At 51.8% G+C, this 56,761-nt stretch carries 51 protein-coding genes and 6 tRNA genes (2 of these 57 only partly in view); 33 read left to right on the plus strand and 24 right to left on the minus strand.

Going from position 1 to position 56,761, the window contains the following annotated elements:
- The 7 genes from rho to argE form a co-directional block, all read left to right on the plus strand.
- On the plus strand, window positions 1–680 hold the 3' portion of the coding sequence (gene rho / locus BFW38_RS00255) for a transcription termination factor Rho (protein ID WP_068996594.1). 580 nt of this gene lie to the left of the window's left edge; 680 of the gene's 1,260 nt are visible here — the last part of the coding sequence; its start codon lies off the left edge, out of view; its stop codon occupies window positions 678–680.
- Between the two features lie 135 nt (window positions 681–815).
- Window positions 816–2,297 (plus strand): 4-hydroxy-3-polyprenylbenzoate decarboxylase, encoded by a 1,482-nt coding sequence (ubiD, locus tag BFW38_RS00260; RefSeq protein ID WP_068996595.1) that lies wholly within the window; start codon window positions 816–818, stop codon window positions 2,295–2,297.
- 30 nt (window positions 2,298–2,327) lie between these two features.
- Window positions 2,328–3,074: a ferredoxin reductase domain-containing protein gene (locus BFW38_RS00265; RefSeq protein WP_068996596.1), complete on the plus strand. Its 747-nt coding sequence runs from the start codon at window positions 2,328–2,330 to the stop codon at window positions 3,072–3,074.
- A 92-nt stretch (window positions 3,075–3,166) separates the two neighbouring features.
- Window positions 3,167–3,895 carry a dihydromonapterin reductase gene (folM, locus tag BFW38_RS00270; RefSeq protein WP_068996597.1) on the plus strand — a complete coding sequence of 243 codons (729 nt, stop codon included), beginning with the start codon at window positions 3,167–3,169 and terminating at the stop codon, window positions 3,893–3,895.
- 185 nt (window positions 3,896–4,080) lie between these two features.
- Window positions 4,081–4,224 (plus strand): hypothetical protein, encoded by a 144-nt coding sequence (locus tag BFW38_RS17890; RefSeq protein WP_175400906.1) that lies wholly within the window; start codon window positions 4,081–4,083, stop codon window positions 4,222–4,224.
- Window positions 4,225–4,623: 399 nt separating this feature from the next.
- The gene (locus BFW38_RS00275) at window positions 4,624–5,583 is read left to right on the plus strand and encodes a Bug family tripartite tricarboxylate transporter substrate binding protein (RefSeq protein WP_069000096.1); all 960 of its coding nucleotides are present in this window, start codon (window positions 4,624–4,626) and stop codon (window positions 5,581–5,583) included.
- A gap of 266 nt (window positions 5,584–5,849) precedes the next feature.
- The gene (gene argE / locus BFW38_RS00280) at window positions 5,850–7,094 is read left to right on the plus strand and encodes an acetylornithine deacetylase (RefSeq protein ID WP_069000097.1); all 1,245 of its coding nucleotides are present in this window, start codon (window positions 5,850–5,852) and stop codon (window positions 7,092–7,094) included.
- On the opposite strand, the gene nhaB is transcribed toward argE, so the two are convergent.
- Window positions 7,060–8,625: a sodium/proton antiporter NhaB gene (gene nhaB, locus BFW38_RS00285; RefSeq protein ID WP_068996598.1), complete on the minus strand. Its 1,566-nt coding sequence runs from the start codon at window positions 8,623–8,625 to the stop codon at window positions 7,060–7,062. The two genes, argE and nhaB, sit on opposite strands and share 35 nt — an antisense overlap.
- 263 nt (window positions 8,626–8,888) lie before the next feature.
- Between nhaB and BFW38_RS00290 the strand changes: the two genes are divergently transcribed.
- From BFW38_RS00290 to waaF, 3 genes are all read left to right on the plus strand, one after another.
- A complete protein-coding gene (locus BFW38_RS00290) occupies window positions 8,889–9,266 on the plus strand; it encodes a diacylglycerol kinase (RefSeq protein WP_068996599.1) in 378 nt (125 codons plus the stop codon).
- 182 nt (window positions 9,267–9,448) lie between these two features.
- Complete coding sequence (gene glnE / locus BFW38_RS00295; protein ID WP_068996600.1) at window positions 9,449–12,397, plus strand: bifunctional [glutamate--ammonia ligase]-adenylyl-L-tyrosine phosphorylase/[glutamate--ammonia-ligase] adenylyltransferase; 2,949 nt, start codon at window positions 9,449–9,451, stop codon at window positions 12,395–12,397.
- Between the two features lie 74 nt (window positions 12,398–12,471).
- Window positions 12,472–13,569 (plus strand): lipopolysaccharide heptosyltransferase II, encoded by a 1,098-nt coding sequence (waaF, locus tag BFW38_RS00300; RefSeq protein ID WP_068996601.1) that lies wholly within the window; start codon window positions 12,472–12,474, stop codon window positions 13,567–13,569.
- A 42-nt stretch (window positions 13,570–13,611) separates the two neighbouring features.
- Here waaF and BFW38_RS00305 read toward each other — a convergent pair whose 3' ends face one another.
- Window positions 13,612–14,799, minus strand: a complete 1,188-nt coding sequence (locus BFW38_RS00305; protein WP_068996602.1) for a MalY/PatB family protein — start codon at window positions 14,797–14,799, stop codon at window positions 13,612–13,614.
- Between the two features lie 111 nt (window positions 14,800–14,910).
- Between BFW38_RS00305 and BFW38_RS00310 the strand changes: the two genes are divergently transcribed.
- On the plus strand, window positions 14,911–15,342 hold the full coding sequence (locus BFW38_RS00310) for a hypothetical protein (protein WP_068996603.1): 432 nt from the start codon (window positions 14,911–14,913) through the stop codon (window positions 15,340–15,342).
- A gap of 97 nt (window positions 15,343–15,439) precedes the next feature.
- Here the strand turns inward: BFW38_RS00310 and luxS are convergent, their stop codons facing one another.
- From luxS to BFW38_RS00325, 3 genes are all read right to left on the minus strand, one after another.
- On the minus strand, window positions 15,440–15,967 hold the full coding sequence (gene luxS / locus BFW38_RS00315) for an S-ribosylhomocysteine lyase (RefSeq protein ID WP_068996604.1): 528 nt from the start codon (window positions 15,965–15,967) through the stop codon (window positions 15,440–15,442).
- Window positions 15,968–16,200: 233 nt separating this feature from the next.
- The gene (locus BFW38_RS00320; protein WP_068996605.1) at window positions 16,201–16,962 is read right to left on the minus strand and encodes a response regulator transcription factor; all 762 of its coding nucleotides are present in this window, start codon (window positions 16,960–16,962) and stop codon (window positions 16,201–16,203) included.
- Window positions 16,943–18,268, minus strand: a complete 1,326-nt coding sequence (locus BFW38_RS00325; RefSeq protein ID WP_068996606.1) for a GAF domain-containing sensor histidine kinase — start codon at window positions 18,266–18,268, stop codon at window positions 16,943–16,945. Before BFW38_RS00325 ends, BFW38_RS00320 begins: the two co-directional genes overlap by 20 nt.
- Before the next feature lie 437 nt (window positions 18,269–18,705).
- Between BFW38_RS00325 and BFW38_RS00330 the strand changes: the two genes are divergently transcribed.
- From BFW38_RS00330 to BFW38_RS00350, 5 genes are read left to right on the plus strand one after another with little or no spacing between them, the layout of a single operon-like run.
- Window positions 18,706–19,737 carry an ABC transporter substrate-binding protein gene (locus tag BFW38_RS00330; protein ID WP_068996607.1) on the plus strand — a complete coding sequence of 344 codons (1,032 nt, stop codon included), beginning with the start codon at window positions 18,706–18,708 and terminating at the stop codon, window positions 19,735–19,737.
- A gap of 45 nt (window positions 19,738–19,782) precedes the next feature.
- Window positions 19,783–21,291 (plus strand): sugar ABC transporter ATP-binding protein, encoded by a 1,509-nt coding sequence (locus BFW38_RS00335; RefSeq protein WP_068996608.1) that lies wholly within the window; start codon window positions 19,783–19,785, stop codon window positions 21,289–21,291.
- On the plus strand, window positions 21,285–22,334 hold the full coding sequence (locus BFW38_RS00340; RefSeq protein ID WP_084004358.1) for an ABC transporter permease: 1,050 nt from the start codon (window positions 21,285–21,287) through the stop codon (window positions 22,332–22,334). Before BFW38_RS00335 ends, BFW38_RS00340 begins: the two co-directional genes overlap by 7 nt.
- The gene (locus BFW38_RS00345) at window positions 22,331–23,311 is read left to right on the plus strand and encodes an ABC transporter permease (protein WP_218186336.1); all 981 of its coding nucleotides are present in this window, start codon (window positions 22,331–22,333) and stop codon (window positions 23,309–23,311) included. Before BFW38_RS00340 ends, BFW38_RS00345 begins: the two co-directional genes overlap by 4 nt.
- A gap of 36 nt (window positions 23,312–23,347) precedes the next feature.
- Window positions 23,348–24,304: an SMP-30/gluconolactonase/LRE family protein gene (locus BFW38_RS00350; protein WP_068996609.1), complete on the plus strand. Its 957-nt coding sequence runs from the start codon at window positions 23,348–23,350 to the stop codon at window positions 24,302–24,304.
- 81 nt (window positions 24,305–24,385) lie between these two features.
- Here BFW38_RS00350 and BFW38_RS00355 read toward each other — a convergent pair whose 3' ends face one another.
- Both BFW38_RS00355 and BFW38_RS00360 read right to left on the minus strand, forming a co-directional pair.
- Window positions 24,386–25,798 (minus strand): FAD-linked oxidase C-terminal domain-containing protein, encoded by a 1,413-nt coding sequence (locus BFW38_RS00355; protein WP_068996610.1) that lies wholly within the window; start codon window positions 25,796–25,798, stop codon window positions 24,386–24,388.
- Window positions 25,799–26,025: 227 nt separating this feature from the next.
- Window positions 26,026–26,469, minus strand: a complete 444-nt coding sequence (locus tag BFW38_RS00360; protein ID WP_068996611.1) for an Lrp/AsnC family transcriptional regulator — start codon at window positions 26,467–26,469, stop codon at window positions 26,026–26,028.
- Window positions 26,470–26,672: 203 nt separating this feature from the next.
- On the opposite strand from BFW38_RS00360, the gene BFW38_RS00365 reads away from it, so the two are divergent.
- Window positions 26,673–27,275, plus strand: coding sequence for a LysE family translocator (locus BFW38_RS00365; protein WP_068996612.1), 603 nt, complete (start codon window positions 26,673–26,675; stop codon window positions 27,273–27,275).
- A gap of 15 nt (window positions 27,276–27,290) precedes the next feature.
- Here the strand turns inward: BFW38_RS00365 and BFW38_RS00370 are convergent, their stop codons facing one another.
- Window positions 27,291–27,935, minus strand: a complete 645-nt coding sequence (locus BFW38_RS00370; RefSeq protein ID WP_068996613.1) for a pyridoxamine 5'-phosphate oxidase family protein — start codon at window positions 27,933–27,935, stop codon at window positions 27,291–27,293.
- Window positions 27,936–28,071: 136 nt separating this feature from the next.
- Here BFW38_RS00370 and pdxR point away from each other — a divergent pair, with 136 nt between their 5' ends.
- Window positions 28,072–29,511, plus strand: coding sequence for a MocR-like pyridoxine biosynthesis transcription factor PdxR (gene pdxR / locus BFW38_RS00375; protein WP_068996614.1), 1,440 nt, complete (start codon window positions 28,072–28,074; stop codon window positions 29,509–29,511).
- A gap of 317 nt (window positions 29,512–29,828) precedes the next feature.
- Window positions 29,829–30,956 (plus strand): methyl-accepting chemotaxis protein, encoded by a 1,128-nt coding sequence (locus tag BFW38_RS00380; protein WP_068996615.1) that lies wholly within the window; start codon window positions 29,829–29,831, stop codon window positions 30,954–30,956.
- 65 nt (window positions 30,957–31,021) lie between these two features.
- On the opposite strand, the gene BFW38_RS00385 is transcribed toward BFW38_RS00380, so the two are convergent.
- The 3 genes from BFW38_RS00385 to BFW38_RS00395 all read right to left on the minus strand — a co-directional run bounded on the left by BFW38_RS00385 (window position 31,022) and on the right by BFW38_RS00395 (window position 32,517).
- A complete protein-coding gene (locus tag BFW38_RS00385) occupies window positions 31,022–31,561 on the minus strand; it encodes an AAA family ATPase (RefSeq protein ID WP_068996616.1) in 540 nt (179 codons plus the stop codon).
- 10 nt (window positions 31,562–31,571) lie between these two features.
- Complete coding sequence (locus BFW38_RS00390; RefSeq protein ID WP_068996617.1) at window positions 31,572–31,991, minus strand: hypothetical protein; 420 nt, start codon at window positions 31,989–31,991, stop codon at window positions 31,572–31,574.
- Window positions 31,992–32,151: 160 nt separating this feature from the next.
- Window positions 32,152–32,517 carry a DUF4870 domain-containing protein gene (locus tag BFW38_RS00395; RefSeq protein ID WP_068996618.1) on the minus strand — a complete coding sequence of 122 codons (366 nt, stop codon included), beginning with the start codon at window positions 32,515–32,517 and terminating at the stop codon, window positions 32,152–32,154.
- 438 nt (window positions 32,518–32,955) lie between these two features.
- Between BFW38_RS00395 and BFW38_RS00400 the strand changes: the two genes are divergently transcribed.
- Window positions 32,956–33,273, plus strand: coding sequence for a DMT family transporter (locus tag BFW38_RS00400; protein WP_068996619.1), 318 nt, complete (start codon window positions 32,956–32,958; stop codon window positions 33,271–33,273).
- A 221-nt stretch (window positions 33,274–33,494) separates the two neighbouring features.
- Here the strand turns inward: BFW38_RS00400 and BFW38_RS00405 are convergent.
- The 12 genes from BFW38_RS00405 to BFW38_RS00460 form a co-directional block, all read right to left on the minus strand.
- Window positions 33,495–33,570: transfer RNA gene (locus BFW38_RS00405), tRNA-Thr, on the minus strand.
- A 32-nt stretch (window positions 33,571–33,602) separates the two neighbouring features.
- Window positions 33,603–33,677: transfer RNA gene (locus tag BFW38_RS00410), tRNA-Gln, on the minus strand.
- 17 nt (window positions 33,678–33,694) lie between these two features.
- Window positions 33,695–33,770 (minus strand) — tRNA-Phe (locus tag BFW38_RS00415).
- A 256-nt stretch (window positions 33,771–34,026) separates the two neighbouring features.
- Window positions 34,027–34,102 (minus strand) — tRNA-Thr (locus tag BFW38_RS00420).
- Between the two features lie 31 nt (window positions 34,103–34,133).
- Window positions 34,134–34,208 (minus strand) — tRNA-Gln (locus BFW38_RS00425).
- A 19-nt stretch (window positions 34,209–34,227) separates the two neighbouring features.
- A tRNA-Phe gene (locus tag BFW38_RS00430) sits at window positions 34,228–34,303 on the minus strand.
- Between the two features lie 119 nt (window positions 34,304–34,422).
- Window positions 34,423–34,698, minus strand: coding sequence for an oxidative damage protection protein (locus BFW38_RS00435; RefSeq protein ID WP_068996620.1), 276 nt, complete (start codon window positions 34,696–34,698; stop codon window positions 34,423–34,425).
- Entirely contained in the window at window positions 34,698–35,783 is a 1,086-nt protein-coding gene (gene mutY / locus BFW38_RS00440; RefSeq protein WP_068996621.1) for an A/G-specific adenine glycosylase, read from the minus strand. Before mutY ends, BFW38_RS00435 begins: the two co-directional genes overlap by 1 nt.
- Window positions 35,784–36,112: 329 nt before the next feature.
- The gene (locus BFW38_RS00445; RefSeq protein ID WP_084004359.1) at window positions 36,113–38,641 is read right to left on the minus strand and encodes an AsmA family protein; all 2,529 of its coding nucleotides are present in this window, start codon (window positions 38,639–38,641) and stop codon (window positions 36,113–36,115) included.
- 298 nt (window positions 38,642–38,939) lie between these two features.
- Window positions 38,940–39,971, minus strand: coding sequence for an ABC transporter substrate-binding protein (locus BFW38_RS00450; RefSeq protein WP_068996623.1), 1,032 nt, complete (start codon window positions 39,969–39,971; stop codon window positions 38,940–38,942).
- Window positions 39,968–41,368 carry a sensor histidine kinase gene (locus BFW38_RS00455; protein ID WP_068996624.1) on the minus strand — a complete coding sequence of 467 codons (1,401 nt, stop codon included), beginning with the start codon at window positions 41,366–41,368 and terminating at the stop codon, window positions 39,968–39,970. Before BFW38_RS00455 ends, BFW38_RS00450 begins: the two co-directional genes overlap by 4 nt.
- Window positions 41,365–42,033: a response regulator gene (locus BFW38_RS00460; RefSeq protein ID WP_068996625.1), complete on the minus strand. Its 669-nt coding sequence runs from the start codon at window positions 42,031–42,033 to the stop codon at window positions 41,365–41,367. The genes BFW38_RS00455 and BFW38_RS00460 overlap by 4 nt, the downstream gene beginning before the upstream one ends.
- Before the next feature lie 374 nt (window positions 42,034–42,407).
- Here BFW38_RS00460 and BFW38_RS00465 point away from each other — a divergent pair, with 374 nt between their 5' ends.
- Genes BFW38_RS00465 through BFW38_RS00475 form a run of 3 tightly spaced genes read left to right on the plus strand, consistent with a single transcriptional unit; the run spans window position 42,408 to window position 45,343 of the window.
- Entirely contained in the window at window positions 42,408–43,391 is a 984-nt protein-coding gene (locus BFW38_RS00465) for a Bug family tripartite tricarboxylate transporter substrate binding protein (RefSeq protein WP_068996626.1), read from the plus strand.
- Window positions 43,388–43,837, plus strand: a complete 450-nt coding sequence (locus BFW38_RS00470) for a tripartite tricarboxylate transporter TctB family protein (protein ID WP_068996627.1) — start codon at window positions 43,388–43,390, stop codon at window positions 43,835–43,837. Before BFW38_RS00465 ends, BFW38_RS00470 begins: the two co-directional genes overlap by 4 nt.
- 9 nt (window positions 43,838–43,846) lie before the next feature.
- A complete protein-coding gene (locus BFW38_RS00475) occupies window positions 43,847–45,343 on the plus strand; it encodes a tripartite tricarboxylate transporter permease (protein ID WP_068996628.1) in 1,497 nt (498 codons plus the stop codon).
- Between the two features lie 173 nt (window positions 45,344–45,516).
- On the opposite strand, the gene tadA is transcribed toward BFW38_RS00475, so the two are convergent.
- The gene (tadA, locus tag BFW38_RS00480) at window positions 45,517–45,999 is read right to left on the minus strand and encodes a tRNA adenosine(34) deaminase TadA (RefSeq protein WP_068996629.1); all 483 of its coding nucleotides are present in this window, start codon (window positions 45,997–45,999) and stop codon (window positions 45,517–45,519) included.
- Between the two features lie 299 nt (window positions 46,000–46,298).
- On the opposite strand from tadA, the gene BFW38_RS00485 reads away from it, so the two are divergent.
- The 10 genes from BFW38_RS00485 to BFW38_RS00530 form a co-directional block, all read left to right on the plus strand.
- Window positions 46,299–48,260, plus strand: coding sequence for a putative bifunctional diguanylate cyclase/phosphodiesterase (locus tag BFW38_RS00485; protein ID WP_068996630.1), 1,962 nt, complete (start codon window positions 46,299–46,301; stop codon window positions 48,258–48,260).
- Window positions 48,261–48,730: 470 nt separating this feature from the next.
- Window positions 48,731–49,396 (plus strand): response regulator transcription factor, encoded by a 666-nt coding sequence (locus tag BFW38_RS00490; RefSeq protein WP_068996631.1) that lies wholly within the window; start codon window positions 48,731–48,733, stop codon window positions 49,394–49,396.
- Window positions 49,383–50,816, plus strand: coding sequence for a sensor histidine kinase (locus tag BFW38_RS00495; RefSeq protein WP_068996632.1), 1,434 nt, complete (start codon window positions 49,383–49,385; stop codon window positions 50,814–50,816). The genes BFW38_RS00490 and BFW38_RS00495 overlap by 14 nt, the downstream gene beginning before the upstream one ends.
- Window positions 50,817–51,004: 188 nt before the next feature.
- The gene (locus tag BFW38_RS00500; RefSeq protein WP_068996633.1) at window positions 51,005–51,205 is read left to right on the plus strand and encodes a Flp family type IVb pilin; all 201 of its coding nucleotides are present in this window, start codon (window positions 51,005–51,007) and stop codon (window positions 51,203–51,205) included.
- Between the two features lie 3 nt (window positions 51,206–51,208).
- Window positions 51,209–51,766 (plus strand): A24 family peptidase, encoded by a 558-nt coding sequence (locus tag BFW38_RS00505; protein ID WP_068996634.1) that lies wholly within the window; start codon window positions 51,209–51,211, stop codon window positions 51,764–51,766.
- 14 nt (window positions 51,767–51,780) lie between these two features.
- Window positions 51,781–52,683, plus strand: coding sequence for a Flp pilus assembly protein CpaB (cpaB, locus tag BFW38_RS00510; RefSeq protein ID WP_068996635.1), 903 nt, complete (start codon window positions 51,781–51,783; stop codon window positions 52,681–52,683).
- Between the two features lie 87 nt (window positions 52,684–52,770).
- Window positions 52,771–54,264 (plus strand): type II and III secretion system protein family protein, encoded by a 1,494-nt coding sequence (locus BFW38_RS00515; protein WP_245686039.1) that lies wholly within the window; start codon window positions 52,771–52,773, stop codon window positions 54,262–54,264.
- A gap of 44 nt (window positions 54,265–54,308) precedes the next feature.
- Window positions 54,309–55,007, plus strand: coding sequence for a CpaD family pilus assembly lipoprotein (locus BFW38_RS00520; protein ID WP_084004361.1), 699 nt, complete (start codon window positions 54,309–54,311; stop codon window positions 55,005–55,007).
- Between the two features lie 40 nt (window positions 55,008–55,047).
- Complete coding sequence (locus BFW38_RS00525; protein WP_068996636.1) at window positions 55,048–56,298, plus strand: CpaE/TadZ family protein; 1,251 nt, start codon at window positions 55,048–55,050, stop codon at window positions 56,296–56,298.
- Window positions 56,299–56,308: 10 nt separating this feature from the next.
- Window positions 56,309–56,761 carry the beginning of a TadA family conjugal transfer-associated ATPase gene (locus BFW38_RS00530; protein ID WP_084004362.1) on the plus strand. The gene runs 1,035 nt beyond the window's last position, so only the first 453 of its 1,488 coding nucleotides appear in the window; the start codon lies at window positions 56,309–56,311; its stop codon lies beyond the right edge, outside the window.

The following is a 56,761-nucleotide window of genomic DNA, read 5'->3' on the forward strand; positions in this document are numbered from 1 at the left end:
GCATCACGCGTAACAATCCTGAATGTCACCTGATTGTCCTGCTGATTGACGAGCGCCCGGAGGAGGTGACCGAGATGTCACGGACGGTGCGTGGCGAAGTCGTTGCTTCGACATTTGATGAGCCGCCCGCTCGTCACGTTCAGGTCGCTGAAATGGTTATCGAAAAAGCCAAGCGTCTGGTTGAGCACAAAAAAGATGTGGTCATCTTGCTGGATTCCATTACTCGCTTGGCGCGTGCTTACAACACCGTGCAACCTTCCTCCGGTAAAGTGCTCACCGGCGGTGTGGATGCGCATGCTTTAGAAAAACCCAAACGCTTCTTTGGGGCTGCGCGTAATATCGAAGAAGGCGGTAGCCTGACGATTATCGCAACCGCGCTGGTGGATACGGGTTCTAAAATGGATGAAGTTATCTATGAAGAATTCAAAGGCACCGGTAATATGGAAGTGCACTTGGATCGCCGCATTGCGGAGAAACGGGTTTATCCCGCCATTAATATTCGTCGCTCAGGGACTCGCCGTGAAGATTTGCTGGCGACTGAAGAAGAGCTTCAACGGATGTGGATCTTGCGTAAGCTCCTCAACCCCATGGATGATGTCGCTGCGACTGAATTCCTGACCGAAAGGCTCAAAGATACGAAGACGAATATCGAGTTCTTTGAGGCGATGAAGCGTAAATAACGCGGTGGTCTGATAAAGCGGGCACTCATGAGTACCCGCTTGGTTTAAATGACCCGGTTGTGCTGGTGAAGGCAACCTAGGTAAGGGGCAGGCATACGCTTGCCCCTTTCTTGCATTTTAGGGGGCAAAAACAGTATGAAGTACAAGGATTTACGCGACTTCATGGCTCAGCTTGAAGCGCGTGGCTTGCTCAAGCGCGTCACCCAGGAGGTCGATCCACACCTGGAAATGACGGAGATTGGTGACCGTGTCCTCCGGGCTGGCGGCCCGGCCATTCTGTTTGAAAACCCTAAAGGACATGATACGCCAGTTCTGATCAATCTCTTTGGGACGCCTGAGCGTGTGGCGATGGGGATGGGTGAAGAAGAGGTGTCGTCATTAAGAGAGATTGGCAAATTGCTGGCCTTCTTGAAAGAGCCTGATCCGCCCAAAGGCTTGAAGGACGCTTGGGAAAAGTTACCTATCTTCAAAAAGGCCCTCTCGATGGGGCCCAAAGTGGTCCGCAAGGCGCCCTGTCAGGAAGTGGTTGAAGAAGGTGACGCGGTTGATTTGACCCGTTTACCGATCATGCATTGCTGGCCAGAAGATGCGGCTCCCTTGGTGACTTGGGCGTTGGTGGTGACTCAGGGCCAGGAAGGCGGGCGTGAGAATCTGGGCATTTATCGTCAGCAATTACTCGGCCGTAATCAGTTGATTATGCGTTGGCTAGCTCACCGGGGCGGCGCACTGGATTTTCAGCAGTGGTGTCGCGACCATCCGGGTGAGCGCTTTCCGGTCAGTGTCGCCCTGGGAGCGGATCCCGCGACTATTTTGGGTGCGGTGACGCCGGTGCCGGATACCTTGTCTGAATACGCGTTTGCCGGCTTGTTACGTGGCAGTCGCACTGAATTGGTGAAATGCCTCGGGAATGAGCTTCGAGTGCCGGCATCCGCTGAAATTGTCCTAGAAGGGTATATCGAACCGGGAGAAGTCGCACCCGAAGGCCCCTTTGGGGATCACACCGGTTATTACAATGAAGTGGATGAGTTTCCGGTATTCACTGTTGAGCGGATTACGCGGCGTCAGGATGCCATTTATCACAGCACTTACACGGGGCGGCCGCCGGATGAACCGGCTGTACTCGGAGTGGCTTTAAACGAAGTTTTTGTGCCGATTTTGCAAAAGCAGTTTCCGGAAATCGTGGATTTTTACTTGCCGCCTGAAGGCTGTTCTTACCGCATGGCAGTTGTCAGTATGCGCAAGCAATACGCCGGTCATGCCAAGCGAGTGATGATGGGGGTTTGGAGCTTTTTGCGTCAGTTTATGTACACCAAGTTTGTGATTGTGGTGGACGAGGATGTCAATACTCGCGACTGGCAGGATGTGATTTGGGCGATTACGACTCGAATGGACCCCGCTCGAGATACCGTGATGGTTGATAACACCCCGATTGATTATCTTGATTTTGCTTCTCCCGTCTCTGGTCTAGGCTCCAAAATGGGGCTAGATGCGACCAATAAATGGCCGGGCGAAACGGATCGTGAATGGGGCCGCCCGATTGTCATGAACGATGATGTGCGCCAGCGGGTTGATGAGCTATGGGATGCGCTGGATTTGCCGGGCCATCCGCGTGCCTGAGTGGGCAAGATAAAGGAGTGAAGTGAATTTATGAGTGAGCCTCAGACATTGCAGGCCCGTATCCGGGCATTAGAAACATTGCCCGATCGCGTGACACGATTATGGCTGCTGCCTAGCGCTGGGCAATGGCCGCTATGGCAGCCTGGCCAGTACCTGGAAATTGGGTTGGATGATAATACTTGGCTGCCTTTTTCGATTGCCTCTTTAGCGGGGGGTGACACACTTGAGCTGCATGTTCAATTACAGCCACAAAGTGATAATAGCCAGCGTTTACAGGAAAAATTGAGCATTGGCGAGATGCTGACCGTTCGGTTACCGGGTGGGCGTTGTGTTTTAGAGGGGCCTGATCGTCCCTTGACGTTGATTGCTGGAGGAACCGGCTTTGCTCAAGTGAAAACCATGCTTGAGTATTGTCTTAAGCAAGGTTGGCAGTCTCGCCTGGATTTTTATTGGGGCGGACAGCACCCCCACAGCCTTTATTTATTGCCATTGGTGGCTCAATGGGCGCGTCAGCACGAGAACCTCCATATTCATCCCGTAGTGGAGCTAGGTGATGAAGGGTGGAAAGGCCGTTTGGGTCGAGTGACGGAAGCTTTGGCGACAGATATTGATGATGCCCGTGATCTAGAAGTCATTGCCAGCGGCTCTCCGGCGATGGTGTATGCCATTGAAGACTTTCTGCTGGAGCGTGGCTTGTCCATCGGGCAGATGCGTTCTGATGTGCATGATTATGCACCGCGAGAAGTGAACCCACCCGGTCAGTCGTCAGGCGATTGAATCGGCGACTGAGCTGAGGCTGATATTGCATTGCGAGTGTGCGTAATGGTAACGCGCTCATTGATGATGAGATCACTAAAAGAGACGAGCCTATGACGACGACAAATGCTTTATCGACAGCCCCTATTTTAGTGACCGGTGCGGCGCAACGAGCAGGCTTACACTGTGTGCAACGTTTCTTGGCGGCGCAACAACCAGTGATTTTGACTTATCGTCGTCACCGGCCTGTGATTGCTGAGCTTGAGCAAGCCGGTGCGGTATGCCTTCACGCTGATTTTTCAACAACTGATGGCATTGAGGCGTTGATTGAAATGCTTAAGCAGGTGACGCCAGCATTGAGGGGGATTGTGCACAATGCTTCTGTCTGGTGGCCTGATGAGCCCGGTCGTGCTGGTGCTGATCATTTCGAAACATTATTTCGTGTGCACATGCAGGCCCCTTACTTAATCAATATGGGCTGTCGTGAATTATTAGAGGCTTATCCTGGAACGGCCGATATCATTCATATGACCGATGCGGTCGTGCGTAAAGGTTCGGCCAAGCATGCGGCTTATGTGGCCACTAAGGCGGGCTTGGAGAGTCTGACGCAGTCATTTGCATCAATGTTGGCCCCTCATATTAAAGTTAATGCGATTGCTCCGGCCTTGCTGGCCTTTAATGAAGGGGATGATGAGGCCTATCAACGTAAAGCCTTAGACAAATCGTTGTTGAAGATTGAGCCTGGTTTTGATGTGTTGTATCACACGCTGCGTTATGTGTTGGATAACCCTTATCTCACGGGCACTACACAGCTATTAGATGGCGGCCGCAGCTGTCGCTGATGCGTGCTAAAAGATGTGAAGCATTAACCGCAGGGCGCTCAGTATACTGATGGCATTCACGGAAACTTTGCATAACCTTTCAGTATGCAATGGCATTGACGGAATCTTCCGCCTAAAATATGGGGCTATTGATACACGTCATGATGAATGCAACATGATTCATTTTATCCAAGGGAGTGAGTTTGATGTCAGAGCATGATGAAAATTTTCGTGATACCGCTGGACCTGTCTGGATTTTGGTTGGACTGGTTGTTTTGCTCGCCATGCCCTGTTTGGCTGGTACCATCGTATGGACCCAGATTTTAACCGGCAATACGATTCCTTATTGATCAATCCCGTTTTGGCTGGCACGCCCCTTCCCTGTTATGCCCTTTGCGTTGCCAGCCCTTTCAACCTGCTTGCGTTATCCCTGTTGTTACGTGCCTCTGTTGTGACTCGCCTCTCTTGAGCTTCTCTCTGCCCCTCTTTCCTTTCGACGATGGGTGATGCCTCTCGATACTTCTCATGTCTCAATGTCATAAGTATTGAGTTGCTTGTTTTTCCTGTTTCTCGCAATTTTATGGCTTTTTGCTGGGTTTTAGACTGAAATGCGCCCGAATATTGCGGTCAAAATCCGATAGGCTAACCCATTGATATTCCTATCTCATTTTTGCTTTATAGGCTGCTTCATGATCACTTTCTCGAAGACTGCTTTCTCTTCTGCGGTCTCTTTTTCGCGTGCTTTGGCGATGACCACCATGGTGGTGACAGGCGTATTAGCGGTGACGGCTCACGCTGCGCCTGAAGGTAAAACAGAGTGCATTGCGCCAGCGAAGCCAGGAGGCGGCTGGGATTTTACTTGTCGAAGTACGGCGCGTGCGTTACAGGATTTATCGCTGATCCCGGCTGGCATGCAAACGATCAATATTCCCGGCGCGAGTGGTGGGGTGGCCTTCAGCCATGTGCGTGCCAAGCGTCAAGGGGATGACAGTGTGATTGTGGCCGCTTCTACGGCCACGACGACGCGTTTGGCTCAGCAACGCTACGTGGGCGGTAATGCGGATCAGGTGCGCTGGGTCGCTTCACTTGGTGCCGATTACGGCATTATTGCGGTGCCGGCAGATTCTCCATACCAGGATTTGAAATCTTTGATGAGCGCCTTGGTTGACAACCCGAAAGCCGTGAGCTTCTCGGGTGGCGATGTCGCCGGTGGATTTGATCACCTCAAAGTGTTGATGACGGCGCGTCAGGCTGGTGTCGAAAACTTACGGGGCATCCGTTATTTAGCATTTGATTCCGGGTCTGTGGCAATCACCCAGTTGTTGGGCGGGCATATTGATGCCTTTACCGGTGACTTGTCTGAAGCCATGGGCTTTGTTGAGAGTGGCGATTTGCGCCTATTGGCTGTCTTTTCGGAAGACCGCTTACCTGGTGAGTTGAGTGATATCCCGACTGCACGTGAGCAAGGCTATAATGTGGTCGCGCCCAACTGGCGCGGCTTTTATCTGCCGGGTGGCGTGTCTGATGAGGACTATCAGTGGTGGCAGTCGCGTTTGGACAAGCTTTACGCTTCTGATGAGTGGAAAGAGATCATGGCGACCCATGGCTTGCTGCCCTTCCATAAAAGTGGCGAAGCGATGTCGCAATTTGCCCATCAGCAGGTTAAGGATATCCGTGAAGTCTCCGAGACGCTGGGGTTAGTGCAATAACATTCATGTCGTGTTGAGACATGCGCCACTTTTGATGGCTGAACGATGAGCCCGTACCGAGTATCGCGAATAAGCGGTGTTGGGTGCGGGTTTTGGCGTAATGTGAGATCTAAAGAGGGGCGATTACTGGTATTCAGCGCCGCTTTCTGCGACCTTGAACGTGAATTGTTTGGGGTAGGTGATTAACCATGTCTGCATCAACGCATAACACTCAGTCAGCACAGGCTCAGTCGAAACAAGCTCAGTCAAGTCATCAGCCGCCCGCGATGAACTCAGGGCATCGAGACCCTGATGGTACGTCTGCACCGCTGAGTAGTATTGAACTGCTGACTCAATTGGTGGGCTTTAATACGGTATCACGTGAATCCAATCTCGACTTGATCGATTACGTCGAAGCGTATCTTGCGCGTTATCAAGTACCGACCTGGCGCGTGAGTAATGATCAAGGGGATAAAGCCAATCTGATCGCCCAGATTGGCCCCGATGTTGAGGGCGGCGTTGTTTTATCCGGCCATACCGATGTCGTACCGGTTGTCGGCCAGCCCTGGCAGACGGACCCTTTCACGTTAACTGAACGTGAGGGGCGCCTCTATGGGCGTGGCAGTTGTGATATGAAAGGGTTTATCGCCTGTGCGTTGGCGGCAGTGCCTCAGTGGTGTAAACAATCACTTAAGCGCCCGATTTTTCTGGCCTTCTCCTATGATGAGGAAATTGGCTGTCTAGGTGCGCCTGGCTTGATTGAGCGCCTGATGGCGGATTGTCCTCGGCCTAGGGTGGCGATCGTGGGCGAGCCGACCTTGATGGCCCCAGTGGTGCAGCAAAAAGGCATTACCACACTGCGAACCCGTGTCGAAGGTATTGAGGCTCATTCTAGCCAGGTGAATCAGGGAATTTCGGCGATTCATGTGGCGGCCCGCTTGATTAATAAAATTGAAGATATCATGGCGGAGCTTAAAGCCGACGGGTGCTGTAACTCGGCCTTTAATGTGCCTCATTCGAGCCTTCATGTGGGCACGATTCAAGGGGGGACCGCGATCAATATCATGGCCCGCCACTGTGAGTTTGAGTGGGAAATTCGTCACTTACCTGAAGATGGTTTTGAGGCCGTTTATGACCGTTTTATGCGTTTTACTGAGGCCTTGATCAAAGAGTATCAGCAACGATTGGGTGAGGCTGCGGGCGACGCTTTCTCAATAACAACGACGCCATTGGTATCCACAGTGCCCGCTTTGGAGCATCGCGACAATACCCATGCCATCGCGTTATGTGAGCAGCTCTTGGGGGCTCAGGACTACCAGGCCGTGGCCTATGCGACTGAGGCGGGGCAATTCCAAAGTGCGGGTTTGGACACCGTGATTTGTGGGCCTGGCAGTATTGCTCAGGCCCACCAACCGGACGAATATATCGAACTGGATCAGTTACGCCAGGGCGATCGTTTTATGGCGCGCTTGGGCGATTATTTGTCCGGTGAAGCGCTTACAGCCAGCGGGTCACGCCAATCAGCCCCATGACCGATAAGCTGAGGGTATAGGGGAGCGCCATCCACACCATGCGGCCGTAGGATAATCGAACCAAAGGTGCAATCGCTGAGGTTAATAGGAATAAAAAAGCGGCTTGGCCGTTGGGTGTGGCGACACTGGGGAGATTGGTGCCTGTGTTCACGGCGATGGCCAGCTGCTCAAAGTGGGGGCGATCAATGGCTCCTTGCATCAGGGCGTCTTTGATTTCATGAACATAGACGGTGGCGACGAATACATTGTCAGAAATGGACGATAACAACCCATTGGCAATGAACAACATGCCAGGCTGCTGTGCCTCGGGGAGATGTAGGACCATTTCAATAAAGGGGTGGAACAGTTGCTGGGCCTGAATGACGGCCACAATCGTAAAGAACACCACCAGTAGTGCTGTAAAAGGTAAGGCTTCCTGAAAGGCCCGGCCAATTTGATGTTCTTCATTAACGCCATTGAGGCTAGTGAGCAAAATAATGACGGCCAGGCCGACCAGGCCGACCTCAGCCAGATGAAAGGCTAACGCTAAAATCAAGAAGATGGCGACACCGCCTTGGACCCAAAGCGCCATAATGTCACGTTCATTGCGACGCAGGCGTTGCGCTTTATCATGGCGTTTTAATACCGTACGGACACTCTGCGGTAACGGGGTGCCGTAGCCAAAGAGGTGAAAGGATTCGACTAGGCAACAAGTCACAAGCCCGGTCAGGAGCACCGGCAGGCTGATGACTGCAATATTGAGAAAGAAGGTGATGAAATCCCAGCCTGCCGCTTGGGCGATCAGCAGATTTTGTGGCTCGCCCACCATCGTCGAGACGCCTCCTAAAGCAGTGCCAATGGCGCCATGCATCAATAACGAGCGGAGAAAGGCGCGAAACTGATCCAGGTCTTCAATGAGGCTGTCCTGAATTTGTTGATCATCGCTGTAATCGTAGGCGGGGGCATTACGGTCTGAAGACTCTTCACCTTCTGCAAGATCCGCACGCCCTGATGAGCCTTCAATGGGCTGTCCTGAGGCCACCCGGTGATAAACCGCGTAAAAGCCAACCGCAATGGAGATAATGACGGCGGTGACGGTGAGTGCATCCAGAAAGGCCGATAAAAGGGCTGCACTGAGGCAGAACAGCAGTGAGAGCACCAGCTTGGAGCGAATGCCGAGCAAAATCTTAGTGAAGATAAACAGCAAGAGCTGTTTCATAAAGTGAATGCCCGCCACCATAAACAGCAATAGCAGAATCACTTCAAGATTGTTTTGTACTTCCTCATACACCTGATCAACCGAGGTCATACCCAAGGCAACGGCTTCAATCGCCAGCAACCCCCCTGGTAATAGCGGATAGCATTTCAACGCCATCGATAACGTGAAAATAAACTCTGCAATCAGCGCCCAGGCCGCAACGGTTTGACCAAAGGCTGGGGTATACATCAACACGGGGTTGATCAGTAAAAAGAAAATCACCAACAGTTTATAGCGGCTGGGGGCGTTGCCGAGAAAATTACGGGCTAAACCCTGAACCAGCATCGGGGTCATAGTTCTCAATCCTTATACGGTGAATATCAATCACCCTGCGCCGCTGTGAGCTCATGTGTTGCTGTGAGTTCAGTGTTGCTGTGAGTTCATAGCACAGGGGCAGCCAGTGCGCTTGAATCCATGAAGCGGCAAGGGCCCACATAGAGGTCGTATTATTATGATTATGGTAGAGGCTCAGGCGTGGTGTCGTGATCGCTTGTCGGTCGCAATGGTTCTATTGCGATGGCCTAATGCTAGAATGCGCCGGTACCTGGGAGTCTGCAATGAAAGATCCACATAATACCGGTTTAACTCATCTACGCAATTCGACACGCTATTCGGTTCAAGGCCTAATGGCGGCGCTGCGTCATGAGTCGGCTTTTCGTCAGGAAATCGTACTCTGTACGATATTGTTCCCGCTCGCCTTTTGGCTAGGGCGATCGGCTGTCGAAATGATTCTATTGGCGGGCACTTGCCTGTTGGTGCTGGTTGTCGAGCTGTTGAACTCTGCGATTGAAACGGCGGTTGACCGTATTGGCGCAGAGCGTCATGAACTGTCTGGGCGTGCTAAAGATTTGGGGTCCGCCGCAGTATTGATCTCCCTGTTGTTGGCAGGGCTGTGCTGGGGGCTGATTGCTTGGGATCGATTTATCGGCTTTTAGTCCGCTATTTTAATAGAGTCTGGTTGCGAACCTTTCGTGAATTCTGGGTGAGCTGTTAGCGTGCCTCGCGCCGTATCGGGATGACGCCTGCTGATGATGCGGTGCGATTTATTGCTTGAGTCGTGTTAGGGGACTTCTTATCCTGATCAGTGCTGGTCTCTTCGCACAAGGAATGCCACTTTATGCCGCTGGATCTCGAATTACCGCTCACGCACTTGCCCGAGACGCTACATTCAACCGCCTTGTCTGGGCTGGCTCGGATTGAAGCCGCTTTATCAACGGCCGACATGGTGGCCGAGGCGACCGGTCGACCGATCCCTTCCACGCGGCTCAATGCGCTTTCGATCGATGACCGCCGTGATTTAGCCCAAGTGTTGGTCGCCAGTGATTATGTGGCTGATGTGCTGGCCCGAATGCCGGACTTGCTCCCTGATCTATTAGAGGCCGGCCGCTTGGAGCAGACGCTGAGCACGGATGAGATTCGACAGTGGTGCCAGCAAGCCCTCTCTGACATTGACTCTGAAGAACAGCTCCATAAGGCGCTGCGCCAGTTTCGTCGCGCTTTTATGGTGCGCTTGATTTGGCGTGATGCCCTGCATCGTCAATCGGTGTGGCAAACCAGTCGTGAAATCTCTGATTTAGCCGATGTGACGGTTGAAGCGGCTTTGAGCTGGCTGGAGCAAGCCAATGCGGCCGCTTGGGGACAAGCTTTTTATGCCGATGGAGAGCCCATGCGACTGGTTGTCCTTGGGATGGGAAAACTGGGGGCTCGTGAGCTTAATTTGTCCTCCGATATCGATTTGATTTTTGCTTTTGCTGCCCATGGGGAAACCCAAGGAGGGCGGCGCAGTTTTGAGCATCAGGAGTATTTTTCTCGCTTGGGGCGCAAGTTAATCGCAGCCCTGAGTCATGTCGGTGGTGATGACTTTGTCTTCCGGGTGGACATGCGCTTACGGCCCTACGGTGAATCGGGGGCTTTAGTCCTGAGTTTTCCTGCGATGGCTGAGTACTATCAGGATCAAGGGCGTGAATGGGAGCGCTATGCCATGATCAAGGCCCGCGTGATGGCGGGTGATCGATCAGCCGGTGAACGTTTGTTGGCCGAGTTGGCGCCTTTTGTTTATCGCAAGTACCTCGATTTCAGCGCGATAGAATCCCTGCGTGCGATGAAGGCACTGATCAACCGCGAAGTTCGGCGCAAAGGTTTGGATGACAATATCAAGCTGGGGCGTGGCGGTATTCGAGAAGTGGAGTTTATTACCCAGGTGTTCCAGTTGATCCGAGGGGGACGGGATACCGAGTTGCAAACACGGGCGATTGCCGAGGTCTTACCGGTGATTGCAGGGCTTGGACTGATGCCGGCCAGTGCTTGTGATGAACTTAAGCATGCTTATAGTTTCTTGCGACAACTGGAGCATGCCTTGCAAGGGCTGGCTGATAAGCAAACGCAAACCTTGCCGGATGATGAGGCCTCACAAGCGCGTATCGCTTACCGGTGTGGGTTTGCCGATTGGTCTGAATTGATGAGCGCGCTGGATAAACAGCGGGTGATTGTTCGCCGCCATTTTGATGCGGTGATTGCGGCGCCTGACGAGGAGTCGGATGTCGAGAGCAGCGGTGATTGGCACCATTTCTGGCAGGATGATCTCAGCCAAGCCGAAGCCGAGCAGTGGCTAAGTGAGGCTGGATACCCCGATGCCCCGACGGTATTGCGTCGCCTCAAAGCGTTACGTGATGGGCGACCGGTGCAAAGTATGCAGCGGGTAGGGCGAGAGCGTTTGGATACCTTGATGCCATTAGTGCTGGAGGCTGTGGCGCAGGCCCCGCAACCGGATGTTACGCTTGAGCGGATTCTGTGGTTGATTGAAGCCGTGTTGCGCCGTACTGCTTATTTGTTGCTTTTGACTGAAAACCCTGGTGCTTTACAGCAGCTGGTTCGGATGTGTGCCGCTAGTGAATGGTTGGCGGAGCAGCTGGCGCGAATGCCGATTTTGCTGGATGAATTGCTCACACCGGAAACACTTTACACACCAGCGGACCGAGATCGGCTCGCGGATGAGTTGAGGCAACATCTAGGTCGTGTACCCGAGGACGATGTTGAAGCGCAAATGGAAGCGCTGCGCTATTTCCGTCATGCCAATGCGTTGAGAGTCGCTGCATCGGATATTGTGGCGCAGCGTCATTTGATGAAAGTCAGTGATTTCCTGACCTATATTGCTGAAGTCGTTTTGGATGCGGTGTTCCATATGGCTTGGCAGCATTTGGTGAGTCGCTATGGGCAACCGATGCATGCGCCTGATGAGCCCTGTGATCCGGGTTTCTTGATTGTAGGCTATGGCAAGTTGGGGGGTATCGAGCTGGGATACGGCTCGGATTTGGATCTAGTCTTTTTGCATGATGCGAATCCTCAGTTGGAGACACAAGGCGGGCAGCGCAGCTTAGATGGCGCGACGTTTTATACCCGCTTGGGTCAGCGTATTATTCATTTGCTGAGCACCGTGACGCCTTCTGGCCAACTTTATGACGTCGATATGCGTTTACGTCCGTCAGGGACTTCCGGGCTTTTGGTCAGTACCTTGAAAGCCTTTCATGATTATCAGGAACAAGAAGCCTGGACCTGGGAGCATCAAGCATTAGTTCGAGCGCGAGTGATTGCGGGTGATCCGGCATTGGCCCAGCGTTTTGAGGCCGTTCGAGCTGAGATTCTAGGCCAACCCAGAGCGCTGGCTCCGCTGCGAGAGGAGGTTATCAAGATGCGTCAGAAGATGCGTGATCACCTCGGAAGTACTGCCGCAGACCAAGCCGCTGGAAGCTTTCATATCAAACAGGATGCCGGTGGCATCGTCGATATTGAATTTCTCGTCCAGTACGCGGTCTTGGCTTGGAGTCACCAAGAACCGGCGTTGCTGACGTATACCGATAATATGCGCATATTGGATACGTTGGCCGAAACGTCATTACGCCCTGAGCATGAAGTGCGGGCCCTGCAAGCGGCATATCTGGATTACCGGCGGGCCACCCATGAAGCGGCGCTCTCGAAGCGGGGTAATTTAGTCGAGGCGAGCGCTTATGACGCTCATCGGCAAACCGTGATGGCCTTATGGCAGGCTTGGCTGGACACGTCTGCTTGATCGCTTCTTGATGGTCTCATCAGGTTGATGATTCAGGCTTTGAAGGTTATTAATCAAACGAGTATTTTTTCGGTATGCGTTATCGACCGCCGCAAGACCCCAAAGGCTTAGTGCTGAGCCCTGAGCATCCGCGTGATGTCTTACTGATGCAGCCCTTGTTGCAACATTTGCATCAGCAAAAGCGGCACCGTCAACTTACAGTGATGGCGCCCGAACATCTCACCGGACTGGTCTCCCGTATGCCAGAGGTGAGTCGTGTGCTCAACCAGCCGCTATTGTCGATGAGCTGGAAAGTCTTCTGGCGTACAGGCGTTCAATTGCAGAGCGAGGGATTTAATGAGGCCTGGGTGCTACAAGAGCCCTTTAAACCGGCTTTAATCCCGGCTTTAGCCAATATTCCTGATCGCACTGGATATCGTGGTCGCTATCGTTACGTGTTATTGCTGGATATTCGTTTGCCACGACCGGATCTTCATCCCCATCTGGCCGATCGTTATCTCGCCTTAGGGGTGGATTATGGGGCGGATTTGCCCGAATTACCGCCTGCTCAGTTGAAGGTTTCACCTGAACGCCAAGCACTGCTCTGTCAGCAGCATGGCTTGGACCCTAAGCGAGCCCCCATTCTGGCGTTATGCCCTGGCGGGGTTGACGTGCCGACCCGACGTTGGGATAGCGAAGCCTTCGGTATTCTGGCGCGACGGGCGATTGAGCGCGGCTATCAGGTGTGGGTGATTGCCTCTCGACACGATCAAGCGGATGCTGAGCGCATTTGTGATGCCTTGGATATGCAGCAGCAGCTCAGTTGCGATAACTTGGCCGGTCGGTTGAGTTGGGAGGATTCCCTCGACTTGCTGGCCTTGGCCCAGCAAGTGGTCAGTAATGATGGGCCCTTGGCCCATATTGCTGCGGCGACGCCTGTGCCCCAGGTGGATGTGGTCTTGGGCGCCAGTCATCCGAATTATGCGACGCCGCGCCATCCCAATGTGGTCTTGCACTCGGTTGGGCTGGAGTGTCAGCCTTGTCAGCAACCCCGTTGTGCGCAGGGCGGACGTCCTTGTCTGACTCAGCTTGATATTGAAGCGCTAGTGCCTGAGCCCTATTCGACTCAGGGCACAGCGCAGGCCTTAGCTGAGCCCTCTGCAGAAGAAGGCCCTGTCATTAAAACGTTTTAACCCCGCACTTTTTAATCTAGTGCTTCTTAACCCAGTGCTTGTTTAATCGAGCACTTTGGCCATGGCGGTGAGTGCGGCTTGCAATTGTGCCTCAGGGCACCCTAGGTTGACGCGGATAAAGCCCGGGGCCCCAAAGTCGCGTCCATCGGAGACGGCAACGCCAGCGTCAAGCAGTGTTTGAGCGGGGTTCTCCAGCCCGTAAGCACGCACGTCAAGCCAAGCGAGGAAGGTCGCTTCAGGGCGCCGATAGCCGATGCGTGGGCGTTCATTAAGCCAGACTTCGAGTTGATCAAAATTCTGTCGGATATGCTGACGCAGTGCTTTCAGCCAAGGCGCGCCGGTCGTCCAGGCTGCATGGGCGGCGATCAGGCCTAAATAGTTCATATCAGGCGTCAGGCCGCGCAATTGTTGTTGAAACAGGCGACGACGCTCTGGATCAGGAATAATCGCCACGGAGCAGGACAATCCAGCGATATTAAAGGTTTTACTGGGCGCCATCAGGGTAATGGTGCGCGCTGCCAGTTCGGGAGATAGGCTGGCGATCGGCGTATGTTGTGTCTGCGGATCAATAATCAAGTCTGCCCAGATTTCATCACTGATAATGGTGAGATCGTGTCGCTCGGCAATATCTCCTAATTGCTTTAACTCATCCCGGCTATAGACGCGTCCTGTCGGATTCTGAGGGTTGCACAAAATAAGCGCTTTGGCATCCGGGGTAACGGCTGCACCGAGTTCTGCGATAGATAAGCCCCAGCCGGTATTTTCGGAGTCGTTATGAGCCGGTTCAGTGAGCAAGATATCCAGTGTTGGGCGCCCTCGGGTGCGTGCCAGATTGAATATGGGCGGATATACCGGACTTTGGTGAATCAAAGTATCTTCTGGCTGAGTCAGCGCCTCGACCGCAAAATTAAACCCAGGTACGACACCTGGAATCCATACCAGCCACTGAGGATCGATGGTCCACTGATATTGCTCAGCAGCCCATTGAATAAAGGCGTCAATCAGCGCTTCGGTGATGGTGCCATAACCGAAAATACCGCGTTCAGCGGCGGCCTTAAGCGCGGCCTTTACCCCCGGCGGTGAGGCTAGATCCATGTCCGCGACCCACATCGGGATAGCGTTCTGGCGTGCATAACGCTCCCACTTGTTGCTAAACGTATGCTGACGATCAATCGCTGTTGAAAAATCAAAGTGCTCGGTATCTGACGAGGGTATGGAGAAGGCCGACATAGTGCTAATCCTTTTAATCGCCGTAGACGTTCACATGGGCTGCCTGCATGCTAGGATGCTGACGCTGATGCATAGAGCCTATACGATTTATCCGGTTTTGGGAGCCCATTCATGTCACAGACGACCGATTTACCTGCTTTGGCCAAGATTTGCCTGAGCCAACAATATCGCTTACCCCAACGATGGGCGGCTTTGGCGTCTGGTGAAGTGGACTTTATTACGCGAGTGCTGGCCGATACCGCCCGTCTACAAGGATGGCTACGAGATGCCCAGCAGCCTGATGCCCAAGCGTTACAGCAATGGTGCCAAGGTGAGCCCCCTGTCTGGGTCTGTAAAAGTGCTTTGTTTTTACTGCAGCGCATGCCGGCTCAACCGCTACCGGAAGATGAGCATGAGGTGCTGGCTTGGCTTTGGGTGTGGGTACAGATTGATGATGATGGGCAGTTTCCTGCCCATTTGAAATCGGTGCTCGCGCCGCGCTGGCCTGAGGTCAGGGCCGCTTGGAAGACCTGGCAAGGGCAACAAGTATTGGCGCGCGGCTAGGCGGCGGTCGATCTGGGGACAAAAAAGTGGGCTTGATCAGTCGAGACAGGGCCAATGGGATAGGCTGTGACTGATCAAGCCGAGGATATGATCGCGCTTATTCGCTGATCGGCGTTTCGACCTTAGCGAGAAACTCGTCGCTCAGGTACAACTCATCATTACTGTTGACCTTGACGCCTTGCTCAATAATACCGCGAGCGATCGCTTGGGCTTCTTTCAATGAGTGCATCTGGTAAGTACCGCATTGGTACTCATTCAGCTCTGGAATGTCCTGCATGCTTTTGACATCCAGTACATCCTGCATGGCGGCAAGCCAAGCCTGGCTGACGGCCTCTTCTGTGGGCTGGCCAATGAGGCTCATATAGAAACCGGTGCGACACCCCATCGGGGAGAGATCGATAATCTCAACACTCGGCCCATTGAGATGATCGCGCATGAAACCGGCAAACAAGTGCTCTAATGTATGAATGCCCTTTTCTGACATGATCTCTTTGTTGGGCATGCAAAAACGTAGGTCAAATACGGTAATGGTGTCGCCACCAGGGGTTTGCATGGTCTTTGCCACCCGAACCGCTGGCGCATTAAAACGTGTGTGATCAACACGGAAACTATCGAGCAAAGGCATGATGAACTCCTCATCAAACAAAATGGCCCCAATGGGCTGATGATCATAAGGGCTGATGATCTTAACGCCATAGGATAGCGCTTTTACCGCTGACCTGGCGACCTGATCTGGCCTCTGTCATTGGTCAGAGGCGTGATTGATGAATGGAGGGCGTTACTTATGCGCGGGTGGTGTTACTTATGCATGGGTGGCGTTACTTATGCATGGGTGGCGTTACTTATGCGCGATGGGGGTTACTTATGAATAGGTGGCGCTGCGTTAAGCGCGGCCGCCTGGCGTTGCTGGCGCCACTTAGCCAACTCGACCTCAGCTTGTTGTAGTGCTGTACTGTTGAGCAATTTGCGCAGCATCGCAATGTGGACGGCGCGCGTTCGCAGATTAAACATCTGGTTGGCGGTTTGCTCATGATCATGTTCATGCACATGAAGCTTTTCATACAGCTGTTGCAGCCGGTTTTGTACGCTACGCAGTGATAAGTTACGCCTTTGCGCAATCATGCGATCGGTGAGGCCCAAGGCGATATCTTGCAAAACTTCGTACTCCAGATCATTGAGGCCAAAATGTCGATCCTGAGCTTGTTGTTGAACCCCGCGAACTTCGCGGTCAATGACGCACTGTTGCTCAATAAACAGGCTGCGAAGGGCTAATTGAAGATGTTCCTCGGAGGCCGTTTTGAGAATATAACCGTAGGCGGCATCATGGGGCACAATTCGGGAAATTCCCCGAACATAAGCCTCATCGGCATAGTTGGACCAAAACAAAATGGCCGTTTCTGGCCGCTCTCGCCAAATGACCTTGGCGGCCTCAATACCTGTTTTTTGCGGCATTTGCAGATCCATCACGACGGATGCAATGTGATGCTCACGCGCTAATTGCTCACCTTCGGCACCTTGTGTGGCCTCCCATAGTTGCTGGCACTCTGGCATTGCCGATGTCACCATCTCCTTGAGAAAGCTTCGGTGTACGGGATCATCCTCAATTAATAGGATCTTCATGAGGTCTCCTTGCCGTATCAGTGTTTGAGGCGTGTGCGTGAGGGTGTGAGGCGTGGGTGCTTGAGCCTGAAGCATGAGTGGGTAGCGGCAGCTCAACCGATACCCGTGTGCCCTGACCATAAGGTTGGGGCTGAACCATTAAATGAGCGGCCATGAGTCTGGCGCGGGTATACATGTTGCGTAGACCGCTGCTATGAGGCGTGCCGTTAACGGCTAACCCATCGCCGTTATCATGAATGCTCAGAAACAGATGGGAAGATTGTTGGTGAATCACCACCTCAATCTGGCTGGCATTGGCATGCTTGATGGCGTTATTGAGGGCCTCCTGAACAATGCGGAACAGCCCGATTTGCGTGGCCTCATCCAGCGTATTTCCTAACCCTTCGGTGTGGTCGGTCAATCGGGTTTGGATCCGTTGACCACTATCTCGCACGGTACTGATCAGTAAATCCTCAATACCTTCTTCGAAGCCAAACAGCTGCAGGACGGTGGGTTTCACCGCATCAATCAATCGCCGTAGCTCCCGCATGCTCTCCAGCAGTATCTGGTTCAACTGCTCAAGCTCTGCTTGTGGTGGCGACGGTAAGCTCTGCAGGCGGGTGATTCTGCGATGGATACGGGTCAGATCGGCGAGTGTCTGGTCATGTAAATCCATACCGATGCGCTGGCGTTCTCGCTCAAGTTGCTCGGTGAGCCCTAGCGCACCTTGCCTTAGCCCTTCCTCCCGCGCTCGCATTTCAGCTTCGATGATGGCCAGTTTTTTGACTTCATTGGTTTGTCGCAAGGCATATAAGTAAGAGGCCAGCAAATCGGCAACATGCTGAGTATGCTGAACATCGGCTTCAGTATAAAAGTTGGCTACATGGGTTGAGCAAGACAGTGCGCCAATGATCTCACCCCGAACCCTTAACGGCACATGCAGGCGCGACCGCAGCTGCGCTTCAAAAATAGGATGATTCATCGATTCAGGAAAGATAAAGCGGTCATCTTGGGTGGCATCGGCGGACAAAATATAAGGCGCTTCGCCCAGTAATAAACTGCGAATCGGGCTGTGTGCGATCGGTACTGGGTGCTGAGCAATATGACCCCAATCGGTATTGACCCCGGTTTCATAGGCCGCAATATGGGTTCGACCATCCAGCAGCAGCAGCGTGACATCAAGATGATCATGCGGAAGGATCGGTCGGATTTCATCCGAGACGGCATCGATCATGGGCTGAAATTCGAGTTGTCCAGCCAGGGCTCTTGAGATGCCTAGAAAATGGCGCAGTACCGATTCGGCACTGACCGCAGGGCGTGTCGACATGGTGAAACCTGCCTTTGTTTATTGTTGTTATCAGTCGTGTGTTGATCGCTATTTGTTTGATGGCCCGTCTTTTTTAATGAGTCGTTTTTTTGATAAATCGTTCTTTCGATGAGCCCTCGTTTCGGTGCGCCATCTTTGATTCGCGCCCGATCAGTTAACGCTACGCTTTTTTGGAGGCCGCAGCGGTACGGACTTACGTGTGCTTTTTGCGGGAACCCGCAGCTTTTTTGCAGGAGTTCACCTGATTCATGCGCTAAGCCTCACTGACCCGGCCTTCAGTGAACCATAAACTCAAATAGTGCACAAAGCGCTGGCGTGACCCAATAGGGTGCATTTTGCTGGTGCTAATGGACAAGCGGAACTGGATAGACGCTTTTAAAAAATAAGCATTTAAACATTTAGAACGACCAACCCGACAACAATAACAAGGGATGCTCATGTCTATACGCTCACTCAGTCAAACCGCGCTGGTGCTGATGGTGGCAGCGCTGACGACCACCGCGCATGCGGATACTGCTGACCGCCGGATTGCACTGTCGAATAATTATGCCGGTAATTCCTGGCGCCAAGTCATGCTAGAAAGCTGGCAGAAGACCACATCAAAAGCCGTTGAGGATGGCTTGATTGCGGGGGCTGATGCTTATACCACGGCGGAGAATCAAGCCACTGAGCAGGCCGCTCAAATCCAGAACCTGATCCTTCAAGGATATGATGCCATCGTGATTGATGCTGCTTCTCCAACAGCACTGAACGGGGCCGTCCGTCAGGCTTGTGATGCCGGTATTGTCGTGGTGTCATTTGATGGGGTGGTGTCAGAGCCTTGTGCTTATCGTATCTCCATGGATTTCCCTGCCAGCGGTGTGGAGGAGATGGATTACATTGCTCAGCGCTTTCCTGACGGCGCCAACGTACTGGAGGTCAGAGGGTTGGCCGGTGTCTCGGTGGATGAGTTAATTCATCAAGGGATTGAAGCCGGTGCTGATAAGCACCCCCAGTTGAAGGTGGTCGGTTCGGTGCATGGTAATTGGTCTCAGACGGCGGCTCAGAAAGCGGTGGCTGGGGTCTTACCGAGTTTGCCCCGCATTGATGCCGTGGTGACACAAGGCGATGATGGCTTTGGCGTGGCGCAGGCTTTTGAGAACTCCGGGCGCCCTTTGCCGATCATTGTTATGGGGAATCGTGAAGCCGAACTGTCCTGGTGGAAAAAGCAGCATCAGGCCAATGGTTATGAGACCTTCTCCATTTCCAGCTCTCCCAGCATCTCATCGCTGGCCTTTTGGGTCGCTCAGCAGATTCTAGATGGCCATGAATTTCCCAAAGATCTCCGCTCCCCGCCGACTCGCGTGACCCAAGATACATTGGATGACGCCTTGGACGGACTCGCTCCTGGCTCCATTCTCACTGAGCCTTACACCGTTGATGATGCGTTGTCATTGAAGGCGGCAACCTCATCTCAATCGGCTGAATAATCCAGGCGGGCGTCGACTCAGTCGTCGCCCGTTAAGGAGGAGATCATGAGTCAGCATACCCATACTCAAGGGTTGGTCGAGCTGTGTCACGTCAGCCGATCCTTTGGGCAGGTGAAGGCACTTTCTAATGTGACCTTGACGATTCGTCGGGGCGAATGCCTGGGCTTGATTGGCCATAATGGTGCCGGTAAATCGACCTTGATGAATATTCTCGCGGGGACATTAGCGCTGGATGAAGGCGATATGACATTCGCGGGCCAGCCTCTGGGTCAAGATTATGCGGTGAATCAGGCTCGCGCCTTGGGGGTTCGGTGCGTTTTTCAGGAACTCTCTTTGTGCCCTAATTTGAGCGTTTTGGAAAACACCCATATTGCCTGCCCCGAAATTCGTGGCTGGCAGTGGCGCAAGCAAGCGGCGGCGCAGATGACTTCATCGCTAGATCAAATCTTTCCAGGTCATGGCATTAAGCCTCAGCACATTGTGGCGGACCTTTCGATTGGTCAACGCCAGATGGTGGAAATTGCGCGGGCATTTACCGCCGTCGACAGGCCCGTTGAATTAGTGATCTTGGATGAGCCGACTTCTTCGCTAGATGCACGTGTCGCTCAGCAGCTGTTGAGCTTTGTGCGGCGCTTTGTCGAAGGGGGAGGCAGCCTAGTGCTCATCAGCCATATCTTGGATGAAATGTTATCCAGCTGTGACCGTATTGCGGTGATGCAGGATGGCCATGTGGTTGAGGTGAGGCAGGCGACTGATTATACCCGGGACTCTTTGGTTGAAGCCATGGGGCATGCGGCATCACCAACTCACACTCAGTCTGATGTGCGCTCAAATGAGAGCTCTGTGGCTGATCCGACGGCTTCTGAGTCGATGACTTCTGGCGCTAGCAATGCGCCCCTTCGAGTTCATCAAGCCAGTGGGCCAGCGGCCCATACGCCTGTAATTGAGGCCCGGCAAGGCCAGATTATTGGTTTGGCGGGGCTGGCGGGACATGGACAAAGTGCTTTTTTGAATAAGGTCTTGATGTCGCGACAAGGGGCGGGCCAAGTCGCCTTTGTGGCCGGAGATCGACAAACTGAGGGCATTTTTCCGTTGTGGTCTATCGCCGAAAATATGGCGATTACGTCTCTCAAAGGGCTGAGTCAGTATGGTTTGATCGAGCGCCAAAAAGTCATGGCTATGGCCAACCAATGGCAGCATGAAATGGGGATTCGGACGCCTAGTGTTCAGAACCCCATGGGGTCACTCTCTGGCGGCAATCAGCAGAAGGTGCTGTTTGCGCGCGCATTAGGGGCCAGTGCGGATTTAATTCTGATGGATGACCCGATGCGGGGTGTCGATGTGGGCACCAAGCGCGAAGTGTATGAGCGTATTCAAGCTGAGGCAGCCAAAGGGCGGACTTTTATCTGGTATACCACTGAGTTTGAAGAGCTGAGTTACTGCGATCATATCTATGTTTTTCGTGATGGGCAGGCGGTGGAAGGTTTTCCGCTGAGTGAGTTGAGCGAAGCACGCGTATTGAGTAGTTCATTTGAGGAGGACGTTGTATGTTGAGTCAGCGCTCGATCCTGTCATCATCCTCTTCTTCGTCTTCTGCCTCTGCATCGGCAGCCACTTCATCTTCGACATCACCACCGACGTCTCTGGTCGGTTCCCCCGAGTGGCGGGCTCATATTCCGCGCTTATTGAGAACCTTGTTGCCCGCGTTTTCATTGACGCTATTGCTGTTGGCCATTTTTGTGATGCAACCACGGGCCATGAGCTATTTTGGCCTGAATTTGATGTTGAATCTGGCCGTGCCGATTGCGCTCGCCACGATTGCTCAGATGATGGTGATTGCGATTAATGATCTGGATTTATCGCTGGGTGCTTTCATCAGTTTTGTGGCCTGCGTCGCCGCTACTTGGTTGAATACGCACCCCGTCGCTGGGGCACTAGCGTTATTGGCTTGTGTGGGTATTTACGCACTCTTAGGGGCTTTGATTCATCTTCGCCAATTGCCTGCGATTGTCGTGACTTTGGGGATGTCATTCGTCTGGTCAGGTGCGGCCATCTTGCTATTGCCTTCGCCTGGAGGCTCAGCACCAGATTGGTTGCGTACACTGGTGTCGATTAAAACACCTTGGGTCCCTTTGGCCATTGTGGCGTCGGTTGTGCTGGCGCTATTGGTTCATTTATTGATGGTGCGTTCTACCTTGGGGGTGCGTTTACGGGGCGCTGGCGGTAATGCTCAGGCGGTCGCGAAAAGTGGGGTGTCCTTGTTTAAAGCCCGGGTGACCTTGTATGCCTTCGCCGGTGTCTTCGGTGTTCTGGCGGGGTTATGTCTGGTGGGGCTGACCACTTCAGCCGATGCCGGTATCGCGATGCGTTATACCTTGCTATCAATTGCTGGCGTCATTCTAGGCGGTGGGGAGTTTGTGGGTGGCCGTATTGCCCCCATCGGGGCCGTGCTCGGCGCGTTAACCCTGGTGTTAGCGGGCTCCTTATTGTCGTTTATTCATATCGCACCGGATTGGCAGATCGGTGCCCAAGGGGCCATTTTGATCATTGTGCTGGCGTTACGAACGTTGGCCAACCGGATAGGAGCCCGCTCATGAATCGCTTAATGCAAGCCACGCTAAACCGCCAAGCTTGGGCCGCTCGGCCGTGGATCTGGTCATACGTTGCGGCCGTGTTGGTATTGATCGCGACTTGGAGCTTTACCGGTGGCGCTGGGGCAGGGGAATTACTCTCAGGGGCGCTGAGCTTTTCCGCTTTTTTTGCGGTGGCGGGGTTGGGACAAATGCTGGTGATCACCACCGGGCCTGGCAATATCGATTTATCGATTCCAGCGAATATTGCACTCAGTGGTGCTCTAGCGATGAAGGTGATGAATCAACAGGACAGTCTGATTGGGCTCGGCGTGCTGGCGGTTGTCGGTTGCGGGTTGAGTATTGGCTTATTCAATTATGTCTTGATTCGACTGCTGCGGATTCCGCCGATTATTGCCACCTTGTCCTCCAGCTTTCTGGTGTTATCGGTTGCCATTGTATATGGCCGGAGTGTCCGCATTCAGCCTCCCGAAGGGGTCTATCAGTTTGCCACGGGTAAGGTGCTCGGGGTGCCTTGGGTGGCGCTCTTAGTGATGTTGTTGGCGCTGATGATGGCAATTTTGCTTAAACGCACTCGTTTGGGATGGGGCGCCCTGGCAATTGGCCAGAATCCTCGGGCCGCAGCATTAGCCGGGATTCCGGTGGAGCGCATTCGCTGTTGTGTCTATATGGTCAGTGGGTTGATGGCGTCACTGTGCGGCCTTTTGTTGGCCGGTTTCTCGGGAGGGGCTTCTTTATCGATGGGCGAGGAGTATCTATTGGCTTCTATCGCCGTCGTCGTGATCGGTGGGACTTCGGTCGGTGGAGGCTGCTCAAATGTGCCGGGCGTGTGGGGGGCATCGATTTTTCTTTATCTGTTGGTCAGTATGTTGAATACCTTTGGCCTGGGGGCTGGCGTGCGCATGATATTGACGGGCTGCATCATCATTGCGGTGATTACCGCTGTGAGCGGCAGTGCTGTTAGTCAAGCGAAGGCGCGCTAAATGTGTTGTTGGTGTCTCAATGGAAGGAGCTCTCGTATGTATGCATCTCAATTATCCGCCACTCATGTTGATACCGTGTCACTTTCGGAACCTGAATATGACGTGATTGACCCGCGCTTTCGCCGACTGATATTACCGAATACGCAATTGGAATGCTTATTCACAGGCTGTCGTTGGGCGGAGGGGCCGGTTTGGTTTAATGACGGTGGCTACTTGCTGTGGAGCGATATTCCGAATGAACGCATCTTGCGTTGGTTGCCGGAGGTCGGGGTGTCGACTTATCGTCGTTCATCAAATTATGCCAATGGTCATACCCGTGATCGTCAAGGCCGCTTGGTCAGCTGCCAACATGGCACGCGCAGTGTGACCCGAACAGAACTGGATGGCCGGATCACCACACTGGCCGATGCGTATCAGGGGAAACGACTGAACTCGCCCAATGATGTGGTGGTGCACCGGGATGGTTCTATTTGGTTCAGTGATCCGACTTACGGCATTCTTACCGACTATGAAGGTTTTCAGGCAGAACCGGAGCAAACCGGTTCTCATGTCTATCGGATTGACGGTCACACGGGGGAAGTGACGTGTGTCGGTGATGATTTCCAGCAGCCAAATGGCTTAGCCTTCTCGCCGGATTTCAGTCGACTTTATGTGGCGGATTCTGCCCGTACGCATGATCCCGACGGCGCTCATCATATCCGTGAATTTGAGTTGGATTCCCAGGGCCGCTTGGGGACTTCGCGGATCTTTGCCGAAATCGAACCGGGAATTCCCGATGGTCTGCGCTTAGATGTTGAAGGGAATGTCTGGACCAGCGCTGGAGATGGTATCCAGTGCTTTTCGCCAGAGGGGACTTTGTTGGGGAAAATCTTTATCCCTGAAGTGGTCTCGAATCTGACCTTTGGTGGCCTGAAAAATAATCGCTTATTTATTACCGCCAACACCTCGGTGTATTCAATTTTTGTCGGCGTTCGGGGGGCTCAAACCCTCTAAGTGTTTTATGCCCTAAGTGTTCTATGTCCTAACAAAACGTATTGGCATGGCGGTCATGGTGACCGCCATGCTGAGCCGAAGTTAGTGTGAGCTCTCAGCCGGAACCAGCTTGCCTGGGTTCATCAGGTTGTGCGGGTCTAGCGCCTGCTTGATACTGCGCATCATGGCCAAATAGGCATCGCCATGCTCGGTTTGCATAAAGTTGAGTTTGCCATATCCAATACCATGTTCGCCGGTACAGGTTCCCCCTAAACGTAATGCGCGCTCGACCATCCGGTCATGCAATCGGTTGGCCTCAGTAACTTCATCGGGGTTATTCGGATCGAGCAAGATGAGCGTATGGAAATTGCCATCTCCAACATGACCAACAATCGGGCAGGTTAAAGGGCTGGCATCACAGTCTTCGCGGGTTTCCCTAATGGCTTCAGCCAAACGCGAGATAGGCACACAGACATCGGTCGGCATACCTGATTTGCCCGGTTGGAAGTTCATGGCGGCGTAATAGGCTTTATGACGTGCAGCCCATAGTGCATTCCGATCTTCCTGGCGGCTGGCCCATTGAAACGCTTGAGCGCCGAAATCCTGAGCAATGGCTTCTACTTGTTCGGCTTGCTCTTGAGTCGAGGCCGGTGTGCCATGAAATTCAAAAAATAACATAGGGGCTTCAGGGTGTTGCATATTGGCATAGCGGTTGATGGCTTTCATTTGTAGCTCATCAAGCAATTCAATGCGCGCGACAGGAATCCCCATTTGTATGGTCTGAATCACGGTATCCACAGCCGCATCCACACTTGGGAAAGCACAGGTCGCAGCACTCATGGCTTCAGGAATGCCATAAAGACGCAGGCTCACTTCAGTGATGATGCCCAGGGTGCCCTCGGAACCGACAAATAAACGGGTTAAGTCATAACCTGCAGATGATTTCCGTGCTCGGTTGCCTGTTCGAATGATGTCACCTTGGGCGGTGACCACCGTGAGGTTCAATACATTGTCGCGCATGGTGCCATAGCGTACTGCGTTGGTACCTGAAGCACGGGTAGCGGCCATACCGCCAATTGAGGCATTAGCGCCGGGGTCAATGGGAAAGAACAAGCCGGTAGCCCGTAAGTCTTGGTTGAGTTGCTCACGGGTCACGCCCGCTTGTACCCGACAGTCCAGATCTTCGGCATTGACCTCTAAAATCTGATCCATTTGGGAGAGATCAATACAAATCCCGCCATGAATCGCCGCGATATGACCTTCAAGCGATGAGCCACAGCCAAACGGGATAATCGGCACTTGATGTTCTGCACAGTGCTTGACGATGGTGGCGACTTCTTCGGTGCTGCGTGCAAACGCCACCGCATCAGGGGGAGAGGCCTGATGCCAGCCTTCATCGGTACCATGCTGAGTGAGAATCGCGGTGTTGGTGCTGAGTCGATCACCCAATAATTGACGTAATGTATCCAGCAGCGGCTCAGGGACTGTAATGCGTTCGAAAACATGGTCTGACATGAATCATCCTTCTTGTGTCATACAGGCGCCCAGCGATGAGCGGTGTGAAAGTAGAAAATAGAGGGGGTCGCCGTCAGTTAGAGACTGATCTTGGGATAGGCATTAATGGCATGCCATTTAAACCGGTTTTACCATACGCCGATTCATCTATATTGGCTATTCACTGAAATGAGCGGCGATAAACAAGACTGAATAGATGAGCCCAACTGAATTGAGCCTCGGCTGGGTTAACCTCTTTCGTCTTTGGCTGAGTGCATCACGATGTGAGTACTGATGGCGCTGACATGAGGTTGTGTGCCGAGAATGTCGGTGTGGAAATACTTGTAATGGGCTAAGTCTCGCGCTTCGACTCGAAGCAAGTACTCAAAGCGACCGGCCACATTGTGACATTCCACGACTTCATCAGCGATGTACATGGCTCTTTCGAAGTTTTCCTGAGCGGTTTTGGTATGTGATGACAGCCCCACCGTGATATAGGCTAAAAATCCTTTGCCCATCTGTTCTGGATCGGTGATCACGCGATACCCTCGAATAACACCGCTTTCTTCTAAGGCTTGTACGCGACGTAAACAGGCGGAAGGGGACAGGTTAACGGCTTGTGCCAGTTGCACATTGCTCATGCGGGCATCTTGCTGAAGGGTTTGCAATATCTTGCGGTCTAGTGTGTCCATAATCGCTGTTTGTTGTGTCGGCAATCGATTTTAGAGTTGTTTGAGTCAAAAATTGTGCAGTTTGTTTTTTAAAATTGTGTTTGTTGCGGCCCGTTCAGACTTTAACGCAATTTGAGTCTTGAGTTCAAAAGCTTAAGGGCTCGAATGTTCAAAGGCTCAAAAAACAGACCGCTCAAAAGTCACTCACTCAAAGACCCCTATTGATGAATATCTCGATCTTAATTGCGCTCACGGCTTTTGCATTTGTCACGACCGTCACCCCAGGGCCGAATAATTTAATGCTCATGGCCTCGGGGGCCAACTTCGGATTTAAGCGAACATTGCCGCATATGATGGGGATTGTGCTTGGGTTTACATTGCTGATTTTGATTGTCGGTAGCGGCCTGATGGCGCTGTTTGAGACCTACCCGGTATTGAGCACCGTGCTCAGTATGGTCTCGGCTGTTTATTTACTTTGGTTGGCTTGGAAAGTGGCCACCGCCGCCCCGTTAAAAGAGGCCGCAGCGGCGGGGTCTCCGATGACTTTTATGCAGGCCGCTGCCTTTCAGTGGGTGAACCCCAAAGCCTGGGCTATGGGGTTCTCTGCTACCACCTTGTATGCCCCCGAGCAAACGTTGGGGGCCGCGTTATGGGTGGCGGGGGCTTTCGGCCTGGTGGCGTTCCCAGCGATTGCAGTATGGGCTTGGCTGGGGATGATCTTGCGCCAGTGGTTGAAGAGCCCTTTGCGGTATCGCGTGTTTAATGTGACGATGGCGTTACTGCTGGTGGCCTCTTTATACCCCGTAGTGGGTATGAATATGGGGTGAGTGATCAGCCCTGTTTTACTGGGATGGGCTGGTGTGATCAATGGGGGCGTGATCATAGTCGATTTCGCCCCACTGACGCGTTAATGGTTTCACGCCCGCCCAGATCGGTAAGGCCATATCGGCGGCATCATCGACCGGCCCCCCAGTTCTCAATTTCCCCGACATTTCTGTTAACTCAAAAGCCAGCACATCGGTTGCCTTGAGTTCATTCTCGTTCGGCGGTCGGGCCTCCTGCGATCGGCCAGTGCTGAATTTTTCCAGCATCAAATCGAGTAATCGACGCTTTTCTTGAGGTTCAATAATCGGTTTGGCGTAACCGTAAATAATCACGCTACGGTAATTGACCGAGTGATGGAATGCTGAGCGGGCAAAGACAATACCATCCAGCAGCGTCACGCCAATACAGGCCTCCGCACCTTCAATAAGCGCACGAAAGAGTCCATTTTTACTTGAGCCATGAATATATAAGCGATCCCCTTCACGCCAGTGAAGGGTGGGCTGTAACCCGGTGTGGTCAGCCTGTTGCGCGGCCACATGACAGACAAATGCCTCATCTAGGATGGCGTATAGCGTGGCTTGGTCATAATGGGCCTTTTTCGCCCCCCGCTTAACTTGTGTTTTCTGTGTGGGGGCGCTGGGGGGATTGGATGGACGTTGCATGATGATCTCCTCAACAAGAGATTTGACTGTACGTTAGCTTTTGGGTCTCTATAAGACCCAATTTTGTATTATCGTTTAGGCCCAATGGTCTGGAGCCATAGGGTGATCTACCTGGAAAATGGTGTGGAGATGAGGCATGCGTGAATCGGCGTCAGGGCGTAGCGAACTTGGCCTCTATTTAGCATTAGATGAGCAGCCAAGCCATTTGCCGCAGTACCGGCGCTTATTTATGGCATTGCGCGATATGATCTTATCGGGGGATCTACCTTCCGGTCGTCAGTTGCCGCCAACGCGCCAGTTAGCCTCAATTTTGGGCATCTCACGCAATACGGCTAAGTCAGCTTATGAGCAGTTGCAGGCGGAGGGATTTATTCACGCCCGCCCGGGCCGAGGGAGCGAGGTCGCTCGGTTACCCGAGCGGCATCAGGCATCGCATGCGACTACACCGGTTAAGTGTCAGACTTTAGTGGCTGCAGAAGTGAGGGCAGAAGTGGCGGCCGAGCCCCGCACTCTGCCATTACAGCCTGCTATTCCTGCGTTGGATGCCTTTCCCCTCAACCGGTGGCGTCAATGTCTGGCGCGCGCCAGTGGAAGCCCTCATTTGTTGGCCAGCCCGCCTGCGGGAGAGCCTTTATTACGTGCCCAGATTGCTCAATGGTTGGCACGGCAAAGAGGCATGCGGGTGTCGCCGGAGCAGATTGTCGTGACCTCGGGTTCACAGCAAGGGCTGGATTTGATTGCGCGTCACTTACTGACGCCAGGGGATAAGGTGGTGCTCGAAACACCAGGCTTTCCCGGGACAGCACATTCAATGGCGGCGGCAGGGGGTGACTGCCTCTTTTGGCCGCAGCAGGCTTTGGCTCAGGCTCAATTACCCCCGACGGCACGGCTTTTACTGGTGACGCCTTCGCGTAACTTCCCGCTGGGACATTCATTGGATGCCCATGCCCGTTTGGCTTTATTGCAATGGGCTGATGATGTCGGGGCCTGGATTATTGAAGATGACTATGACTCTGAATTTGCCGTCGGCGAAGCCCATACCTCACTTTTTTCGTTAAGTGCTCACCCGCGTGTTATTTATACCGGGACTTTCAGTCGTACCATGTTTCCTGGTTTACGCCTGGGGTATTTGGTCTTGCCAGAAGATCAAGTGGAGGCAGTGCTTCAATTGCGCCGTTATGCGGATGGTGGCTTGTCATCATTGACTCAACGGGCCTTAGGCCTCTGGATGGCTGAAGGTCACTATGATCGTCATTTAAGCCGGATGAAGCGGCTGTATGCCAAGCGGAGAAGCCAGTTACTCTCACTGTTATCCGAGACGCCTGCCTCTGATTGGCCTTGTTTGGATGCGGGGGGTGGGATTCACTTGGTCTTAGGATTACCCGTCACCTGGAGTGATCGGGCGTTGGAAGCTCGACTCGCGGCTGTGGGCGTGGGCAGTCGGGCACTGAGCCTTTATCAAGCCGCAACTGATCAACAAGCCCGGCAAGGGATTGTGCTAGGGTTTGCAGGCTGGGATCAAACGGTGATGCGTGCTGCGGTAATGCAATTGGCGCGTGTGTTGAATGAGCATTAATGGTCAATCAAGAGATTTTTCTGATGCGAGATATTCATATCGAATATTTTTATGGTTGTTATGACCCTTTCGGGTATTTTTGACCTACTCAGACAGGGTAAATATGACCTTGCATTCTTTTAAAATGCCTTTTAATCCGTGTTTGAGTTGTTGGCACGTGTTTTGAATTACCCCCTCCTAGTTAATAAGACAATGCTGGCCCCTGCCTGATCTGAAACATGGCTTTTGTTCACTTCGGGATGAATGACGCAACTTATTACTCATAAGTAAAAGCCATTCTGACAAGGCAGAGGTCCTCTTCAGGTTAAGGGGTCGATATGTCGCTATGGAATAGGAATAAAACAAAAACGCTGGCGAATCAGTTGGCGGAAGAAAAAAAAGAAAATGAACACTTAACCCAACTGTTGGCAGCGTCTCGTCAACATGAGCAACAATTACAATTTGAGATTGATGCGTTAAACGAAAAGCAGCAATGGCATCAGCGTGTTGTTTCTCAGTTGTTATCTTTTGATCAGTCGTTAAAGAGTGTGACAACAGCGTTTTATAATTTAAATACTGCGCTTGATACTGCCAATAATTTAATGGATAAAACGCACTCTGAAAGCCGCTTAAGTCATCAAAGATTCAATGAAGCTCATAATGAGTTGCATCAACTTTTTGCACAGCTGGAGGATATTAATCACCGACAAAAACAGTTGAGTCGGCAAGCGGATGCGATCAATGAGAGTGTGCTGTGTATTGAGAATGTCGCCGCACAAACAAACCTGCTGGCTTTAAATGCGGCGATAGAGGCTGCTAGAGCAGGCGAGGAGGGACGAGGTTTTGCCGTGGTTGCTGAAGAGGTCAGGGCTTTGGCTTCCAACTCCGCAGGGGCTGCTCATACGATTGGTGAACAAGTGGAAAATATTCACCAAGCGTCGACATTGAATAGTCAGCAGTTGGATGACATTGATCAGCAAGTGATGAAAGCGCAAACCTTGTTAGGGCATGCCGGTACATGTCTGACTGCTGTCGATCAACGCTGCCAAGAAGTTTCCCATTCGATCCAGTTTGGCACTGATTTATCTCATGTTGAGTTAGCATCGTTAGATGAGTTGAGATTGAAGTTTGCTGTTTACAAGCAAATGTTTGGGCTAGAGCCGCTAAGCCCGATTGTTAGCTCTGAAGCGTGTTTATTAGGGCAGTGGTATCAACAGAAAAATAATGACTCATTAGCTCAATTGGCGATCACTTTTGAAACCCCCCATCAACAGACACATCATCATGCTCAGCAAGCACTTATCGCTTATGAAAATGCTCAATGGTCTCAAGCTGTTGAGCACCTGGAGGGGATGGAGGTTTGTAATCGTCAGGTCATCAGTGCATTAGATGATTATCTACATCAAGTGATGATGATTGATGGGCCAAGAAGAGAGGATGCTATAGAAACATTGTCGCCTGTATAATTTGTGAGGGGGTTTTCAGTACTCACACAGAGCAGCCCTTTGCTAGCACGAGATCACTCAATCGCTTATGCCGACTTGAGCATATCCAAGATGAAGTGAGCCCGTTGATCGGGTGACTGTTGGGGCACTTCGATCAGTTCATAGCCAAAAGTGTGATAGGCGGAGATCATCGCATCATAGGTGGCGACGGCTTCGCTAAAGTCTTGTTTGCGTTCAGCATCATTCATAAAAATAGACGCCCAGGGCGGGAAGATAAAAACACGGTGATGGTATTGAAGTTGTTGGCAGCTTTGAATCAATGGCGTCGTCAGTGTTAACTGTTCGAGTAAGCTATAGCCATAGACATCGATGACGCCTCTGTCGCAAAAGACGGGCGGTGTCTGACTGACGCTGGATTCATAGTGTTTAATCTCAGCCTGCAGCATGAGGTCGCGAAAAGCGGTTTTATCTTGCCAAGGTAATGCGGATCCGTTTGATTCGATTTGGGCTTGGATGATACGGCGCCCCACTTCAGGCGTTGTCGCATAACCGAGCGCTTGAAGGCAGTTAATCACGGTGGTTTTGCCTGATCCCGGCCCACCCGTGAGGGCGATAGGGTGATCCATGATGGTTACCTTAATCTTTATCCGGTGCTGATTTGAGCTTTACGGACATGGCTTTGAACCAGGCATTGGAGGCGGGAGTGAACATTAAAATAATCCCAATGATAATCAAGACGTATGATGCGGCTGTGCGCATCGGGAACGCCGTTAAAGGTATCATGTTGCGTGTGTAGAACGAGATGTTGTAAATGAGTTGAATGGTGATCCAGAGGGTAAACATAATTCGCGCCCAGTGGCGTCCGGTCCAGATTTTATAGAGCAGTAATAAATATAAACTATTGAATATTAACTGTATTGACAGGGCTTCTTTGAACCCCGGTTGATGCCTGAAGTCGTAAAGATTAAATAGATTTAATGAGATGCTGAGCAGTGCAATGATGACGATAAGCGTAATGGATTTTTTAATCGCCTCAGGTCGTCCTTGAATATTCATGTGGTGTGTTTCTCTTATGCTTGTTAACTGATTGTAGTCAGTAAAGCTGCTGGGTTCGTGAATCTATTGGTATTCATGCATGAGTCACGGGGTGCCTCATGCATGAAGAATTTATAAGTATTCGCTGTTGTTGAGTGTGGTGATCTTTGTTTTAATCAAATTAATATTTGAAACATTTAATGCTTAAAGGATAAGGCCAAACTTCCCCTTGGTTGGCTTTAACCGCAGCGATAATGGCGAATATCAAGTTAGCGATGGCCAGGACAATGAACCCGATCATGCCAATCACAAAAAACCATAACAAGGCGCATACAATAGAAAAAATAAGCATGCTAATAAACCAGTTGAAGATGATCTTGCCATTTTGGTCGATCACTGCATTCTTATCTTTGTTAGTGGCCCACATAATGATCGGGAGAATAATGCCTAGGCCTGGTGCAATAATGCTTGCGAATTGGCTAAGATGCATCAACATACAGAATGTGTTGAGTGGCATGCCCCAGTAATTTTCTTGCTGCTCGTCCATAACATAACTCCAATATTTAATTAATGTTTATTGAGAATAATCTTGTGCTTGAAATCAGGTGTCGTTTGAATTCAACAAACTTTGCTGTAACACTCTTCTCTCCCTTATTTAGGTGGTGCTTATGGGAGACGGCTCAATATGATCGACCCGGTTTTACATGCCTTTTTGAGAGACTCTGATCAGACTTTGCCATGATATGGCTGATATCTTTCCAGTCTTGGATAAGATATGCATGAAATCCTACAGGAATATAAATCAACACACTTGTGTTGCTTAAAGCAGACGCTCATATGTCTCTGCCGTGAGAATGGCCATAAATCTTCAGTTGATGATCATGTTCATCTTGCGTAGTTTAGCCACCGATAAATGAGGACGACCTCTCCCGATAGTGGGTAATCATGACCAGGACGGCCTGGCACTCATCGTTTTGGAGCGGTTATGGCTTGGATCTATTTATTCGTCGCCGGTGTCCTTGAAGTCGTGTGGGCTTACACCATGAAGCAATCCTACGGTTTTAGTCGGTTGCTGCCTTCGGCGATCACTTTTGTCGCCATGTTGGCCAGTTTTTCGCTCTTATCCATCGCCATGCGCACAATTCCCTTGGGAACGGCTTACACGATTTGGACTGGAATTGGCGCCGTGGGGACCTTTCTGATCGGAATCATACTCTTGGGCGAATCGTTAAACCCGATGCGCCTTGTGGCCGCGATGCTGATCGTCTCTGGATTAGTGCTGATGAAACTCTCAAGCTCATAAGTTTCAAGCGGTTTATGCCATAAATTTCGAGCGATTCATATATTTGGTGTTTCTAATGTATGGAGGCGATTCGAGATGGAGAGGTGTAATGACAGAGATAAGAGAGATCAGTATGCCAGAGAAAAACTAAAGAAAAAGAAAAGAGGGGGAGCGTTAGAATGAAGGGCTAGCGACTCGCCACGGTATCACTGGTGGCTGCATCAAAGGCAAAGGAAAGAAAGTGGTGCCGGCTGCAGGAGTCGAACCCGCGACCTACTGATTACAAGTCAGTTGCTCTACCAACTGAGCTAAGCCGGCACGCAGAGTCTGATGAACATCAGACTGAGAAGTGGCTGGGGTACCAGGATTCGAACCTGGGAATGCCGATACCAAAAACCGGTGCCTTACCACTTGGCGATACCCCAGCAACAGGTGTAGACGGTGGTGGCCAGAGACGGAATCGAACCGCCGACACGGGGATTTTCAATCCCCTGCTCTACCAACTGAGCTATCTGGCCCCGTCAACAGGGGCGTATTAAACAAGGTTCGCTTGGATGCGTCAACTCCTGTTGCATACTTTTTCTGACTTGCTGCTTTTTGCTTGGTTAAGGCCGTCATATTCGGCATGGATCACGGAGAATATTAGGCAACGAGGTTGGCAAAAGGCTAGGTTGGCTTTAAATATAAGACAACTCTAATGTATTGAGTATGAGAAAATAATTTATATGATGAATGTGTTTTAAAAGGATTGGACATCAAAGGAGGAAAGAAAAATGGTGCCGGCTGCAGGAGTCGAACCCGCGACCTACTGATTACAAGTCAGTTGCTCTACCAACTGAGCTAAGCCGGCACGCAAGTCTGATGAACATCAGACTGAGAAGTGGCTGGGGTACCAGGATTCGAACCTGGGAATGCCGATACCAAAAACCGGTGCCTTACCACTTGGCGATACCCCAGCAACAGGGTTGTAGACGGTGGTGGCCAGAGACGGAATCGAACCGCCGACACGGGGATTTTCAATCCCCTGCTCTACCAACTGAGCTATCTGGCCCCGTCGACAGGTGCGTATTAAACAGGGTTCGTTTTGAATCGTCAACTATTTTTTTATTCTTTTTATGGTTTTTTTCAAAAAAATGAGGAGGTTGGCTCGTCTCACTGATGTTTATGCTGTCAAGATGACGGCGGCACATAACCTTCGGCTTGTTCCAGTTCATCACTGTTATCTAAAAAGCGTTCCATTTGTTCCATCAGGTACTGGCGTGCTTCTGGATCAAAGACACGTAGGTGCTTTTCATTGATCAAGCGGGTTTGGTGGGTAAGCCAAGCTTGCCAGGCCTGTTTGGATACCGTGTCGAATAATTCCTGGCCTTTGGGGCCGGGGATAGGCGGTTGATCCAAGCCTTCCAGTTCTTGCTGATATTTACGACAAAAGACAGTGCGAGACATTACTCGGACTCCGTCAACGAGAGTTGTTGGGGTTGATGCAATGACTCCAGCAGCTTTTTAACAGGAGCTGCCAAGCCAATCGAATCAGGTTTTTGTGGATGGTACCAGCGCCAGCCTTCGGTTGTCGTGGGTTGGCCGCTGACGTTAAGCGGTGCCAACCAAGGATGTATCTGGAGCTTAAAGTGAGTGAATGTATGGCTGACGCGGCTCAGCGCCTGGGCCGGTGCGGTGGCCCATTTCCAGGCTAACCAATGATGCATTTCAGCGCTGGATTCAAATTCGGGCAGGCTCCAAAGGCCACCCCAAATCCCTTCGGCTGGGCGCTGTTTTAATAACACATGGCCATCAGGCAAGGTGACCAGTGGCATGCAGGTGCTGCGCTCAGGAATGGTTTTTTTCGGTTTTGGCGTTGGCAGTTGGTCGACGAGCCCTTGATGATAAGCGGCGCAGTCCATCTGCAAGGGGCAGCAAGTGCAGGTTGGGCGGCGGCGGGTACAGAGTGTCGCCCCCAAATCCATCATGGCTTGCGTATAGTCACCCACGCGCGAATCGGGGGTATGGGCTTCGGCTTTTGCCCAGAGTTGACGCTCAATTTTGGGCTGGGCTGGCCAACCTTCTATCGCGTGGTAGCGGGTGAGCACTCGCTTGACGTTGCCATCCAGAATGGTGGCGCGTTGGCCTGTGGATAACGCAATAATGGCGCCAGCAGTGGAGCGGCCGATACCCGGTAAAGCACACATGGCGTCCACATCATCGACCGGAAATTGACCTTGATGGTGCTCTACGACGGTCTGAGCACAGCGGTGCAAGTTACGCGCTCTGCTGTAATAACCTAATCCAGTCCATAGATGCAGCACTTCATCTTGGGCTGCTGTGGCTAATGTGGCGACATCCGGGAATCGCGCCATAAAGCGTTCGTAGTAGTCCAAGACCGTGGCCACTTGAGTCTGCTGTAACATGATCTCCGAAACCCAAACACGGTAAGGCGTTTGGTTCTGTTGCCAAGGCAGGTGCTTACGCCCATGTTGATCGAACCAGCGCAGCACACGTTGGGCAAAGGTGTCAGGTGCAGAGTGATCAGTCATGTCAGTCGGTCAGGGCTCAAATTAGATATCACGATTGACGAAAAGTGATGGGTGAGTTTCAGCGTTCAGGTCTCACTTGCTTGTCATTATGGCGGGGTTGAGGCCCTTCCGTGAAGACCATTCGTTAAAAGTTCCCGTGTTTGATTCGAAGCCTAAAAAAAAGCCCCGCGATCCTCGCGGGGCGATAATAGATGATTTCACTGCTTTCAAAACGACTGCTTTCAAAACGACTGCTTGATAACGACGGGTTCGCAATAGTGCTTTAAAACAACCCTCAACCTTAAAACAACTCTTGATCACAACGGGTCATCACAACCCGCTAAACGGCATTACTGTTGCTCTTTCTTTTTAAATAGATGCCTTAGGCCGCGATTAAGTTCCTCATCGATTTTATTTTTCACTTTTTCACGGTTTTCATCGACTTTTTCCTGGAGCCGTTCCTGGCCCCGCTGAAGCTCGGCAGCGGCTTTTTCGCGGGCTTTTTCTTCGGCCATGGTCTTCACTGCATCGCCAATACTGCGAGTATCGACGCCACAACTTATGCGGCCTTCTTCTCCCAGATTACCTTGGCATTGTAAGGGCCAGCGGACTCGGGCCAGCGCTTCGGTGACAGTACAAACGCCTTGTTCTGCGTCTGGCTTAAAGCGTGCGCCGAGGTTGTAGAGAAAATCTTGAAGCGTGAGATCAAAAAAACCGCCGCCACTGATTTCAATCCCCGGAATGGCCATGACGAGCGGCTCATTTTTGATGCGGCCATCTTGAATATCGACATCGGCTGAGAAGTTGGAGAACTCTGTGCCCTCAGACCAGTCGCGCTGGCTCTGTCGGTCTTGCACGCGAGCAACGGCCTGACACAGGGTTTGTGAAATATTGATGCCATGTAAGACGCCATCATCAATATTCAGCTTACCTTGACCATTCAAGTGTTGTTTCCAGTCAGGCAAGGTATTGCCTCGTGTCTTGTATTCCCCGTTGAGTGCCAAGGTGCCGGCTAGCTTGTCGGGGTGGCCTAGGTCTTTCAACAGTGGCGCTAAGTCAAGTTGCTTCAATGTTTGGGTGAAGGACAGCTGTAATGGATCACGACGGGCATCGATCTGACCCTGTGCACGCCATTGACCTTGGTAGAGATCGGTATCGGCATGGGTCAGTTGGATATTGCCGTCACGAGCCGTGAGCGCTAACCGGTTATTGTTCAGAGTGAGGCCTTGGATTTTCAATTGCTGTAATTGTGTTGCGATATCCAGGTTCAGCTGACGCAAGGTCTCAACAGGGAGTAACGGCGCTTGGTTGCCTGGCCCTTTTCCCATTGGTGCGGTCGGTTGGTTGGGATCTTGCGGCACTTCTGCTGGCGTACTGTCTGTCGTGTTGGTGGCCGGTGGTGGTAAATAACGGTCCGCATCCAGTTGATCGCCTGACAGGTTCAGGCGAATTTGCCCATCGTCCAACCCATACCCGGCGGTGCCCTCGAAGGTCGTTTGATCCAGGGTCAGCTTTAATGGCTTGATATTGAGCTGCTGTGAGCCTAGCGCGGCGGTCAGTGACAGCGTCATGGCTTTTAATGTTTCCGGGTCCTGTCGTTCAGGTAGGGCGATTCCCAGTTGGCTCAGTAATGTCTTGAGCTGATCCGTTTTGAGGCTGAAATTGGCTTCGCCTTTTGCTTGTTCAGCCCACTGCGAGATTTGTCCTTGGCCGCTTAATACCAGCTCGGCGAGTTTTCCCTGAAAGTGTTGCAGCTGAGCCTGTTGGGCTTTTAGGTCAGCTTTTGCATTCAAGCTCACACTGAACGGCAGCATGTCACTATTGGCTGCTTGGGTTGGACTGCGCAGATCGCCCGTCAGGCTAAAGCGGTTCAGATCGAGCTGTTGCGCATTGGGCTTAAATTTCAAACCCAGATCCAGGCGAGTGTTGTCGAGCCCTAGCGCGTGCCCGCTGGGATCTGGCGGTAATGACATATTCGCCAGCGTAAGCGTGATCGGCAGGTCGATCATGTCCTGTCCCAAGTCGGCATTCAGATAGCCGCGTATAGTCAGATCCAGTGGACCTTGTGCAATTTTCGGCTGAGCTGCACTGACCTTAAACGTCAGGTCTTGCAGTTGGTAGTGCTGTGCATCGAGTTGAACTTGTATCAGGGTATCCAACGACCACTGTACATCGACGGGCATCGCTTGATTCCCTTGCCCTGTTTGGCCTTTCAAACGCCCGGAAACTTCCAGTGGGAAAGGTGCGTTCAATGAGACGTTATGGGCCAGCAGATTGAACTCTTGCAAGCCCATTGTTAAGGCGCTGGTTTGGTCGTCGAGTTTAACTTGAGCCTGTTCAATGCTGAGCTGATCAATCGCCAGAGACATTGGCTTTTGCGTTGAAGAGGTGGGCTCAGAGGTGACGGCCTCTGTCTCTTTTTCGCTGGTGGCATGAGTCTCCGTCGAGGGGGTCAGATGGGCCCAATTGCTATCACCTTCGGCATTTCGGTAGAGATAAATGGAGGGGCGCACTAAGGCTAAAGTGTCGATTTGGATCTGGCCCGAAAACAAAGGAATCAGAGCAAGTCCCACCTGGGCACTGTCGATCGCGGCCAATGGGTTTTGTGTCTCAGGACCTTCGAGTGGGGTCACCGAGGTTTCTCCGAGGTTGAAGCCCAGCCGTGGGTAAAAGCTCCAACTCAACTCTCCTGGCATCTCCAGCTGGAGACCTTGGCGGGCCGCTAAAGCTTTGAGTTGGGGTTTATAGCTGTTGGGGTCAACCAGTAGTAGTAAGGCTACCACTGTGATGATGGCAATCCCCACTACGGAAAAAACGGATATCAATCCCCACTTGAGCCATCGTCTCATACCGCTCACCTCATTGATCGTGTTCATCATCCCTGCTGCGACGGGTATCGGTGTTGAGTGTCGTACTTTGACCTTTCCCGCCGGCAGTCCAAGTGTGCGCTATTGGAGTGCTTGGTGCACAGTACTTGTTGGGTTGGCTGGTTGTTTGCCGTTTGTGCCTATGTCAGTTACGCAAAAGTACCGAAATTAAAGTACAGGCTTTAACGTACAAGCTTTAACGTACAAGGGTTAAAACACTAGAGTATAAGGTGTCGCCATCAGATGTCATGGTGATGTCAGATGACGACAAGGGGGCTGGATGATATGAGCAATGGTCATGCTGGAAAGATTAGGGCCAGAAAGATTGTTGCCAGCGCTGCATAAAATACTGATGACGTTGGCTATCCAGCAGCGCCAGTAGGCTAGCATTCATATTAATCGGGTAGAGGCGTGGGCCGACCTGATCCTTGAGGCGTTGTGCTGTATAGGGGCCTTGTACATCCGGACGAATACTGAAAAGTGGGGTTTCACCGGCCAGAATGTGCTGACCTTCAAAACTGAGTAAGAAGTTGACGAAGCGCTCAGCGGCTTGTGGGTGGGGCGCTTCTTTGTGAATAAAGGCCATGCGCATCACGACCAGTGAATAATCCTGAGGGACTTGAACAATCACTTCCGGATGTTCCAAGGCCCAGGCCATGGCATAAGAACCTAATAAATTGTAACCCAACCAGTAGCGGCCGGATGAGAGCCCTTTTAGCATGTCGGGGGTTGCGGATGCGGTGCTGGCTTGCACTCGACCCATGGCTTGAATCAGTGACCAGAAGCGACCGGAGTAACGGGCATCTTGTTGATACAAGGCATACCCGAGGTCACTGCCTTGTGGGGTATAAGTGACGACTCTCTGTTGCAGAATATCGTGATGATCGTTTAATCGCTTGAGCAGGTCCGCATGAGACGTCGGCGGCAGCATGTGTTGTGCCAAGTCGAGCCGGTAAGCCATCACGATCGGTTCAAATGTAAAACCAAAAACTTCATTTCGCCACTTGGCCCATTTGGGCCATTGTTGTACCTGTGGACTGTTTAATCGCCGGGCATAACCTTGGTTGACGCGCCCCATTTGTTGGGCCATGGCTGCGCTAATGATGACATCGGCGGTGACCGGTTGACGAATTACGGACTGATCTGTCGCCTGTGTATTTTGGTCGTGGTATTCAATCTCGATGTCTGGATAGGTCGCCATGAACTTATCCAATAGCGGTTGAATAACGCTTTGGTCAAGAGCCGCGTTGATCACCAGGGGTTCGGCCTGAGCTGAGTGGGGGGTGATACTGAACAGCGATAGTAGGATGCAGCAAGTGCCCAATAGTTGACGTATGCTCATGACTCGGCACTCCTGGTCCTTGGGAAACGGATGCTGACTCTTAGCCCGCTGGGGGCTCGTTCACTGATCTGAAGCGCTGCTTGGTGTTGGCGTGTAATCGTGTCGACAATGGCCAGCCCGAGCCCTGACCCAGCGGTATCTTGACGACCACCTCGCTCAAAGGGGTGGTGCAGCCGTGGTAACTGGCTGACAGGAACGCCGGGCCCATTATCCTCAATGAATAGCTCAACGTGTTGTGCTGAGGGCAATAACCCCAAAGTGATTTGTGTGCCTGGCGGTGTGTATTGAAGGGCATTATCAATAAGATTATTGATTAATTCTCTGATCGCCCAGACGTCACCCGGAATCAGTATCGCTTCTGAGGGGAGATGGTTGAGCCCGAGGTCGTGATGATAACTGTATTCGCGTTCTACCCATTCTAGCGTGACTTCCTGAAGGAGTGTTTTCAAATCCAAGAGGGTGTCATGCTCTGGTTTTTGGGCATGGCGTAAACGCGCTAGGTTCAGTAGTTGGCTGGCCAGTCGGCTGGTTTTTTGAGCGCTGAGATTGATTTTTTCTAATGCCGAGTGCCATTGCGAAGGGTCTTGCTGGCCCAATGCCAGCTCGCTGATATTCTGTAGGCCTGCCAGTGGGGTTCTAAGCTGATGACTGGCATCGGCGGTAAAGCGCAGTAGTGCATCATGATTATCTCGTTGTCGGGCGAATAAGTTATTCAGGGTCTCGACCAGCTCGTCCATCTCCTTTGGGACATTAATATCCAGCGCATAATTATCATCAGGACGTCTTTGTCGCAGTTGTTGTCGTAGCTTTTTCAGCGGGGCAAGGGCAACGTTCATGGTGGTCATCACCATGAAGGATACGAGTAATACCATCACGAGGAAGCGACCGACGGCGCTTTGAAACAGCTTTTTGGCCAGGGCTTTGCGCCCTTCTGTCGTATGCCCCACCCAAATCTGCACGGGATCTTGTTCTTGCCAGCCTGCTGACTGAATGCTTTCACCGAGTAAGCGCCAGCGCTCATGCTGGTAATCCATATCAGCCCATACCGAATGATGCTGAGCTTGATCCATATCGGTATTGGATAAAGGGATATCCAGGTTGCCTGCCAGAGATTGGCCCTGGGCATTCAGCACACGATAAAAAATACGTTCTTGGTGGTCGGTTGCCAGCATTTGTAATGCTGCTGATGGGATCATGATATGAGGATGGCCATCTTGCCACTGTATGGCTTCGCTGATGGTTAATACAGCGTCGGATAAGGCGCGGTCAAATGCGCGAGTGGCCGCACGCTGAGTGCTGTAGTAGGCCTCAAGCAATAACAGCACGCCAATGAGGCCGACCATCAGCAATAGCCAAGCCAGCAACTGGGCCTTAAGTGAGCGCCCTAACCGCATCATGATTTTGGTCGCTCCAGCCGATAGCCCAAGCCTCTTAGTGTCCGTATTTGCAAATCGCTGCCATTTAAGCGTTTGCGTAGACGGCTGATATAGACCTCCAGCGCATTGGAGCCGACTTCGCTATAGCCAAATACCCGGCTTTCTAACACTTCTCGCGGCACAATGCTGCCGGCTTGAATCAACAGACTTTCCAGCAGACGCAGCTCCCTTTGAGGTAAATCCAAAGGCGCTCCGTTCAAGATGACATTGCCGCTATCGGTATACAGCGTCAACGGGCCATAGCTGAGGCCGTTGTCTGAGCGCTGTTGGCTGCGTCGGATCAAGGCACGTGCACGTGCCTCTAATTCAACGAGAGAAAAGGGCTTAGGGAGATAATCATCGGCGCCAAGGTTAAGCCCCTGAACTCGATCATCCAGCTGGTCTCGGGCGGTAATGATCATGAACGGTGTCAAATCGCCCCGTGAGCGTTGCTCTGCCAGAAGTTGGAGCCCTTCTCCATCCGGTAGGCCAAGATCTAGCAATATCAAATCAAACCCCCCTTGGCGGAGAGCGCCACGGGCTGAAGTTGCGGTATTCATGATATCGATGACATAGCCCTGAGGGGTAAGCGCTTGTTGCACCGCGTCGGCAATCAGCGCGTCATCTTCAATGATAAGTAAACGCATAGGCCTAATCTTATACGCCCAAAGTATTATATGAATAGCGCTATGATGACAGGTTGCTGACAGCAGCTACCCCTAACATCCAATTGTGCTTATTGAGGCCTGGTCAAAGGCGTTATCTCCAGAGCCATTCAAATGGAAAATAAGCACCACATGCCTGATGGTTTGTTCATTATGACGGACGGTTTGTTAACTGGCTGTTTTTTAACTGGTTGTTTGTTAATAGTGTGTCCATTCGTGAAATGCGCACACTATTAAAACAGAGCCCAGCATCTAAAACAGAGCCCAGCACCGCTGGCAGTGAATAACCCCATGTTGAACAAAATCAATGTTGAATAAAACAAGTATTGAATAAAACAACACGACTGGAGTATCCCATGACACTGATTCGCTCTCTGCGCCATTGCGCAGCTTTAACCCTGTTAGGATCTGCGCTGATCTCAGGACAGAGTCTGGCGGCGGAAAAAACAGAATGTATCGCACCGGCTAAACCTGGCGGTGGTTATGACTTAACTTGTCGTCTCGCTGCTAATGGCCTCTTAGAGACTGGATTATTGGACCGTCCGATGGTTGTCACTTATATGCCCGGAGGTATCGGCGCGGTGGCTTATAACCATGTGGTCGGTGTCCGTAGCGATGATGAAAACCTGATTGTTGCCGCCAGCACCGGCGCTGCGGTCAATTTGGCGCTGGGTAAGTTTGGTCGTTTTGGGCCAGACCAAGTGCGTTGGGTTGGCGCTTTGGGGGTTGACTATGGTGCGGTCGTGGTCAGTGCTGATGCGCCTTGGCATAACCTCGATGAATTGCTGCAGGATATGAAAAAGAATCCAGGCAGTATTCCTTTTGGTGCCGGTGGTACTGTGGGCAGCCAAGACTGGATGAAAGCGGCGCTGGTGGCCAAATCGGCTGACATTGCACCACGCAATTTGCGCTATGTGGCCTTCGAAGGGGGCGGTGAAGCGCTGGCGGCACTGTTAGGTGGCCACATCAAGGTATTCACCGGTGATTTGTCTGAACTTCAATCTCAGCTCGAGGGTGGCAAAATTCGAGTATTGGCGGCCCTGTCTGATGAACGTCAGGAAGGCCCTTATGCCGATATCCCCACAGCGAAAGAGCAGGGTTATGACGTGACCTGGCCGATCTGGCGGGGCTATTACATGGGTAAAGACGTCAGTGATGAGCAATATCAGGCTTGGGTTGATCGTTTAACTGAGCTGGATGACAACCCTGAGTTTGCCAAAATGCGTGCTGATCGTGGTCTCTTCCCGATGCATAAATTTGGCCCCGAGTTTGATCAGTATGTGAAATCTCAAATTCAGCAATTCAAAGATCTGGCGACTGAAGTAGGTTTAACGAAATGATGCGTGCCGCCGACCGTATTTTGGGAATAGCCCTGCTCGGTCTGGCGGCATTTGTCGCCGTCCAGGCTCAGAGCTTTTATGTGCCATTCAGTTATGACCCGGTTGGGCCTAAAGCCTTTCCGGTCGGTCTTGCGATTATTCTGGCCCTCTTATCCTTAGTCTTGATCTTGCGCCCAGGCCCTAATGGGCAGTGGCCTTCAGCGGCAACGTGTTGTCGTTTGGTTGGGGTGCTTGTGATCATGGGCGTTTATGCGCTGCTGTTTACGCGTTTGGGATACACCTTGTCTACCGGACTGGCCATTTTGTGTCTGGCCCGAAGTTTCGGCGCCTCTTGGGTTAAAGCGCTGGTCACTGCTGTTGTGATGGCGGTTGTGACTTATTTTCTGTTCAGCGATGTGTTGGAAATCTCGCTGCCCTCCGGTCAATGGTTGACGGCACTGTCCTAGAGGTTTGTCATGTTCGATTTTTTGATTCAGGGCTTTGATGTTGCCCTCACACCACTGAATCTGGGGCTGGCCTTTGCGGGTGCTTTGATGGGCACCCTTTTTGGGGCTTTACCTGGGATTGGGCCGATTAATGGCATCGCGATTCTAATGCCACTGGCGTATACCTTGGGGTTGCCTGCTGAGTCTGCACTGATCCTATTGGCGGGCATCTATACTGGCGCCGAGTATGGCGGTCGAATGTCCAGTATTTTGTTGAATGTCCCGGGGGATGCTGGCGCCGTAATGACCACGTTGGATGGTTACCCGCTGGCCAAAAAAGGGATGGCAGGGCCGGCATTAGGGCTCTCTGCGGTCAGCTCCTTCATTGGTGCGTCGATCGCGATCCTGGGTTTGACGCTGTTTGCCCCATTGCTGGCGAAATTTGCTGTGATGTTCGGCCCTGCTGAGCTCTTCGTGATGATGGTGTTTGCCTTCTCCTCAATGGCGGTCATGATGGGTAAAGACCCGATCAAAACAGCCATTGGTGCCGTACTGGGGATTTTAATTGGCATTATTGGCGTGGATTCGGGTACCGGTGTTTTACGCTATACCTTTGATTTACCTGAGCTCTATGACGGTATTGATTTTGTCGTCATGATTATTGGGCTTTTCGCGATCAGTGAAATTCTACTGATGCTGGAAAGTCGCCATAACCCTGCCGGTGAGGCAGAAATGCCCGTTGTCGGCCGAGTGCTGGTGAGCATGAAAGAAGTTCTGTTTTGTAAGGCCGCAATGCTGCGCTCGGGCTTGATTGGGTTTCTGATTGGTGTGCTACCAGGGACTGGCGCCTCTGTGGCTGGGGCGGTTTCCTATACCACTGAAAAACGCCTCAGTGATACCGAAGGTACTTTCGGTGAAGGTGATATGCGTGGGCTAGCCGCGCCTGAAGCGGCGAATAACGCATCCGCTGCCGGTGCTTTTGTTCCCATGTTGACCTTGGGTATTCCGGGCTCAGGTACAACGGCGGTCCTGTTAGGCGCGCTGATGCTTTATAACATCACTCCAGGGCCGATGATGTTTACTGAGCATGCTGATGTGGCGGGCGGCCTGATCGCATCGCTGTACATTGGTAACTTGGTGCTGCTGCTATTAAACCTGCCTCTGGCTGGCTTGTTTGCCAAGGTTCTGACGATTCCACGCTGGGTGTTAGTGCCCGCGATTGCGGTGCTGTCTTTTGTTGGGGTCTATCAGCTGCATTCCGATCTGAGCGCTATCTATCTCATGCTGGTGATTGGGGTGGTCGGCTATCTTTTGCGTAAGCTCGGCTTCTCGCTGGCGACGGTCATCCTGGGTTATGTGTTAGGTGGTTTGATGGAAGATAACCTGCGCCGAGCCTTGTCGATCAGTGGTGGGGATCTGGGCATCTTGTGGCAATCTGGGATTTCGATTGGGCTATGGGTCGCCTCTGTGGTGATCCTGATCGGGCCTTGGCTCTGGGGCCGTGTAAGGCGCTCGATGCAAGCTTAATGATGTGACGAGGCATCCCGTTTAAAAAACACTTTCTCTTCGTTGTTGTTTTGGTCGTGATTGATCAAGCGTGATTTTTCGGAGCCAAGGCTTCTGTTTGAAAACGCGCTCAGCCAAGGATATATCGACAACCCGGCTTTGATTAGCCGGGTTTTTTTATACCATCGAGAAAGTCAGTGCTGTGGATGATCGCCTGACTGGCGTTGCGCGTTGAAAAACCGCTGCAGCAGCTGACGACAGCGGCCTTTTAAAACACCTCCTCGGACGACAACCTTGTGTGGATACCAGGGTTGATCAAATAGATTGCAAATCGAGGCGTGAACCCCGGTTTTAGGTTCTTTCGCACCGTAAATGACTTCCGCAATGCGCGCATGGATGATAGCGCCGGCACACATTGTGCAAGGCTCCAGCGTGACAAATAAACGACATCCGTTCAGACGGTAATTCTGTTGATGACCGGCGGCATCGCGTAGCGCCATGATTTCGGCATGGGCTGATGGATCATGATGTTGTATCGGTTGGTTAAAACCACACCCGATGATTTCATTTTGGGCATTAACCACGACCGCCCCCACAGGCACCTCGCCTAAGGCAAGCCCTTGATGGGCTTGATCCAGCGCCCGATACATAAAGTACTCATCTTTGTGCTGTGTCATATGTATGGCGTCACCTGTGGTGTATTACGTGTATTGTGAATTGACGTTTAGTGGTTGAGTCGCAGTGGTTGAGCTGCGGTGGTTGAGTCGCGTCATAAAACGGGTGGGAGCGAAAAATCTAAATCATTCATTTTTGGCAAGATAGTTTATGCTTAAAAATGCCCTGCTTGAAAGTATCCTGATGTGTGCTGAATGGTCTTTATGCATGTTGAATTCTCCTTATTGGGTGAAATGCGGTCAGAAGTTGCTTGCGGGATGCGATGATCGTGGACGAGGAAAATAAGAACGAGGATCTGCGCATGGCGAAAAAGCTTTATCTGCTGATTGGTCGCCAGGTGACGCTGGGGTTTATTGTCTTGACGTTCTTACTGGTCGTGGTGGTCGGTGCGGGGATGTTCGGGCTGTTGCATCAACACCACCAGGCCATGACGTTGCGGGAAGATTACAGTTTTGTCCGTGAACGTTTAGAGCGGCTACGGGTTGATGTGGCCATGATGCGCCGTTATGAAAAGGATATTCTGCTGCACTATAGTGAACCGACGACACGTGATGCTTATTTTGGACAATGGCAACGATATTATGACAATGCCTATCGTGGGACGCGAGATTTAGCCGAGTTGCCTCAAGCACCTGAGCTCTTGACCCGCCTGACTCGCACCATGTTGACGCATTTAGAGCGCTACTCTGAGGGCATGTCGCTATTGTCGGGCGACCTGGTTGCGGGTCGTATTACCTCGCCGAAAATAGGTAATCAGGTGGTTGAGCTGTATCAATCCAATCTGCGCGAGTTAGATACCGCTCTGCTGCAAACCAGTAGTTATCTGACCAGTCGGGAGGCTCATTTTTATGAAGCCTCCTATGGTTTACGTAATCAGATGCTGGTTGTGATTGGAGGGCTTGGATTGCTGGCATTATTAGCCAGTTTATTTGTTGCTTTCACCGTCACTCGTCGCGCTCGCACGATTGCCCTTCAATTAGACTATCAAGCGACTCACGATGACCTGACTGGGCTGTTGAACAGGCGAGGCTTTGAACGAGAAGTCGCATCCCGGTCGCATTTTCTCGACAAGGCGTCACTCGTTCAAGCGTTGTTTTACATCGATTTAGACCAGTTCAAACTGGTCAATGATGTGTGTGGGCATACTGCGGGTGATGAGCTATTGCAGCAGCTATGCCAGGTGATGAAGGAAGTTTTGCCTGAAAAGGCTGTTTTGGCCCGTATTGGTGGTGATGAGTTCGCGCTCTATGTCGATTTAGAGCAAATGGAAGATATTCCCTGGTTGGCCCAACGTTTATTGGATGCGGTACAGCAATATCGGTTTGCCTGGGAAAGCCGGTTTTTTGCTGTGAGTGCAAGCATCGGCATCATTCAGTTAGAAGAAGATGGAAGGCTGTTAAGGACGAGCTTGGGCAGAGCTGACGCGGCTTGTTTTATGGCCAAGGATCGTGGTCGCAACCAGTATGTATTGTTGGATGAGGCTGACCTGAAAAGTAGTGAATGGCAAAGTCAGGTGGATTGGGCCGCTCGTATTACAGAATTAATTGAATCGGACCGGCTACGCCTTCATTTTCAGCGTATTTTGCCGGTTGCGAACCCCGGTGATCGCTATAACAAGTGTGAGGTCTTGTTAAGAGCGCTGGATGATGACGGTGAGCTGATTATGCCGGGGGTGTTTATTCCTGCGGCAGAGCGTTTTTCGTTGATGAAGAACTTGGACCGTTGGGTGGTTCAGGCGGTGCTGCGTAATATTCAGGCGGGAGGCGAGTTATCACGGTTTCGTACCATTAGCCTCAATTTATCCGGAGATGCGATGAGTGACCCGGAATTTTGCCAATTTCTAGAGGCTCAGTTGGAACATAGTGGGGTTGATGGGCATCGCTTGTGCTTCGAGGTGACTGAAACGGTCGCGATTAATAACTTTGATCATGCCATACATTTGATCAGTGCCCTGAAACAGTACCATTGCCGCTTCGCTTTAGATGATTTTGGTGCCGGTGTTTCTTCCTTCGGCTACTTGAAGCGTTTACCGGTTGATGTGTTGAAAATCGATGGCGCTTTTATTCGTAATGTGAATTTGGATGCCGTTGATCAAGCCATGGTGCGGTCTGTGGTCGATGTCGCCAATAGTTTGAACCTGCTGACCGTGGCTGAGTTTGTTGATAACCCTGAGGTGATGGCTTGGCTTGAAGCCAATGGTGTGGACTATGCCCAAGGCTTTTATCTGCATAAACCCGAACCTGTTGATGGTGCTGATGCTTAATCGGGTATGAGCACCGCGTATTGCTTCTCTGGGTGGTTCAAGTGTTTCCGCCTTGCTTTTCTCTTTTCTCTTTTCTCTTTTCTCTTTTCTCTTTTTTATCGCATTGTCTCTCGTTTCGCTTCTCTAGGCCATCTCCGGTGGCCGAAGTACTTGTTCTTTGGGTTATTTTTTTTATTTATGAGAATGTTAATAATTATCATTTGATTTAAGGTTTAATAAAACTTAATCTTTACCCCTCTCAATTCCTGATAGAACTGACCTTGCTTAAACAGACCTTGATGTTCAGTCAGTCCACCATTTCGATGAGGGGGATGACGAGCGGTCTTCGTTAGGTGCTTGTCCCCGCTGGGTACTGGCTATTCAAGGTGTTCGTCATTGATCGGTCTGTTGAGTGTTGCTTGTTGAGATTGCCTGTTGGTTGAGCCGTGCTTCTTGAGCGTTATCAGCGGTTGTGTCGGAGGGTATGGGAAATGCGAGTATTGATTGTGGAAGATGATCACTCTGTGGGTCATTGGTTGACTCAAAAGTTTCACCGTAAAGGGCATGACTGTCGTCTGGTTGATGATGGCGAACCGGCGCTTCAAGCATTATCCGCTGAAGCTTTTGATGTCGTTGTGCTGGATCGAATGCTACCCAAAATTGATGGCTTAGAAGTGCTCAAGCGATTGAATGGTCAGCATGTGCCGCCCGTATTGATTCTCTCTGCCAATGATCAAACTTCTGATCGAGTGGAAGGGCTCAAAGCAGGGGCTCAGGACTATTTGGGCAAGCCTTTCGATTTTACCGAGCTATTACTGCGGGTAGAACTGCTGGCTCAGCGACAAAGTGCTTCTCCTATGGATGAATGTATTGAAATAGATGGCCTCTGTGTTGATCTGAAGCGTCGAGAAGTCCGGCGTGATGGACGCCTCGTTGCGTTGACAGATAAGGAGTTCAAGTTACTGGCGGTCTTGGCCGAACGGCATGGGCAAACAGTGACGCGCTCGATGTTGCTGGAGAAGGTTTGGGGATACAGCTTTGATCCCCAGACTAATTTAATCGATGTGCATTTATCCAAGCTGCGACAGAAAGTAGATAAAGGCTTTGCACGTCCACTCATTCGAACCATTCGTGCGACGGGTTATGTCCTGGGTTAGTTTTTTATCGTTGCGACAACTGTTGAGTACCAGCAGTTTTCGGCAGGCTTCAACCATTGCTTTTATTTGTCTGTTGGTGTCTTTGGCCTCCATTGTATTCAGTAACCACTTGCTAGAAGTGATCATGCGAGGCCATGTGCGTGACATGATTCTTAAGGATATTCGCAGCCATCAAGTGCGTCAGGATTTAATGAGCTCCACGTCATTACTCAGCGCTTTGGAAGCGGCCTATGTGCCTGAGCTCAATCATGATCAATATCTAGTGTTGACGGATGCCTCGGGACAACAGCGCTACGGTGCCCCGTCGCTACGTGCGCTTAGCCTGTGTGAGCCGAAATGTCAGTGGCAAGAAGATGAAGTGATCTTGCCTCAAGGGCATGTATTACAGCTACTGGGGATGACGGTACGCTTGCCTGATGGCGGACGTTATTACACTGCCTTTGATATTCGCCCCATGTTGGAACGGACACGGATCATTTCTTTGATGACCGGGGCTGGCCTGTTGTTAATTCTGCTATTCATTCTGGTGATTAGCTTACCCTTCGGGGTGCGCAATTTATACCGTATCAACCGTATACATGAAGCACTACGCCAATTCACGGGCGGCGATCATCAAGTGCGTGTGCCGGAAAATCCGATGGGTGATGAATTTGATCGCCTGGGTTGTGAAGTGAATCAAAGTTTGAAGCGCATTAACCGTTTGATGGAGGAAGTTCGACATGTCTCCAATCATATTGCACATGAGTTACGCACCCCCTTAACACGCTTGCATGGTCAGTTAGAGCGCGCCGTGGAGCACAGTATCGATATGCAGCAAGATGACGCCATGCGCCAGCCGTTACTGGATGCGGTGACGGAAACCGAGCGTATCCAGCATTTGTTCCGTGCGGTGATGCGTATTGCCGAGGTCGAGTCTGGGCGCTGTGCTCATCAGTTTGAGCCCTTTAATGCTCGCCAGCTATTGGCTGAAGTCGCTGAATATTATGAACCGCTGGCACAGGCGCGAAGGTGTCAACTTCGGATTGAAGCCGATGATGAGCTTTGTCTGGTGGGAGATCCTTCGCTGCTCTTTCAAGCTTTGGCCAATTTAATTGATAACGCACTTAAATACGCGCCCGAAAATGAGCCTTTAGTGTTGTTCGCTGAGTTGAACGCGCCATGGGCTTATTTAGGCGTCGTCGATAAAGGCCCGGGAATTCCTCGTCATCAAATTGCCTATGCGGCAGAGCGTTTTCGACGTTTTCACTCACCGCGTGAGATACGGGGAAGTGGTTTGGGGCTCACGCTGGTACAGGCGATTGCAGAGCTTCATGGCGGCGATTTACAACTCTCTCATAACCCTCAGGGATCGCTCGATGCGCCGGGTTTAAAGGCCGTATTGGTGCTGCGTTCATTGGCCTCGGCTGAAGTCGTCGCCTGAGTTCAATCAAGCACTGTGTTTTTCCTGGCTCGAGTTAAGAATTCTTAATGATGCTTCGGTTGCCTGTTTTATGAGAATGAATCTTAATATCACGAAGTCGGATCAATGAGAAGTCGGATGGATGATGTGGATTTATTCATTCAGGTGCGACTCATTCCCTCTATTTTTTACTGTGTGGAGCCCATGACATGTTACGTGCAATTAAGCGTTTCCTTCAGGATGACAGCGGCGTAACCGCTATTGAATACGGCATTCTGGCCGCTGCAATGGCGGCTGCTATCGGATTGATCTTTGGCTCTGATGGTGTCTTCGTAACGGCTTTGAAAGATCGTTTCGCTTCTATTGCTGACCAGATTACCAATACCAATAGCCCAGGCAGTGCAAAGTAACTCATGGATGGTGTGATTCCCTGGACCACATGGCTGCTGGTGCCTTTTCTCATCTGGGTTGTGGTGTCTGACATCTTGTTTCGGCGTATTGCCAACCGATTGATTTTGCTGATGTTGTTGATCTGGTCTGTAGTGACGTTGGCACATCTTGTGATCGCGGCAGGAGAGGGAGGGCTTGCTGAAGCGCTGAGTCACCTTGGGCATGCCGTTGTCGGCGCTATCGTGGTTCTGGTCGTTGGCTTTCTTTTGTTTCAGATGGGGCAGGTCGGCGGCGGTGATGTCAAGTTGATCGTCATGCTGTGTTTATGGTTAGGGCAGGGCGAGCAGTGGGTCTTTGTCATTATGACTTCCTTGATTGGGGGCGTGATGGTCTTAGGGTTGCCGCTGTTATATCGAGCGGAAGTTGGGTTGGCCCGAGCTTGGCAGAGTGTTAGCCGAAGGCTGGCGCTTAATTGGCCGACGCCATTGGTATTGACCGAACATCGTCCTCAAGGGTTGCCCTACGGTTTGGCCATTGTGGCGGGTGCTTTTTACACCCTCTTTGTTCACATTTATTACTGATTCATGGTGGGTATATGAAGACCCCTTCTGTATTGCTACTGGCCGGAACCTTACTTGTTGCAGGCAGTGCAGCCGTGTTGGTGAGAGCTCTGTTGCAACCGGCACCTGCGCCAGTGGTTCAAGTTAAAGATGTCGCGCCTCCACCGCCTAAGCCGCCCCAGCAAGCCATTCTTGTGGCGCGTCATGATCTGCAGCCCGGCGCTTTTTTGGATATGGGAGCCATGCAATGGCAGGCGGTTGAATCATCCTCATCTTCAGCATCGTTATTGTTTTTTGTGAAAGGTCAGGATGATGCCCGTGAAGTCATGGGCGCAACCCTTAGGCAGCCGATCAAGGCCGGAGAAGCCATCAGTCGTCGTGATGTTGTGAAGCCTGGTGAGCCCGGTTTCATTGCGGCGGTGATTCGCCCTGGTTATCGCGCTATTTCGGTGCCGACCAGTGCTGTAGCCAGTAATTCCGGCCTGATTTCGACCGGAGATCGAGTCGATGTGATTCTGAGTCTTGAGCGGGATCAAGGCGAAGCTTCAGGCCCAGGACAAGTGCCATTCTTGGCCTCACAGACGTTGCTACAAGATATCCGAGTATTGGCTTTAAATAATGTGGCGATGAGCGAATTGCAGTTGAGTGGAGAGCAAGCCGAGCCGTCAGATAGTCGCCGTTATAGCCGCTACGACACTGTGACACTGGAGGTTCTGCCGCGTGAGGCTGAACAGTTGGCGGTTGCCAAAGAGGTGGGGACCTTGCAGTTGGTCGTGCGTGGCCGTCGAGAAGCGCCTCTTCAAGGCCAATCAGACCCTTCGCAGCAACGTCTCGCTGTGACCACCTTGCCCCAGGCCACACAGGTCTATCAATCCCGACAGCCTTCTTCTTCTATTCGGTTGTTTCGTGGTGAGGCCGTCGAAGAGCGGCTTCAGTGATCGTAGATTGATTGGGCGTCATTAGCGCCTCCAGTCACCTCCTGTGTCTGTTCATCACAGGCTTGGGTTAACCGGAATGTTTACAGCATGATGTGTTTATTGACCTCATTATTTTCAGGCCATCAGGCATTGTTGCGCCCTTTGTTGTTACGACTGTTGCGGCCATTGTCGTCGTTACAGCTGGTGTCACTACTCTTCTTTTTTCAGGTCGGTCTCGTTCAAGCGAATGTGCCTGAGCCTCTCAGCCACGTTGCGTCGCCGAGTACGCATGCACTGACACAAGTTGAAGAGCAGCAAACGCTTAATCTGGTGGTCAAACAGGGGCGTCTGCTGACATTGCCGCGAGCGGTATCCAGCGTATTAGTGGCTGATCCTGAAGTTGCGAATTTTCAGCTACCTTCTCCACGTAACCTCTTTGTGTTTGCGAAAGGCGCCGGTACGACCACGCTTTATGCGCTGGATGCGCGAGATCGAGTCGTGGCTGCGATTGAAGTGGTTGCACAGCATGATCTTGAGGCGTTGACCCAGGCCGTCGAAAGTGAGGTGCCCGATGCTCAAGTTCGCTTTGCTCCTGCCTCGGGTAATGGGCTTGTTGTGCGTGGACATGTTCGTACGCCCCAGCAAGCGAAGCATGTGATGCAGGCCATCAATGCTTTTTTCGGCGGTGACGAAGGTGATTCTGGCGGTGGTCAGCAGCAAGGGCAGGGGGGTGGTCAGGGCAGTGGTAATTCAGTCCCTCGGATTATCAATCAGCTCAACGTCGAACTATCAGCTCAAGTCAATATTAGTGTGCGTATCGTCGAAGTCTCTCGCAGCTTAAGCACCGATTTAGGATTGAACTGGGAGCTAACCCTGAAAGGCGGCGACTATTTTTTCCGCAACGGCACTGCACTGTTTGATAGCGCGACGAATAGTTTTATTCCCGATGCGATGACCAGCGGCATCGTGGCAGGAGGGACTAAATCTATTGGTTCAGCTTCAGTCGGCGGGTTATTAAATGCGCTGAGTAGTGATGGCCTGGCCACCGTATTGGCTGAGCCCAATCTGACGGCAATGTCCGGTGAAACAGCCGGCTTCGCGGCCGGTGGTGAAGTCCCGATTGTGATCGTGACCAATAATAACGTCACCATTGATTACAAGCAGTATGGCGTGATCATGCGGATGACGCCGACGCTGCTCTCCCCCAACCGCATTAGTTTGCATATTGCGCCTGAAGTCAGTGATCTCTCCAATGATGGCGCTGTCACTTTCGGCGGCAACCAAATCCCGGCTTTTAAAGTTCGTCGTGCTGATACGACGGTTGAGTTGGCCAGTGGCCAGAGCTTTGCCCTGGCAGGCATGTTGCGTAGCAGTTCGGCGCAGGAAGTATCAGGTGTGCCAGGTCTCCGTGATATTCCCGGTTTGGGCCGGTTGTTTGAGACCGAACGCAACCGTCAGGAGGATACGGAGCTGGTCATTATTGCCACTGCCTATGTCGTCGAGCCCAGCAATGCCGGTGATTTCCAAACCCCAGGTCAAGGCATCGAGACCTTGGATGCAGCGACTTTACCGCCAAGCGCTTCAGCGGGTTATTTATTTTAAACCGGGCGTCTCAAGCCGAATGTTTATTGAAGAGGAGCTGCCAGATGTCCATAGCCATTCATCCTCGGTTCATACGTACAGCCACCATGAGTCGACGTGCCGGTTTCGTTGTACTGCTGGCCTCGATACTACTGATCAGTGCTTGTGACAGTTCAATCAATCGTATGCGTGTGAGCCGCTTGGGCCCCTTTCCTGAGGCCAGAATGCCGGAAGTTAAACCCGTGGCATTGAGCACCTATGTTGAAGTCGATGAATCCGGGGCGCTGAGTTCGGATTCCATGACGCGATTGAATCGTTTACTCCAACAACAAGGGCGACTACATCATCAGACGCTGATGCTGCGCCCGATTACCGCACAGGGTGAAGCCATTGCCCCACGTTTGGCTGCTCGCTTGATGCGTGGGGGGGTGCCAACAGATCAAATCAAATTGTTGCCACGAGCGGATCAGCACCAAGGGCTGACGGGCGATCTTGGCATTTTATCTTCGGCCTTAGTGGTGCAAGTCCCTGATTGTCGAATTGCGCAAACAGACACCTGGATGGTGAAGCCTTATGCCAGTGTGGGCCCTTTGGGATGTGCTAATCGGGCTAACTTAGCGCGTATGGTGGCCGACCCAGAAGATCTGCTCCATGGCAAACCTCTGGCTGGAGGTGATGGTCGAGCGGCGGCCAATAGTGTGGATCGCTATTACGAAGATGATGTCCGGAAGCTGCTGGATATCGATTTCAATGGGGATGACTGATGTCGGCTTGGGTAAGACCTGCATTAGATGAGGTCCGTATATGAGTGAGAAAAAGTACGTGGAGACTGCTCGAGAGCACGAACAACAGGCGGCGTCTTTGATGTTGTTTGTTCAGTCCCGTCAGGAGGTCAGTCATTATGCCGAGATGCTGGTACGACTGAATCATGCCGCTGAGCAAGTGAAAAGTGGCGGCATTCAGTCGGCAACCCAATGGTGTCAGCAGCACCCCACTCCACAAGTGCTGATTGTGGATATTGATGGTGACACCGTACCGCTGCAAAGCTTGTCGGAGCTGGCGGCGGTCTGCCACCCGGACAGTGCGATTGTCGTGATGGGGAGCCAGCAGGATGTCAATTTATGTCGGACGTTACTGCGTCATGGTGCTTTTGATTATCTGCTCAAGCCTTTTGCTTTTGATCTTTTGTCCGACGTTTTTAAGCGTGCTTTAGCGCGTGATGATTATGAGGCGCAACAGACCCGTGTGCGCAGCGGGCGAACCATCGCCGTGACGGGCGCTCAAGGGGGCGTGGGTTGTAGTTCTTTGGTTGCCGCGCTCTCGCGCCAACTGTCAGAGCAGATGAAAATGCGTTGTGCGGTTGTGGATTATGATCGTGTCAATGCGGCACAGGCGCTCTTGTTGGGTGGGGAGGGTGATGCCGGTTTAGCCGCAGCACTCTTTAGTGAGCATATTGATAGTCGCTTTTTGCAACGTGCGATGAATCAAGTGAATGAGCGGCTATTTCTATTAGGCCAGGAGGCTGAATTCGAGCCGGATTATGCCTTCGAGCGAGACCACCTTTTGATGACCGGCGCCAGCTTGTGTCGCATGTTTAATCAAGTCATCTGGGATCTTCCTGCTGCTCGCCCATACGGCGCGCTTGATGTGTTGCGCCATGCCCAAATGCGCATTTTGGTGACTGAGTTGACGGTGACTGGGGCGCGTAATACCTACCGGTTGATGCAGGCCATTGGCAATGAAAGTGATGGCCAGCAGTTATTATTGGTGGCTAATGCTGCCCATGCTGACGCGGCTCAGGTGATTGCCCGTGATCAGTTTGAAGCCTTTATTGAGCGCAAGTTGGATGTCGTGCTGCCTCATGCTGGGGATGTATTGAGTCAAAGTCTTTTAAATGGGCCTCTGGAATGCTCGCCTCAGAGTGAATGGACTCAAGCACTAGAGCGCTTGACAGCTTTGGCGGTGGGTCATAACCCCCAATCGCAACAAGCGGTGATGACCCCTTGGACTCAGCGTTGGCGACAGTGGCTCAAACTGGGTCGGCAGGCCGCTTAGGAGGGATGTCATGCTCGTAGATTATCGGCCATCGCGTGTTGCAGAGTCGACGTCATTGTCGTCATCAAAAAGGGCGTCTCAGGTAGCAGAGACTTCATCTACGGATTCTTTGCATTCAGCACCTCCGGATGAAACAGCAACGGTCGCATCGTCTGCGCCAGTCGTTGATCACACGTCTTCTGGTGTGACGTCGACATCATCGGCCAGTCGGCGTCAGTCGCGTGGATCTGGCAGCAAGCGTTCAAACACCTCGACTGATCTCGGGCATCAGCATCGTCGGATGATTCGAGGTTATCTGTACGATCAAGTGGATCCTCGTAAAGCAGCGACCATGGCGCCGGAGGCGCTTCGTGTTCAGATCGAGGGTTTGATTCGGAGTTTCTGTGATGACCAGCGCCTCCAGTTATCGCGCCAGGAAGAGGGCAGCATTGCTGAAGAAATGCTGCATGAAATGGTGGGGTTG

The sequence above is a fragment of the Terasakiispira papahanaumokuakeensis genome (assembly GCF_001709345.1).
GTDB classification, from domain to species: Bacteria; Pseudomonadota; Gammaproteobacteria; order Pseudomonadales; family Halomonadaceae; genus Terasakiispira; species Terasakiispira papahanaumokuakeensis.

What these genes read in the sequence shown, in the direction of transcription:
- BFW38_RS00390 (WP_068996617.1), bottom strand. Translation starts at nt 31,991, where the DNA reads ATGAATATTCAAGGACGACCTGAGGCGATTAAAAAATCCATTACGCTT.
- tadA (WP_068996629.1), bottom strand. Translation starts at nt 45,999, where the DNA reads ATGACACAGCACAAAGATGAGTACTTTATGTATCGGGCGCTGGATCAA.
- BFW38_RS00445 (WP_084004359.1), bottom strand. Translation starts at nt 38,641, where the DNA reads ATGATGAACACGATCAATGAGGTGAGCGGTATGAGACGATGGCTCAAG.
- folM (WP_068996597.1), top strand. Translation starts at nt 3,167, where the DNA reads ATGACGACGACAAATGCTTTATCGACAGCCCCTATTTTAGTGACCGGT.
- BFW38_RS00400 (WP_068996619.1), top strand. Translation starts at nt 32,956, where the DNA reads ATGGCTTGGATCTATTTATTCGTCGCCGGTGTCCTTGAAGTCGTGTGG.
- BFW38_RS00335 (WP_068996608.1), top strand. Translation starts at nt 19,783, where the DNA reads ATGAGTCAGCATACCCATACTCAAGGGTTGGTCGAGCTGTGTCACGTC.
- glnE (WP_068996600.1), top strand. Translation starts at nt 9,449, where the DNA reads ATGCCGCTGGATCTCGAATTACCGCTCACGCACTTGCCCGAGACGCTA.
- BFW38_RS00360 (WP_068996611.1), bottom strand. Translation starts at nt 26,469, where the DNA reads ATGGACACACTAGACCGCAAGATATTGCAAACCCTTCAGCAAGATGCC.
- luxS (WP_068996604.1), bottom strand. Translation starts at nt 15,967, where the DNA reads ATGCCTTTGCTCGATAGTTTCCGTGTTGATCACACACGTTTTAATGCG.
- BFW38_RS00515 (WP_245686039.1), top strand. Translation starts at nt 52,771, where the DNA reads ATGATGTGTTTATTGACCTCATTATTTTCAGGCCATCAGGCATTGTTG.
- BFW38_RS00505 (WP_068996634.1), top strand. Translation starts at nt 51,209, where the DNA reads ATGGATGGTGTGATTCCCTGGACCACATGGCTGCTGGTGCCTTTTCTC.
- BFW38_RS00290 (WP_068996599.1), top strand. Translation starts at nt 8,889, where the DNA reads ATGAAAGATCCACATAATACCGGTTTAACTCATCTACGCAATTCGACA.
- cpaB (WP_068996635.1), top strand. Translation starts at nt 51,781, where the DNA reads ATGAAGACCCCTTCTGTATTGCTACTGGCCGGAACCTTACTTGTTGCA.
- BFW38_RS00265 (WP_068996596.1), top strand. Translation starts at nt 2,328, where the DNA reads ATGAGTGAGCCTCAGACATTGCAGGCCCGTATCCGGGCATTAGAAACA.
- BFW38_RS00370 (WP_068996613.1), bottom strand. Translation starts at nt 27,935, where the DNA reads ATGCAACGTCCATCCAATCCCCCCAGCGCCCCCACACAGAAAACACAA.
- BFW38_RS00520 (WP_084004361.1), top strand. Translation starts at nt 54,309, where the DNA reads ATGTCCATAGCCATTCATCCTCGGTTCATACGTACAGCCACCATGAGT.
- BFW38_RS00500 (WP_068996633.1), top strand. Translation starts at nt 51,005, where the DNA reads ATGTTACGTGCAATTAAGCGTTTCCTTCAGGATGACAGCGGCGTAACC.
- BFW38_RS00305 (WP_068996602.1), bottom strand. Translation starts at nt 14,799, where the DNA reads ATGTCGGCCTTCTCCATACCCTCGTCAGATACCGAGCACTTTGATTTT.
- pdxR (WP_068996614.1), top strand. Translation starts at nt 28,072, where the DNA reads ATGCGTGAATCGGCGTCAGGGCGTAGCGAACTTGGCCTCTATTTAGCA.
- BFW38_RS00470 (WP_068996627.1), top strand. Translation starts at nt 43,388, where the DNA reads ATGATGCGTGCCGCCGACCGTATTTTGGGAATAGCCCTGCTCGGTCTG.
- nhaB (WP_068996598.1), bottom strand. Translation starts at nt 8,625, where the DNA reads ATGACCCCGATGCTGGTTCAGGGTTTAGCCCGTAATTTTCTCGGCAAC.
- BFW38_RS00525 (WP_068996636.1), top strand. Translation starts at nt 55,048, where the DNA reads ATGAGTGAGAAAAAGTACGTGGAGACTGCTCGAGAGCACGAACAACAG.
- BFW38_RS00485 (WP_068996630.1), top strand. Translation starts at nt 46,299, where the DNA reads ATGGCGAAAAAGCTTTATCTGCTGATTGGTCGCCAGGTGACGCTGGGG.
- ubiD (WP_068996595.1), top strand. Translation starts at nt 816, where the DNA reads ATGAAGTACAAGGATTTACGCGACTTCATGGCTCAGCTTGAAGCGCGT.
- BFW38_RS00450 (WP_068996623.1), bottom strand. Translation starts at nt 39,971, where the DNA reads ATGAGCATACGTCAACTATTGGGCACTTGCTGCATCCTACTATCGCTG.
- BFW38_RS00435 (WP_068996620.1), bottom strand. Translation starts at nt 34,698, where the DNA reads ATGTCTCGCACTGTCTTTTGTCGTAAATATCAGCAAGAACTGGAAGGC.
- BFW38_RS00325 (WP_068996606.1), bottom strand. Translation starts at nt 18,268, where the DNA reads ATGTCGACACGCCCTGCGGTCAGTGCCGAATCGGTACTGCGCCATTTT.
- BFW38_RS00385 (WP_068996616.1), bottom strand. Translation starts at nt 31,561, where the DNA reads ATGGATCACCCTATCGCCCTCACGGGTGGGCCGGGATCAGGCAAAACC.
- BFW38_RS00355 (WP_068996610.1), bottom strand. Translation starts at nt 25,798, where the DNA reads ATGTCAGACCATGTTTTCGAACGCATTACAGTCCCTGAGCCGCTGCTG.
- BFW38_RS00345 (WP_218186336.1), top strand. Translation starts at nt 22,331, where the DNA reads ATGAATCGCTTAATGCAAGCCACGCTAAACCGCCAAGCTTGGGCCGCT.
- BFW38_RS00380 (WP_068996615.1), top strand. Translation starts at nt 29,829, where the DNA reads ATGTCGCTATGGAATAGGAATAAAACAAAAACGCTGGCGAATCAGTTG.
- BFW38_RS00330 (WP_068996607.1), top strand. Translation starts at nt 18,706, where the DNA reads ATGTCTATACGCTCACTCAGTCAAACCGCGCTGGTGCTGATGGTGGCA.
- argE (WP_069000097.1), top strand. Translation starts at nt 5,850, where the DNA reads ATGAACTCAGGGCATCGAGACCCTGATGGTACGTCTGCACCGCTGAGT.
- BFW38_RS00395 (WP_068996618.1), bottom strand. Translation starts at nt 32,517, where the DNA reads ATGGACGAGCAGCAAGAAAATTACTGGGGCATGCCACTCAACACATTC.
- BFW38_RS00320 (WP_068996605.1), bottom strand. Translation starts at nt 16,962, where the DNA reads ATGAAGATCCTATTAATTGAGGATGATCCCGTACACCGAAGCTTTCTC.
- BFW38_RS00495 (WP_068996632.1), top strand. Translation starts at nt 49,383, where the DNA reads ATGTCCTGGGTTAGTTTTTTATCGTTGCGACAACTGTTGAGTACCAGC.
- BFW38_RS00460 (WP_068996625.1), bottom strand. Translation starts at nt 42,033, where the DNA reads ATGCGTTTACTTATCATTGAAGATGACGCGCTGATTGCCGACGCGGTG.
- mutY (WP_068996621.1), bottom strand. Translation starts at nt 35,783, where the DNA reads ATGACTGATCACTCTGCACCTGACACCTTTGCCCAACGTGTGCTGCGC.
- BFW38_RS00350 (WP_068996609.1), top strand. Translation starts at nt 23,348, where the DNA reads ATGTATGCATCTCAATTATCCGCCACTCATGTTGATACCGTGTCACTT.
- BFW38_RS17890 (WP_175400906.1), top strand. Translation starts at nt 4,081, where the DNA reads ATGTCAGAGCATGATGAAAATTTTCGTGATACCGCTGGACCTGTCTGG.
- BFW38_RS00275 (WP_069000096.1), top strand. Translation starts at nt 4,624, where the DNA reads ATGACCACCATGGTGGTGACAGGCGTATTAGCGGTGACGGCTCACGCT.
- BFW38_RS00465 (WP_068996626.1), top strand. Translation starts at nt 42,408, where the DNA reads ATGACACTGATTCGCTCTCTGCGCCATTGCGCAGCTTTAACCCTGTTA.
- BFW38_RS00490 (WP_068996631.1), top strand. Translation starts at nt 48,731, where the DNA reads ATGCGAGTATTGATTGTGGAAGATGATCACTCTGTGGGTCATTGGTTG.
- waaF (WP_068996601.1), top strand. Translation starts at nt 12,472, where the DNA reads ATGCGTTATCGACCGCCGCAAGACCCCAAAGGCTTAGTGCTGAGCCCT.
- BFW38_RS00340 (WP_084004358.1), top strand. Translation starts at nt 21,285, where the DNA reads ATGTTGAGTCAGCGCTCGATCCTGTCATCATCCTCTTCTTCGTCTTCT.
- BFW38_RS00455 (WP_068996624.1), bottom strand. Translation starts at nt 41,368, where the DNA reads ATGATGCGGTTAGGGCGCTCACTTAAGGCCCAGTTGCTGGCTTGGCTA.
- BFW38_RS00475 (WP_068996628.1), top strand. Translation starts at nt 43,847, where the DNA reads ATGTTCGATTTTTTGATTCAGGGCTTTGATGTTGCCCTCACACCACTG.
- BFW38_RS00310 (WP_068996603.1), top strand. Translation starts at nt 14,911, where the DNA reads ATGTCACAGACGACCGATTTACCTGCTTTGGCCAAGATTTGCCTGAGC.
- BFW38_RS00365 (WP_068996612.1), top strand. Translation starts at nt 26,673, where the DNA reads ATGAATATCTCGATCTTAATTGCGCTCACGGCTTTTGCATTTGTCACG.